The organism is Mesorhizobium sp. WSM4312 (genome assembly GCF_002294875.1).
GTDB lineage: Bacteria > Pseudomonadota > Alphaproteobacteria > Rhizobiales > Rhizobiaceae > Mesorhizobium.
In genome coordinates this window covers 222,475-280,145 of record NZ_NSFU01000011.1, presented here as the reverse complement: position 1 = coordinate 280,145, position 57,671 = coordinate 222,475, and the positions used below count along the sequence as shown (strand labels likewise).

Annotated in this window: 45 protein-coding genes and 1 pseudogene (1 of these 46 running past the window's edge); 30 read left to right on the top strand and 16 right to left on the bottom strand. The window is 65.0% G+C overall.

Going from position 1 to position 57,671, the window contains the following annotated elements; all coding sequences use genetic code 11:
* Positions 1 to 527 precede the first annotated feature (527 nt).
* The 6 genes and pseudogenes from CK228_RS20680 (at position 528) to CK228_RS20650 (ending at position 7,755) form a co-directional block, all read left to right on the top strand.
* A complete protein-coding gene (locus CK228_RS20680) occupies positions 528 to 1,967 on the top strand; it encodes a pyridoxal-phosphate dependent enzyme (protein ID WP_095789032.1) in 1,440 nt (479 codons plus the stop codon).
* A complete protein-coding gene (locus CK228_RS20675; RefSeq protein ID WP_095789031.1) occupies positions 1,964 to 3,148 on the top strand; it encodes a PLP-dependent aspartate aminotransferase family protein in 1,185 nt (394 codons plus the stop codon). The genes CK228_RS20680 and CK228_RS20675 overlap by 4 nt, the downstream gene beginning before the upstream one ends.
* 46 nt (positions 3,149 to 3,194) lie before the next feature.
* A complete protein-coding gene (locus CK228_RS20670) occupies positions 3,195 to 4,163 on the top strand; it encodes a GlxA family transcriptional regulator (protein ID WP_095789030.1) in 969 nt (322 codons plus the stop codon).
* A gap of 305 nt (positions 4,164 to 4,468) precedes the next feature.
* Positions 4,469 to 5,772, top strand: a pseudogene (locus CK228_RS20665) (Xaa-Pro peptidase family protein).
* Positions 5,773 to 6,118: 346 nt separating this feature from the next.
* Positions 6,119 to 6,799 carry an isochorismatase family protein gene (locus CK228_RS20655; protein WP_095789028.1) on the top strand — a complete coding sequence of 227 codons (681 nt, stop codon included), beginning with the start codon at positions 6,119 to 6,121 and terminating at the stop codon, positions 6,797 to 6,799.
* Positions 6,796 to 7,755: an alpha/beta hydrolase gene (locus tag CK228_RS20650; protein ID WP_095789027.1), complete on the top strand. Its 960-nt coding sequence runs from the start codon at positions 6,796 to 6,798 to the stop codon at positions 7,753 to 7,755. The genes CK228_RS20655 and CK228_RS20650 overlap by 4 nt, the downstream gene beginning before the upstream one ends.
* 3 nt (positions 7,756 to 7,758) lie before the next feature.
* On the opposite strand, the gene dnaQ is transcribed toward CK228_RS20650, so the two are convergent.
* From dnaQ to CK228_RS20625, 5 genes are all read right to left on the bottom strand, one after another.
* Positions 7,759 to 8,481, bottom strand: a complete 723-nt coding sequence (gene dnaQ, locus CK228_RS20645; RefSeq protein ID WP_095789026.1) for a DNA polymerase III subunit epsilon — start codon at positions 8,479 to 8,481, stop codon at positions 7,759 to 7,761.
* Positions 8,482 to 8,578: 97 nt separating this feature from the next.
* Complete coding sequence (coaE, locus tag CK228_RS20640) at positions 8,579 to 9,166, bottom strand: dephospho-CoA kinase (protein ID WP_095789025.1); 588 nt, start codon at positions 9,164 to 9,166, stop codon at positions 8,579 to 8,581.
* Positions 9,163 to 10,005 carry a shikimate dehydrogenase gene (locus CK228_RS20635; RefSeq protein ID WP_095789024.1) on the bottom strand — a complete coding sequence of 281 codons (843 nt, stop codon included), beginning with the start codon at positions 10,003 to 10,005 and terminating at the stop codon, positions 9,163 to 9,165. Before CK228_RS20635 ends, coaE begins: the two co-directional genes overlap by 4 nt.
* On the bottom strand, positions 9,998 to 10,597 hold the full coding sequence (locus CK228_RS20630; protein WP_095789023.1) for a Maf-like protein: 600 nt from the start codon (positions 10,595 to 10,597) through the stop codon (positions 9,998 to 10,000). Before CK228_RS20630 ends, CK228_RS20635 begins: the two co-directional genes overlap by 8 nt.
* Positions 10,598 to 10,645: 48 nt before the next feature.
* Positions 10,646 to 11,467, bottom strand: a complete 822-nt coding sequence (locus CK228_RS20625; RefSeq protein WP_095775602.1) for a pyruvate, water dikinase regulatory protein — start codon at positions 11,465 to 11,467, stop codon at positions 10,646 to 10,648.
* A gap of 404 nt (positions 11,468 to 11,871) precedes the next feature.
* On the opposite strand from CK228_RS20625, the gene hemE reads away from it, so the two are divergent.
* The 3 genes from hemE to rho all read left to right on the top strand — a co-directional run bounded on the left by hemE (position 11,872) and on the right by rho (position 14,869).
* Entirely contained in the window at positions 11,872 to 12,903 is a 1,032-nt protein-coding gene (hemE, locus tag CK228_RS20620; protein WP_095789022.1) for a uroporphyrinogen decarboxylase, read from the top strand.
* Positions 12,903 to 13,439, top strand: coding sequence for a protoporphyrinogen oxidase HemJ (gene hemJ / locus CK228_RS20615; RefSeq protein WP_095789021.1), 537 nt, complete (start codon positions 12,903 to 12,905; stop codon positions 13,437 to 13,439). Before hemE ends, hemJ begins: the two co-directional genes overlap by 1 nt.
* A 164-nt stretch (positions 13,440 to 13,603) precedes the next feature.
* A complete protein-coding gene (gene rho / locus CK228_RS20610; RefSeq protein WP_095775599.1) occupies positions 13,604 to 14,869 on the top strand; it encodes a transcription termination factor Rho in 1,266 nt (421 codons plus the stop codon).
* A gap of 151 nt (positions 14,870 to 15,020) precedes the next feature.
* Here the strand turns inward: rho and CK228_RS20605 are convergent, their stop codons facing one another.
* Positions 15,021 to 17,036 (bottom strand): thioredoxin domain-containing protein, encoded by a 2,016-nt coding sequence (locus CK228_RS20605; protein WP_095789053.1) that lies wholly within the window; start codon positions 17,034 to 17,036, stop codon positions 15,021 to 15,023.
* 59 nt (positions 17,037 to 17,095) lie between these two features.
* Here CK228_RS20605 and mnmE point away from each other — a divergent pair, with 59 nt between their 5' ends.
* From mnmE to CK228_RS20575, 6 genes are all read left to right on the top strand, one after another.
* The gene (gene mnmE / locus CK228_RS20600) at positions 17,096 to 18,427 is read left to right on the top strand and encodes a tRNA uridine-5-carboxymethylaminomethyl(34) synthesis GTPase MnmE (RefSeq protein ID WP_095789020.1); all 1,332 of its coding nucleotides are present in this window, start codon (positions 17,096 to 17,098) and stop codon (positions 18,425 to 18,427) included.
* A gap of 737 nt (positions 18,428 to 19,164) precedes the next feature.
* On the top strand, positions 19,165 to 21,036 hold the full coding sequence (gene mnmG, locus CK228_RS20595; RefSeq protein ID WP_095789019.1) for a tRNA uridine-5-carboxymethylaminomethyl(34) synthesis enzyme MnmG: 1,872 nt from the start codon (positions 19,165 to 19,167) through the stop codon (positions 21,034 to 21,036).
* Positions 21,033 to 21,665 (top strand): 16S rRNA (guanine(527)-N(7))-methyltransferase RsmG, encoded by a 633-nt coding sequence (gene rsmG, locus CK228_RS20590; RefSeq protein ID WP_095789018.1) that lies wholly within the window; start codon positions 21,033 to 21,035, stop codon positions 21,663 to 21,665. Before mnmG ends, rsmG begins: the two co-directional genes overlap by 4 nt.
* A gap of 55 nt (positions 21,666 to 21,720) precedes the next feature.
* Positions 21,721 to 22,518, top strand: a complete 798-nt coding sequence (locus CK228_RS20585; protein ID WP_019862172.1) for a ParA family protein — start codon at positions 21,721 to 21,723, stop codon at positions 22,516 to 22,518.
* Positions 22,519 to 22,599: 81 nt separating this feature from the next.
* Positions 22,600 to 23,487, top strand: coding sequence for a ParB/RepB/Spo0J family partition protein (locus CK228_RS20580; RefSeq protein ID WP_095789017.1), 888 nt, complete (start codon positions 22,600 to 22,602; stop codon positions 23,485 to 23,487).
* Positions 23,488 to 24,021: 534 nt separating this feature from the next.
* Positions 24,022 to 24,645, top strand: a complete 624-nt coding sequence (locus CK228_RS20575) for a DUF1326 domain-containing protein (RefSeq protein ID WP_095789016.1) — start codon at positions 24,022 to 24,024, stop codon at positions 24,643 to 24,645.
* Positions 24,646 to 24,816: 171 nt separating this feature from the next.
* Here the strand turns inward: CK228_RS20575 and holA are convergent, their stop codons facing one another.
* Positions 24,817 to 25,860: a DNA polymerase III subunit delta gene (gene holA, locus CK228_RS20570; protein ID WP_095789015.1), complete on the bottom strand. Its 1,044-nt coding sequence runs from the start codon at positions 25,858 to 25,860 to the stop codon at positions 24,817 to 24,819.
* 367 nt (positions 25,861 to 26,227) lie between these two features.
* Between holA and CK228_RS20565 the strand changes: the two genes are divergently transcribed.
* The 4 genes from CK228_RS20565 to lpdA all read left to right on the top strand — a co-directional run bounded on the left by CK228_RS20565 (position 26,228) and on the right by lpdA (position 31,294).
* The gene (locus tag CK228_RS20565; protein WP_095789014.1) at positions 26,228 to 27,460 is read left to right on the top strand and encodes a 3-methyl-2-oxobutanoate dehydrogenase (2-methylpropanoyl-transferring) subunit alpha; all 1,233 of its coding nucleotides are present in this window, start codon (positions 26,228 to 26,230) and stop codon (positions 27,458 to 27,460) included.
* A gap of 3 nt (positions 27,461 to 27,463) precedes the next feature.
* Entirely contained in the window at positions 27,464 to 28,477 is a 1,014-nt protein-coding gene (locus tag CK228_RS20560; protein ID WP_095789013.1) for an alpha-ketoacid dehydrogenase subunit beta, read from the top strand.
* Between the two features lies 1 nt (position 28,478).
* Positions 28,479 to 29,810, top strand: a complete 1,332-nt coding sequence (locus CK228_RS20555) for a dihydrolipoamide acetyltransferase family protein (RefSeq protein ID WP_095789012.1) — start codon at positions 28,479 to 28,481, stop codon at positions 29,808 to 29,810.
* An 89-nt stretch (positions 29,811 to 29,899) separates the two neighbouring features.
* Positions 29,900 to 31,294 (top strand): dihydrolipoyl dehydrogenase, encoded by a 1,395-nt coding sequence (lpdA, locus tag CK228_RS20550; protein WP_095789052.1) that lies wholly within the window; start codon positions 29,900 to 29,902, stop codon positions 31,292 to 31,294.
* 256 nt (positions 31,295 to 31,550) lie between these two features.
* Here lpdA and CK228_RS20545 read toward each other — a convergent pair whose 3' ends face one another.
* Complete coding sequence (locus tag CK228_RS20545) at positions 31,551 to 32,654, bottom strand: saccharopine dehydrogenase family protein (RefSeq protein WP_095789011.1); 1,104 nt, start codon at positions 32,652 to 32,654, stop codon at positions 31,551 to 31,553.
* Positions 32,655 to 32,781: 127 nt separating this feature from the next.
* Here CK228_RS20545 and CK228_RS20540 point away from each other — a divergent pair, with 127 nt between their 5' ends.
* Entirely contained in the window at positions 32,782 to 33,210 is a 429-nt protein-coding gene (locus tag CK228_RS20540) for an Lrp/AsnC family transcriptional regulator (RefSeq protein WP_095789010.1), read from the top strand.
* A 463-nt stretch (positions 33,211 to 33,673) separates the two neighbouring features.
* Here CK228_RS20540 and CK228_RS20535 read toward each other — a convergent pair whose 3' ends face one another.
* From CK228_RS20535 to CK228_RS20525, 3 genes are all read right to left on the bottom strand, one after another.
* Complete coding sequence (locus tag CK228_RS20535) at positions 33,674 to 35,044, bottom strand: ATP-binding protein (RefSeq protein ID WP_095789009.1); 1,371 nt, start codon at positions 35,042 to 35,044, stop codon at positions 33,674 to 33,676.
* On the bottom strand, positions 35,041 to 35,724 hold the full coding sequence (locus CK228_RS20530) for a winged helix-turn-helix domain-containing protein (RefSeq protein ID WP_095789008.1): 684 nt from the start codon (positions 35,722 to 35,724) through the stop codon (positions 35,041 to 35,043). Before CK228_RS20530 ends, CK228_RS20535 begins: the two co-directional genes overlap by 4 nt.
* Positions 35,725 to 35,814: 90 nt before the next feature.
* Entirely contained in the window at positions 35,815 to 36,606 is a 792-nt protein-coding gene (locus tag CK228_RS20525; RefSeq protein WP_095789007.1) for a hypothetical protein, read from the bottom strand.
* Positions 36,607 to 36,839: 233 nt separating this feature from the next.
* On the opposite strand from CK228_RS20525, the gene CK228_RS20520 reads away from it, so the two are divergent.
* Together CK228_RS20520 and CK228_RS20515 are read left to right on the top strand one after the other, a co-directional pair.
* The gene (locus tag CK228_RS20520) at positions 36,840 to 37,475 is read left to right on the top strand and encodes an isoprenylcysteine carboxylmethyltransferase family protein (RefSeq protein WP_095789006.1); all 636 of its coding nucleotides are present in this window, start codon (positions 36,840 to 36,842) and stop codon (positions 37,473 to 37,475) included.
* Positions 37,476 to 37,555: 80 nt separating this feature from the next.
* Positions 37,556 to 38,599: a peptidase C39 family protein gene (locus CK228_RS20515; protein WP_245438078.1), complete on the top strand. Its 1,044-nt coding sequence runs from the start codon at positions 37,556 to 37,558 to the stop codon at positions 38,597 to 38,599.
* Here CK228_RS20515 and CK228_RS20510 read toward each other — a convergent pair.
* Positions 38,596 to 39,081 (bottom strand): hypothetical protein, encoded by a 486-nt coding sequence (locus CK228_RS20510; RefSeq protein ID WP_095789004.1) that lies wholly within the window; start codon positions 39,079 to 39,081, stop codon positions 38,596 to 38,598. The genes CK228_RS20515 and CK228_RS20510 overlap by 4 nt on opposite strands.
* 220 nt (positions 39,082 to 39,301) lie before the next feature.
* Between CK228_RS20510 and CK228_RS20505 the strand changes: the two genes are divergently transcribed.
* Both CK228_RS20505 and CK228_RS20500 read left to right on the top strand, forming a co-directional pair.
* Positions 39,302 to 39,667 carry a RidA family protein gene (locus tag CK228_RS20505; RefSeq protein WP_095789051.1) on the top strand — a complete coding sequence of 122 codons (366 nt, stop codon included), beginning with the start codon at positions 39,302 to 39,304 and terminating at the stop codon, positions 39,665 to 39,667.
* Positions 39,668 to 39,821: 154 nt separating this feature from the next.
* On the top strand, positions 39,822 to 41,057 hold the full coding sequence (locus CK228_RS20500; protein ID WP_095789003.1) for an amidohydrolase/deacetylase family metallohydrolase: 1,236 nt from the start codon (positions 39,822 to 39,824) through the stop codon (positions 41,055 to 41,057).
* A gap of 244 nt (positions 41,058 to 41,301) precedes the next feature.
* On the opposite strand, the gene CK228_RS20495 is transcribed toward CK228_RS20500, so the two are convergent.
* Positions 41,302 to 43,092 (bottom strand): NAD(P)/FAD-dependent oxidoreductase, encoded by a 1,791-nt coding sequence (locus CK228_RS20495; RefSeq protein WP_095789002.1) that lies wholly within the window; start codon positions 43,090 to 43,092, stop codon positions 41,302 to 41,304.
* A gap of 104 nt (positions 43,093 to 43,196) precedes the next feature.
* Complete coding sequence (locus CK228_RS20490) at positions 43,197 to 44,138, bottom strand: MurR/RpiR family transcriptional regulator (RefSeq protein ID WP_095789001.1); 942 nt, start codon at positions 44,136 to 44,138, stop codon at positions 43,197 to 43,199.
* A 306-nt stretch (positions 44,139 to 44,444) separates the two neighbouring features.
* Between CK228_RS20490 and CK228_RS20485 the strand changes: the two genes are divergently transcribed.
* From CK228_RS20485 to CK228_RS20465, 5 genes are all read left to right on the top strand, one after another.
* Positions 44,445 to 45,278, top strand: a complete 834-nt coding sequence (locus tag CK228_RS20485) for an ABC transporter ATP-binding protein (protein WP_095789000.1) — start codon at positions 44,445 to 44,447, stop codon at positions 45,276 to 45,278.
* Complete coding sequence (locus CK228_RS20480; RefSeq protein ID WP_095788999.1) at positions 45,275 to 46,117, top strand: ABC transporter permease; 843 nt, start codon at positions 45,275 to 45,277, stop codon at positions 46,115 to 46,117. The genes CK228_RS20485 and CK228_RS20480 overlap by 4 nt, the downstream gene beginning before the upstream one ends.
* A 70-nt stretch (positions 46,118 to 46,187) precedes the next feature.
* A complete protein-coding gene (locus CK228_RS20475; RefSeq protein WP_095788998.1) occupies positions 46,188 to 47,351 on the top strand; it encodes an ABC transporter substrate-binding protein in 1,164 nt (387 codons plus the stop codon).
* Positions 47,352 to 47,427: 76 nt separating this feature from the next.
* Complete coding sequence (locus CK228_RS20470; protein ID WP_095789050.1) at positions 47,428 to 48,516, top strand: Gfo/Idh/MocA family oxidoreductase; 1,089 nt, start codon at positions 47,428 to 47,430, stop codon at positions 48,514 to 48,516.
* Positions 48,517 to 48,698: 182 nt separating this feature from the next.
* Positions 48,699 to 50,135 carry an amidase gene (locus tag CK228_RS20465; RefSeq protein WP_095788997.1) on the top strand — a complete coding sequence of 479 codons (1,437 nt, stop codon included), beginning with the start codon at positions 48,699 to 48,701 and terminating at the stop codon, positions 50,133 to 50,135.
* 153 nt (positions 50,136 to 50,288) lie between these two features.
* Here CK228_RS20465 and CK228_RS20460 read toward each other — a convergent pair whose 3' ends face one another.
* Positions 50,289 to 51,533, bottom strand: coding sequence for a Xaa-Pro peptidase family protein (locus CK228_RS20460; RefSeq protein WP_095788996.1), 1,245 nt, complete (start codon positions 51,531 to 51,533; stop codon positions 50,289 to 50,291).
* A 154-nt stretch (positions 51,534 to 51,687) separates the two neighbouring features.
* Entirely contained in the window at positions 51,688 to 52,233 is a 546-nt protein-coding gene (locus CK228_RS20455) for an invasion associated locus B family protein (RefSeq protein ID WP_245438077.1), read from the bottom strand.
* 352 nt (positions 52,234 to 52,585) lie between these two features.
* Between CK228_RS20455 and CK228_RS20450 the strand changes: the two genes are divergently transcribed.
* Positions 52,586 to 57,671, top strand: the beginning of a protein-coding gene (locus CK228_RS20450; RefSeq protein WP_179295984.1) for an S-layer family protein. Its footprint extends 7,268 nt past the window's final position; the window shows 5,086 of its 12,354 coding nt (coding positions 1-5,086); its start codon is at positions 52,586 to 52,588; its stop codon lies off the right edge, out of view.

Here is a 57,671-nt window from a genome sequence, read left to right as displayed (position 1 = left end):
GCTTGATTGCCACGTGGTTCCCCCAATCCGTCGCTGCTTCGCAGCGCCACCTTTCCCCCCTCCGGAGGGAAAGGAAGGGAGCTTTGCTGGACAAGCGTTGACGGCAAAAAGCTTGGCGCCTTTCCTCTACCCCGTCGATCGGGGGGGTCCGAAGGACGGGCGAGACCCGTGGCTCGCCCCGGCAGTGGCTCGGCGAAGCCGAGACGGAGTGGGGGTCGACCAGCGCCGCATAAGAGAACGCATGCGCCAAGCTGCTCTGCACGTTATCGCCAAAGACCAGCTGCTTGGAAATGTGTGCATCCCGTAGCCCCTTGAGGGGGACATTAAGCGCCGCCTGGAATTTCATTCCTCGTCTGGCCGTCTGATTGGCACGTTCTATCTTCTTTCCCGCGACAAACGGCTGGAAAAGAGGCTACGCTGCCGCTCTGCCGGCTCAATCAAATAAGCAGAGCATGATGTCGTCCGAAAACCGCTTCACACTTTTCGGCATCATACTCTAGGCGGTCGCTTGATCAGGGAGCTTCGATATGAGCGAGCACGGAAAAGCCGCGCCAGGCAGCGCCGCCCCGGATGGCCAATCGTCGCGCCTGCGGCCACCTTATAAATCGGTGCTCGACCTGATCGGCCAGACGCCGGTGGTCGAGCTGACCAAGTTCGACACCGGCAAATGCCGGCTGTTCATCAAGCTCGAAAGCCAGAACCCCGGCGGCTCGATCAAGGACCGCATCGCGCTGTCGATGATCGCGGCGGCGGAGAAAGAGGGTAAGCTCAAGCGCGGCGGCACCATCGTCGAGGCGACAGCCGGCAATACCGGCCTTGGCCTTGCCCAGGTCGGCATCCCCAAGGGCTACCGCATCGTGCTGGTCGTGCCGGACAAGATGTCGCGCGAGAAGATCCAGCATCTGCGCGCGCTGGGAGCCGAGGTGCGCATGACGCGCTCCGACGTCGGCAAGGGCCACCCGGAATATTACCAGGACATGGCCGAGAAGATCGCGGCGGAAGTGCCCGGCGCCTTCTATGCCAACCAGTTCGCCAATCCGGCCAACCCGCTGGCGCATGAGACGACCACCGGCCCGGAGATCTTTTCGCAGCTCGACGGCAATGTCGACGCGGTGGTGGTCGGCGTCGGCTCGGGCGGTACGCTGACCGGGCTTGGCCGCTACTTCGCCAAGGTGTCGCCGAAGACCGAAATGGTGCTGGCCGATCCGGTCGGCTCGGTGCTGGCGCCCTTGATCAAGACCGGCAAGATGGAAGAGGCCGGCAGCTGGACGGTGGAAGGCATAGGCGAGGATTTCGTGCCGCCCAATGCCGATCTGTCGCTGGTCAAGAAGGCCTATTCGATATCAGACAAGCAAAGCATGCTGGCGGTGCGCGATCTCCTGTCGCGCGAAGGCATTCTGGCTGGTTCGTCGTCGGGCACGCTTTTATCGGCCGCCTTGCGCTATTGCCGCGAGCAGACGACAGCGAAACGCGTCGTCACCTTCGTCTGCGACAGCGGCAACAAGTACCTGTCGAAGGTGTTCGACGATTTCTGGCTGGCCGAACAGGGTCTGGCCGAGCACGAGCAGCATGGCGATTTGCGCGACCTGGTCATGCGCACCCACCGCACCGGCGACACGGTCTATGTCGGCCCGGATGAGAGCCTGCTCAACGCCTATGGCCGCATGCGCCGCTCCGATGTCTCGCAGCTGCCGGTGCTGGAAGACGGCAAGCTGATCGGCATCGTCGACGAAAGCGATATCCTGGCCAAGGTCGACGGTCCCTATGACGGGCGCTGGGAGCGCTTCAACGGTCCGGTGCGCACGGCGATGACCTCCAATCTGCACACGCTGCAGGCCAGCCAGACGCTGGATACGCTGCTGCCGGTGTTCGACCGCAACGAGGTCGCCATCATCTTCGACGGCGACGAGTTCGTCGGCCTGATCACCCGCATCGACCTGATCAACCATTTGAGGCGCGCACGATGACCAGCCACACACCACCACCATCGGGCAAGAATCGCCTGGCCTTCTCGACGCGCACCATCCATGGCGGCCAGAGCCACGATCCGCTGACCGGCGCGGTGATGGTGCCGATCTATGCCACCTCGACCTACGGCCAGCAGTCGCCGGGCGTGCACAAGGGGTTCGAGTACGCCCGCAGCCAGAACCCGACGCGCTTCGCCTTCGAGCGCGCGGTGGCGGACCTCGAAAGCGGCACCGCCGCCTTTGCCTTCGCCTCCGGCCTGGCGGCGATCTCGACCGTGCTGGAGCTGCTCGATGCCGGTGCCCATATCGTCGCCACCGACGACATCTATGGCGGCTCGTTCCGGCTGATGGAGCGGGTGCGCAAGCGCTCGGCGGGCCTGCAGGTCTCTTTCGTCGACTTCACCGACCTTGCGGCGGTGGAAGCCGCGATCCGGCCCGAGACGAAGCTGCTGTGGGTCGAGACGCCGACCAACCCGCTGCTGCGCATCGTCGACCTCGAAGGCGTCGCCGCGCTGGCCAAGCGCAAGGGCGTCCTCACCGTCGCCGACAACACGTTCTGCAGCCCCTATATCCAGCGGCCGCTGGAACTCGGCATCGACATCGTCGTGCACTCGACGACAAAGTATCTCAACGGCCATTCCGACATGGTCGGCGGCGTGGCCGTCGTCGGCGACAACACGGAATTGGCGGCCCAGCTGAAATTCCTACAGAACGCCATCGGCGCCATATCGGGCCCGTTCGACAGCTTTCTCGCGCTGCGCGGCCTGAAGACGCTGGCGCTGAGGATGGAGCGGCACTCCGACAACGGGCTGAAGATCGCGCAGTGGCTGGAAGCGCGAAAAGATGTGCGCCGCGTGATCTATCCCGGCCTCGCCAGCCATCCGCAGCATTCCATCGCCGTCCAGCAGATGCACGCCTTCGGCGGCATGATATCAGCCGTGCTCGACCGCGATCTCGCGGGAACCAAACGCTTCCTCGAACGCACGCAGCTGTTCACGCTGGCCGAAAGCCTCGGCGGGGTTGAGAGCCTGATCGAGCATCCGGCGCTGATGACGCATGGGTCGATCCCGGCCGAGAAGCGCGACGAGATCGGCATCTCGGATTCGCTGGTGCGGCTGTCGGCGGGGATCGAGGATGGCGACGATCTGATCGCCGATCTGGAGCAGGCGCTGGGGGGATAGCGCCAGCGGTTGACGCCAAACCCCATTCGCCCGAGATGTAGCGGCCATGGCCATGCGCGAACCCGAAAAACCCACCGAACCCCTGACCTTCGCGGTGCTGGTATTCCCCGGCTTTCCGATGATGGCGTTCAGCTCCGTCATCGAGCCGCTGCGTGCCGCCAACATTCTGGCGAAGCGGCAATGCTATCGCTGGATCATCGTCGGCGGCACGAAAGGCGCGGTCGAGGCGTCGAATGGGGTGGTCATCCAGCCGGGCTTCTATGCCGAGGATGCGCCGAAGGTCGACCGCATCGTCGTCTGCTCGGGCGGCGATGCCGACCATCTCGTCGCCGAGGACGCGGCCAGCTGGATCCGCCGCAGCCTGCGGGGTGGCGCCCATATCGGCGCGGTGGCGGATGCCGCCTTCTTCCTGGCGCGCGCCGGCCTGCTCGACGGCCATGCCTGCACCTTGCACTGGACCAGCCAGGCCGCCTTCACCGAGGCGTTTCCTGCAATCGAGCTGCGGCGCGACCTCTATGTCATCGACCGCAAGCGCTTCACCTCGGCCGGCGGCGTCGGCAGCCTCGACATGATGCTGGAGATCATCACCCGCGACTATGGCGCCGAGCTTGCCGCCGGCGTCGCCGAATGGTTCGTGCACAGCCAGCTGCGTTCCAGCGTCGACCGCAAGCTGATGCCGCTCAGGCTGCGCACCGGCGTGCAGAACGAGCTGGTGCTGTCGGCCATCGCCATCATGGAGGACGCGGTCGAGGAACGGCTCGGCATGGCCGAGCTGACGGCGCGGCTCGGCGTCTCCTCCGACAAGCTCGAGCGCTCCTTTCGCTCCGAACTCGCCATCTCGCCCAATGGCTACTACCGGCGGCTCAGGCTGAAGCGCGCCGCCGACCTCCTGGCGCATTCGACGCTCGCCGTGCGCGACGTGGCGCTGGCCTGCGGCTTTGCCTCGATGTCGAGCTTTGCCCGGGCTTTTCGAGAAGAGCATGGCCATCCCCCGAAGCTGGCTCGGAGGCATTAGGGCTTTCGAATGCTGGCGGGCCAGCGCCCCCCTCTGTCCTGCCGGACATCTCCCCCACACGGGGGGAGATCGGCTGTCACCGCCGCTTTCGCCAATCGCTACGTTGAAGAAGGCGCGCGGTTGCCGACACTGCAATCTCCCCACTCGTGGGGGAGATGCCCGGCAGGGCAGAGGGGGGCGCGAAGGATCGCGACGCCTCTCAATTGTCAGCGGCATCCCGCATAACCCCTGCGGTTTTCCGCACAATGCCTCCGCCGCTGCTGCGCCATGGTCTGACCTTGCAACCGATCCAAGGCCGAACCCCCATGAGCATCGTCGTATTCGACCCCGACAGCACCGAGGACGTCGACTTCAAGGACCGCATGCGCCACCCGGCGGCGGCCGATCCGGCGGGCGGCATGTGGCTGTCGGACACCGAGCCGTCCTTCATCGACGCGGATGCCTTGCGCAAAGGCCGGTTGGCCAAGCTGCACGGCTGGATGCGTGACGCCGGCTATGGCGGCGTGGTGCTGTTCGATCCGTACAATCAGCGCTACGCCACCGGCTCGCGCAACATGTTCGGCTACTTCCTGCGCAACTCGACCCGTTATTTCTTTATTCCCACCGAAGGACCGATCGTGCTGTTCGAATATCCGCAGAGCTACCATGTCTCGATGGTGCTCGACACGATCGACGAGGCGCGTCCGTCCAAGCTCGTCTGGTCGTCGGTCTCCGGCCGTGACGACGAAACCGCCGGGCCCTTCGCCGACGAGATCGCCGAGCTCCTGAAGAAGCATGGCGGCGGCTCGATGAAGCTCGGCCTCGACCGCTGCAGCCATCTGCAGGCGCTGGCGCTGGAAAAGCGCGGCTGCGAGGTCAGGGATTGCCAGGGCGAAATCCTGGCGGTGCGCGCGGTGAAGACGCCCGAGGAGGTGAAATGCCTGCAGGTGTCGATGGCCGGCGCCGAGGCCGCGGTCTATGCGGTGCGCGAGGCGATCAGCCCGGCGTCTCCGAAAACGAGCTGTTCGCAATCATGTATGGCGAGGTCATCCGCCAGGGCGGCGAGTTCATCGAGACGCGGCTGCTCACATCGGGCCAGCGCACCAATCCGTGGTTCAACGAGGCCAGCGGCCGCAAGATCCGGCCGGGCGAGCTGCTCGCGCTCGATACCGACACGATCGGCTGCTACGGCTATTACTCCGATTTCTCCCGCACCTTCCGCTGCGGACCGGGCAAGCCGACCGATTACCAGAAGTCGCTCTACCGCATGGCGCACGACCAGGTTCAGCACAATATTTCGATCGTCAAGCCCGGCATGGCGTTTCGCGAAATCGCCGAAAAGGCCTGGAAGATCCCCGACCGCTTCGTCGACCAGCGCTATACCTCGGTGATGCACGGCGTCGGCATGCATGGCGAGACACCGTTCATCGCCCATGCCATGGATTACGAGACCTATGGCCGCGACGGCCATATCGTGCCAGGCATGGTGGTGAGCGTGGAAAGCTATATCGGCGAGAAGGGCGGCCGCGAGGGCGTCAAGCTGGAGGACGAAATCCTGATCACCGAGACGGGCACCGAGCTTCTGTCGCGCTTTCCCTATGAAGACGAGTTTCTGGAGAAGCAGGTTTGATGCCTACTGTCCGCCTCCGTGATGTGACCTTCGCGGCTGGCGCAGCCTCCCATCGCTTCGTCATCCTAGGGCGGAGCAAGGAGCGCAGCGACGCGGCGCAGACCCCTGGAGCTGCTCCGCAGCCCAAGGGATCCATGCCGGGACTCCGAAGCGTTGCTACGGTTCAGGTTCTGCTCCGTCGCATCCTTCGACCGAGGTCACGGCATGGATCCTCGGGTCTCCGCGACGGAGCTTCGCTCCTGCTCCGCCCGTGGATGACGAAGGTGGGGAAGCGCCGGCTATCCACCACCGCTAGCGCCAACCCGCCGAACGGGCGGACGTTCGTCCTGAACCCAGGCGCCTCCACATGAAAAGCCCCATCTCCATCAGCAGAGGCACGGTGGCCGCAATCTTCATCGACCTGCAGGAAGAGCACCGGCAGGACAAGCGCTATCTCGTCGAGGGCTTCGCCGGCATCCTGGCCAACGTCCAGCGGCTGCAAGAAGCGGCGCGCGCCAACCACGCGCCGCTCCAGCATTGGGCCTATATCGTCGATCTCGACAAGCAGGACCGGCCGTTTCATCCGCTCGGTGCCGACGGCAAGTCGGCCTTTTCCGACAAGTCCGATCCGCTGACCGAGATCTGCCATGAAGTGGCGCCGGCCAGGGACGAAGCGCTGCTGATCAAGGCCGAGGCCAGCGCCTTCCGCAGCGGGCCGACGGCGGATCGGCTCAAGGCGTCAGGCATCGAATGGCTGGTCATCGCCGGCGTCTGGACCGAGGCCTGCATCGATGCATCAGTCAAGGACGCCGTGGCGAAAGGTTTTCGCGTGCTCCTGGTCAAGGATGCCTGCGGCAGCGGCAGCGCCGCCATGCACCAGACCGGCATCCTCAACCTCGCCAACCGGCTCTATGGCGGGGCGGTCACCGACACCGACGGCGCCTGCCGGCTGCTGGCCGGCGAGACGGTCACCGCCTGGCAGGTCGAGGGGTCGGTGCCGCTTCGCTTCACCTTCGACAATGCGGCGGCGCTCTACGCCGATCTATGACGGCAGACCGACACCGCGGCAAATACGAAACACGGCTCGACCCGGCATTGTGGGCCTATATCGACAGTGTCGACGCCTGGTACCCGCCCGAGGTGATCGGCCTGCCGATCGACAAGCAGCGCGCGGTCTATGACAGGATGTGCCGGGCTTTCCACCGGGGCCGGCCCGCCGGGGTCAAGGCCAGCGACGGCCTGGTCACCGCCCCGGGCCACCGCATACCGATCCGCCGCTACCAGCCGGCCGGCAAGGCGGCGCGGGCCGTGGTGCTCTATTTCCATGGCGGAGGCTTCATCCTCGGCGGGCTCGACAGCCATGACGACATCTGCGCCGAGATCTGCGCCGGCACCGGCTTCGACGTGCTGTCGGTCGACTACCGGCTGGCACCCGAGCATGTCCACCCCGCGGCCTTCGACGATGCGATGGCCGCCTTCGCATGGGCGGCGGAGACGTCAGGCCTGCCGGTCGTTCTGTGCGGCGAGAGCGCCGGCGGCAATCTGGCGGCCGCCGTGGCGCGGGCGACGCGCCAGCATATCAGGGCCGCTATCGGCCAGGTGCTGATCTATCCCGGCCTCGGCGGCGACGAGGCCGCCGGCTCCTATGTCGAACATGCCGAGGCGCCGCTGCTGTCCGTCGGCGACATCGCCTTCTACCGCGACGTCCGTTCAGGCAAGCGGCAATCGCCGGACGACCCGACCTTTTCACCGCTGCGCGGCCGCGACTTTTCCGGCCTGCCGCCGACGGTGATCATAACGGCCGAGTGCGACCCGCTATCGTCCGACGGCGAAACCTACCGCGACCGCATCGTTGCGGCCGGCGGCAAGGCCTGGTGGCATGAAGAGAAGCGCCTGGTTCACAGTTTCCTGCGCGCCCGCACCACGGTGCCGGCCGCGGCGGAAGCTTTTGCCCGCATCATCGCGGCGATTGCATCACTGGGGCAGGGCGAGTGGCCGTATTGAGTCCTACGACGCCGCGACGCTCTTTTCGGAGGAACTGGCTTTCAGCCAGAGCGCCTTTTCGCCGAGCGTGGCGACCATGGCGGCATGCGCCGCACGCTCCGCTTCGGTCAGGCGCGGCAGCAGCGGCCTCGGGCGCTCGGCGACGATGATCTCGATGTGCCTGACATTCTCGCCCTGTGCCGGCGCGTTGGCGCTGTCGAGGATAAGCGCCGCCTGCTTGCCGCCGATCAGCTCGATATAGACCTCGGCCAGCAATTCGGAATCGAGCAGCGCGCCGTGCTTGGTGCGCTTGGTGTTGTCGATGCCGTAGCGCCGGCAGAGCGCATCGAGCGAATTGGGGCCCATCGGGTGCTTGCGGCGCGCCAGCGCCAGCGTGTCGACGACACGGCCGGGATCGACGACGGGATGGCCGAGCCGGCCGAATTCGACATTGAGGAAGCCGATGTCGAACGTGGCGTTGTGGGCGACCAGCCTGGCGCCTTCGGTGAAGGTCAGCCATTCCTCGGCGATTTCGGCAAAGGTCGGCTTTCCCGCGAGATCGGCCGCGCTGATGCCATGCACCGCCTGCGCCTCCTCATGGATCGCCCGGCCCTGCGGGTTGATATAGTGGTGAAACGTCCTGCCGGTCGGGAAACGGTTGACCAGTTCGACGCCGCCCAGCTCGATCACGCGGTCGTCGCGTGAATCAAGGCCGGTGGTTTCCGTATCGAAGATGATCTCGCGCATCGAATCAGTTTGCTCCTGGGGGCAGAATCACGAGACCGGAACAAAATGGCAATGCCTGTTTTGCCTTCTCCCCTTGTGGGAGAAGGGAAGGAAGCCGTCAGCGACCCCCGATCAGTTCGGCGATGATGCCGGCGACGGCGGCACGCGCGGCGTCCAGCCCCTGGCCGGTGTCGATGACGAAATCGGCCAGCCTGCGCTTCTCCTCATCCGGCACTTGCTTGGCCAGAATCGCCGCCAGTTTTTCTTCCGTCATGCCCGGCCGGGCCAGCACGCGCTGGCGCTGGATTTCGGCGGGCGCCGTGACGACGACGACCTTGTCGACGCGGCCACGGCCGCCGGTTTCGAAGAGCAGCGGAATGTCGAGCACGGCGATCGATTCGCCCGCGTTACGATGCCTGGCCAGGAAGGCGTCGGCGTCGGCGCGCACCAGCGGATGGATGATGGCTTCCAGCCGCTTCAGCGCGGCGGCATCGCCAAGCACGCGCGCGCCAAGTTTTACGCGGTCGACCACGCCATCGACAACCGTTCCGGGAAACGCGGCCTCGATCAGAGGTGCCGCCGCGCCGGAATAGAGGCGATGCACCGCCTCGTCGGAATCATGGACCGGCACGCCCGCCTCGGCGAACATTTTGGCCGTGGTCGACTTGCCCATGCCGATCGAGCCGGTGAGACCGAGCACGATCATGGTTTCGGCACCAGATCGGCAACGATAAGCGCGCGCAGCTCAGCCGTGACCTGCGGCCTGACGCCGAACCAATGTTCGAAGCCGGGCACGGCCTGGTTGAGCAGCATGCCGAGGCCGTCGACCGTCTTCAGCCCCCTGGCGCGCGCGGCGGCGAGCAAAGGCGTTTCCAGCGGCACATAGACGAGGTCGGTGACGATGGCGTGGGCCGGCAGCAGGGCCGGGTCGGCGGCGAGACCTTCATTGCCGACCATGCCGAGCGCGGTGGTGTTGACCAGCAGGCCGGCGTCGGCCAGCAATTCGTTGGTCGCCGCCGTGCCATGCGCCGAAACGCCGGCGCCGAAACGATCGCGCAATTCCTGCGCCCGGGCCAGCGTGCGGTTGACGATGCGGATGTCGGAAAAACCGCGTTGCTTCAGCGCCTGGATGACGGCGCGCGACGCGCCGCCGGCGCCGAGCACGACCGCGGGGCCCGTATTCGCCCAGCCGGGCGCGTAGTCATCGAGGTTGGCGGCAAAGCCGTGACCGTCGGTGTTGCCGCCCCACAGCACGCCGTCCTCAAACCACAGCGTGTTGACGGCGCCGATTTCTTCGGCCGCCTGGTCGCGGCGGTGGACGAGAGCGAAGGCGGCTTCCTTGTGCGGAATGGTGACATTGCCGCCGCGAAACCCGTTTGCCTGCAATGTCGCGATGAATTCGGCAAAATCCTGCGGCGCCACGTCGATCGCCTCGTAGCTGCCGTCGATGCCGTGCTGGACCAGCCAGTGGCCGTGGATCTTCGGTGACCGCGAATGCTTGATCGGGTGGCCGGTGACAAAAGCCTTCTTCGTTGCCTCAACCATCGATGGCTCCGAGCGTGCGCAATTCCGCCAGCAGCGGCAAAAGCGGCAGGCCGACAATGGTGAAATAATCGCCTTCGATCTTTTCGAAGAGCTGGATGCCTTCGCCTTCGATCTGGTAGGCACCGACGCTGGCCAGCGCCTTGGCGCCGACACGGGCGAGATGGCGGCCGATGAAGCCGGGGTCGAGCTTGCGCATGGTCATGCCGGCGATGCCGACATAGCGCCACAGCACCTTGCCGTCACGCACCAGCACGGCGGCGCTGTTGAGCTGATGGGTCCTGCCCGACAGCGCCAGGAGATGGCGCCGCGCGCCTTCCATGTCGGCCGGCTTGTGGAACACCTCGTCACCCAAAGACAAAGTCTGGTCGCAGCCGAGCACCAGCGCGCCGGGCCGGCGTTCGCTGACCTCGGTGGCCTTGGCCTCGGCCAGCACCAGGGCGACATCCTCCGGCGAAACGCCGCTGTCCTGCAACGGCGCCTCGAGCGCGCGCTCGTCGACATCGGCCGGCACCGCCTCGATGTCGAGGCCAGCATGGATGAGCATCGCCTTGCGGAATGGACTGCCGGAAGCGAGGATGATTTTTTCGGTCATGGTTGTTCACCAGGGTCGGCGTTCCGTCACGCACGTATCTCGTTTGCCCTAGCGCGACTTCCCCCGCAGGGCAACGATCGCCGCGGCCGTTTCCTCGATCGAGCGGCGGCTGACGTCGATCATCGGCCAGCCATGGCGCGTGCAGATCTGGCGGGCGTAGGCGAGTTCCTCGTTGATGGCGGCGCGGTCGACATAGTCGGTCGGCACGTAGGAGCTGCTGTTGCCTAGGATGCGGTTCTGGCGGACATGCGAAATGCGCTCGGCGGTGGCGATCAGCCCGACGATCAGCGGTGTCTTGGCGGCAACCAGGCTTTCCGGCACCGGCACGCCGAGCACGATCGGGATGTTGGCGGTCTTGATGCCGCGGTTGGCGAGATAGATGCTGGTCGGCGTCTTCGACGTCCGCGAAATGCCGATCAGCACGACATCGGCATCGTCCATATTGGCCGGCAGCTGGCCGTCATCATGGTCCATGGTGAAGTTGAGGGCATCGATGCGGCGGAAATATTCGGCGTCGAGAACGTGCTGGGCGCCGACGCGGCGGCCGGCCGGCGTGCCGAGATAGGACTGGAAGACGGTGAGCACCGGCTCCAGCACCGACACACAGGGCAGGCCCATGGTGGCGCAGCGTTCGTCGATGCCGCGTGCCAGTTTCTGGTCGACGACCGTATAGAGAATGATGCCCGGCTCCTCCTCTATGTCCTCGAACACCTTGGCCACCTGCTTTTCGGTGCGGATGAGGGGATAGATGTGTTCAATCGCCCGCGCGTCCTTGTATTGCGCCGAAGCCGCCCGCCCGGCGGCGAGCAGCGTTTCGCCGGTCGCGTCGGAAATCAGGTGCAGGTGAAAGAAGCTCTGGGGTTTGTTCACAGGGGATCACCTGGGGCTGTGGGCGGATGTGGATAAGCCGGGACAGAAAGAGCGGCCGGTCGGGAGCGACTGTATCAGATGGCAGTTTGTCCACAATTCGATGCTCTGTCAGCTTCGCCGGCCGGCTGGGGACAAATCTGGGGACGGTCCCTTTTGCCTTTCGGCCATCCACAGGGCGGGGCTCTTCCTTGGCTTGCTAACGCTTTGACTCCGATGACGGATTCCGGACTGTCCCCAGAACCCCGAGGCTGGGAGAGGCGAGCGCGCGACAATATGCTTGCTGGCTTTTTGGCTGACGAAGCGGGACAGGTGACAACCACCACAACCAACAGACTCTTAGAATCAGAAGAATCTTAGATATAAGAATCTTTGATTATAGGAAGGCCGGGAGAGGCGAGCGCTCAATGCCCAAAAGCCGGATCATGCTGGACGTCCTGAAGGGCGAGGCGCACTTTCCGCCTCCGCTCTGGATGATGCGTCAGGCCGGACGTTATCTGCCGGAGTATCGCGAAACGCGCCGGCGTGCCGGTTCCTTCCTCGACCTCTGCTACGATCCCGACCTTGCGGTGGAAGTGACCTTGCAGCCGATCGAGCGCTTCGGCTTCGATGCCTCGATCCTGTTCTCCGACATCCTTGTCGTTCCGCATGCGCTTGGCCGCGACGTGCGCTTCGAGGAAGGGCGAGGACCGCTGCTGACGCCGATCTCGGTGGCCGAGATCATGGCTCTGGAAGGCGATGTGTTTCACGTGAATCTCGAACCGGTCTACGAGACGGTTCGCCGGCTGCGGGCAAAACTGCCTGATGAAACCACGCTGATCGGCTTCTGCGGCGCACCGTGGACGGTGGCGACCTATATGATCGCCGGCCATGGCACGCCAGACCAGGCGCCGGCGCGGCTGTTCGCCTATCGCGAGCCGGCTGCGTTTCAACATCTCCTGAAGGTGCTTGCCGACCATTCGGCGGCCTATCTGATCCGGCAGATCGAAGCCGGGGCGGATGTGGTGCAGATTTTCGATTCCTGGTCCGGCGTGCTCGACGATGCGACGTTCGACCAGTTTTGCGTTTGGCCGGTGGCCGAGATCGTCAGGCAGGTACGGGCCGTCCATCCCGATGTGCCGATCATCGGCTTCCCCAAGGGCGCCGGCGCCCGCTACCGGACCTATCGCCAGAAGACCGGCGTGACGGGGCTGGGGATCGACTGGACGGTGCCGCTGGCGGCGGCGAAGGATTTGCAGCGATCGGGTGCGGTCCAGGGCAATCTCGATCCCCTACGGCTGGTGGCCGGCGGCAAGGCGCTGTCGGACGGCGTCGAGGCGATCCTGAAAGCGCTGGGAGACGGGCCGCTGATCTTCAATCTCGGCCACGGCATCACGCCGGAGACGCCGATCGCGCATGTCGAGGCGATGGTGAAGCAGGTGAGGAGCGCGACACGCTGATGAATGAGACAAACAACACCAACAGCACCGGACAGGCGATGATGCGCATGATCGTCAGCATCGTTGTGCTGATCGTGCTGACGGCGCTTCTGTTTTTCGTCGCGCCAGAAAGTTTCTATCCCTGGGCAAAGGCGATCCATATCCTTGCCGTCATTTCCTGGATGGCCGGCATGCTCTATCTGCCGCGGCTGTTCGTCTATCACGTCGATGCCGCGAAAGGGTCGGCGCAGTCGGAGACCTTCAAGGTGATGGAGCGGCGCCTGCTGCGCGGCATCATCAATCCGGCGATGATCGTCACCTGGGTGTTCGGCCTTTGGCTCGCCTGGAAAATCTTCGGCTTCCAGGGGGGCTGGCTGCACGCCAAGATCGGCCTGGTGCTGCTTTTGTCCGCCGTTCACGGCTATCTGGCCGGCGCGGTGCGGAAATTCGCCGAAGATCGCAACGAAAAACCGGCGAGGCACTGGCGGATCGTCAACGAGATCCCCACATTGCTGATGATCGCCATCGTGATCCTGGTTGTCGTCAAGCCATTCTGAGGCCGATCAGGCCCCTTAAAACGCTGCTTGCTCTTTGATCCGACCGACGATAAAAGACGGGTCTTCCTTCCCGTCATGCGCCGCCCCTCATTATTTTCGGCCGCGCCCGGCATTTGTCGCATCCCGCCGATATTTTTCTCCCAAAGCGCACCCAGAGTCCGTCTATGCAAGAAATGAAACTTACCGAATTCAAGAACAAGAAGCCGCCAGAGCTGATCGCTTATGCCGAATCGCTCGAGGTCGAGAACGCCAGCGTCATGCGCAAGCAGGAGCTGATGTTCGCGATCTTGAAGAAGCTGGCCGCACAGGATATCGAGATCATCGGCGACGGTGTGGTCGAAGTCCTGCAGGATGGCTTCGGCTTCCTGCGCTCTGCCAATGCCAACTACCTGCCAGGTCCCGACGACATCTACATCTCGCCGTCGCAGATCCGGCGCTTTTCGCTGAAGACCGGCGATACGGTCGAAGGGCCGATCCGCAGCCCGAAGGAAGGCGAGCGCTATTTCGCGCTGCTCAAGGTCAATACCATCAATTTCGACGACCCCGAAAAGATCCGTCACAAGATCCATTTCGACAATCTGACGCCGCTCTATCCGACCAAGCGGCTGAAGATGGAGATCGACAATTCGACCAGCAAGGACATCTCGGCGCGCGTGATCGACCTGGTCGCGCCGATCGGCAAGGGACAGCGCGCGTTGATCAACGCGCAGCCGCGGACCGGCAAGACGGTTCTCATGCAGAACATTGCCCACTCGATCACCGCCAACCACCCGGAATGCTATCTGATCGTGCTTTTGATCGACGAGCGGCCGGAGGAAGTGACAGACATGCAGCGCTCGGTGAAGGGCGAGGTGATCTCCTCGACCTTCGACGAACCGGCGGTGCGCCACGTCCAGGTTGCCGAGATGGTCATCGAGAAGGCCAAGCGGCTGGTCGAGCATGGCCGTGACGTCGTCATCCTGCTCGATTCCATCACCCGCCTCGGCCGTGCCTACAACACCGTCGTGCCGTCATCCGGCAAGGTGCTGACCGGCGGTGTCGACGCCAACGCGCTGCAGCGGCCGAAGCGCTTCTTCGGCGCCGCCCGCAACATCGAGGAAGGTGGCTCGCTGACCATCATCGCGACCGCGCTGATCGACACCGGCAGCCGCATGGACGAAGTCATCTTCGAGGAGTTCAAGGGCACCGGCAACTGCGAAATCCAGCTCGACCGCAAGGTCGCCGACAAGCGCATCTATCCGGCGATGGACATCTTGAAGTCCGGTACCCGCAAGGAAGACCTGCTGGTGCCGCGCGCGGACTTGCAGAAGATCTTCGTGCTGCGCCGCATCCTGGCGCCGATGGGAACGACCGATGCGATCGAGTTCCTCATCGACAAGCTGAAGCAGACCAAGACCAATGCGGATTTCTTCGATTCTATGAATACGTAAGGGCTTACCCTCCCCCTTGTGGGGAGGGTTCGATCCGCGCACCGGAGCGGGGCGGGGGTCAGCACTGAGGCTGGCGTTACACCCCCCGTCTCCCGATCTACGCTTCGCCACGATCGCGAGCCGACCCTCCCCACAAGGGGGAGGTGAGGAGCTATCGCCGCAACAGCCGCTCCAGCTCTCCAGCATCCGTCACCACCGGCAAACACACCTGCCCGGTACACAGCCAGGCCCCGGCTTTGTCGGCCGGCGGCAGAATCCCGCCGGGCAGCAAGGGTCGATTCGTTTCCGAACCAATCGCGGCAATGATGTCGACGCGGCGCGGGTCGGGGCACCGATTCGCAACCGGAACGAGCTTTGGGTCCTCTGGACTGTCGACGATGACCAGTTTCAAAGGTTCGATGGCAAGCGCGCAGGCATTGACGATGCCGGCCTGGCCATAGGCCTGGTGCGCGGCGCGGCCGGCCGCATGTTCGGCGATTTTCCAGGCTTTTTCGCCGAGATCGAGATCGCCGGTAACGGAGGCGAGCCGCACAAGTGCCGCGATGATCTGGCTGGTGGCCGAGGAAATGGCCTCGTCGACATCGCCCCTGATGCGGATCGGCACGTCGGTGCTGTCCGAAGCCGTCAGATAATAACCTGTACCGGTGTCGTCGGCATGCCAATGGTCGAGCTGTTCGATGAACTGCTTCGCCTGGTCGATGTAGCTCCAATCGCCGGACGCCTCGAACAGCGAGATCGCCGCATTGGCCATGGCGGCGTAATCGCTCGACAAGGCGGGAAACAGTTTTTTGGCACCAAGCATGGAATGCGGCAAGCGGCCGTCGCGGCTGGCGCCGCAGATGTGGGCAAACGCCTTGGCCGCTGCCTCGATCCAGTCGGGCCGGCCCAGCGAGCGACCGGCCTCGGCGAGTGCCGCGATCATCAGGCCGTTCCAGTCGGTGAGGGTCTTGGCATCGAGGCCTGGCCTGACGCGCTCCTCCCGCACCGCGAGAAGCCTGGCTTTGAGCGGCATGAGTTTTTCGCGGTCGGCCACGTTTTGGGCTTGCTGGCCACGGGTTTGATGGACGACCGGCTTGCCTTCCCAGCCATGCGGGGCAGATAGCGTGAAGTATTTGAAAAACAAGGCTGAATCGCTACCAAGGACGGCTTCGATCTCTTGCCGGTTCCAGGTGTAGAACAGCCCTTCCTCGCCTTCGCTGTCGGCGTCGAGGCTGGCTGCGAAGGCGCCGCCGGTGACGCGCATTTCGCGCAGCAGCCAGTCGACCGTCTCTTCGATTCGTATCCGGAACAAATGATTGCCGCTTGTCGAAAAGGCCCAGTTGCAGAAGCGGATCAGTTCGGCATTGTCGTAGAGCATCTTCTCGAAATGCGGCACCAGCCATTCCGCATCGGTTGAGTAGCGGCTGAGCCCACCGCCAATATGATCGTAAATGCCGCCGCCCAGCATCCGTTCCAGGCTGACCAGCAGGTCGTCACGATGCGCGGCGTTGCCATCGCGCAGCCAGGACAGCCACAGCGTCAGCATGAATGGCGCGTTGGGGAATTTCGGCGCGCCACGCAGGCCGCCAAGGTCGCGGTCGATCATGCCGTCGATGCGGCCGGCGAGGTCGGTGAGCGTGCCGCGGTCGAGGCTCTGCCTGGCATGCGTGCCGGAGAGCCGCGCCTCGACATGGGAGGTCAGTCCGTCGGCGCTCTGGTGCAGGCTGTCGCGCTTCTCGCGCCAGGCCTTGTCGACCGCTTCCATGACCTGGATGAAGCCCGGGCGGCCATAGCGCGCCTCGCGCGGAAAATAGGTGCCGCCCCAGAATGGCTTGCCGTCCGGCGTCAGGAACATGGTCAGCGGCCAGCCGCCTTGCTCGCCCATCGAGGAGAGCGCGGCCATGTAGATCTGGTCGATGTCGGGTCGCTCCTCGCGGTCGACCTTGATATTGACGAACAGACGGTTCATGACGGCGGCGACGCCGTCATTCTCGAAGCTTTCATGCGCCATGACATGGCACCAGTGGCAGGCGGCATAGCCGACGGAGAGCAGGATCGGGCGATCGAGCGTCCTTGCTTCTTGGAGCGATGCCGGCGACCAGGCCCGCCAATGGACGGGATTGCCGCTGTGCTGCTGCAGATAGGGGCTGGCCTCTTCGGCAAGCAGGTTTTGCGCGGGCAATGTCACGATGGGCAACTCGGGTTGTTTGAAGGCGCGAGGCTAGGGCGGTTCAACAGAGCGGGCAAATGATTTCAAGCGATTCGATCGTTGCGCTGTCGAGCGGCCGGCTTCCGGCCGGCGTCGCCGTGCTGCGCATTTCCGGTCCGCAGACTCGATTCGTGGTCGAAACGATCGCCGGCGGCATGGTTAAGGATCGGGCGGCGGTCCTGCGCAGGTTCAAGGCGCCGGATGGAGCCGTGCTGGACAGCGGGTTGGTCATCTTCTTTCCCGGTCCGACCAGCTTTACCGGGGAGGATGTCGCCGAATTCCATGTCCATGGCGGGCGCGCCGTGGTGGCCAGGATGCTGGAGACGATCGCCGGCTTTGAGGGCGTCAGGCACGCCGAACCGGGCGAATTCACCCGCCGGGCCTTCCTCAATGGCAAGTTCGACCTCGTCGAAACCGAAGCACTGGCGGATCTGGTCAGTGCCGAAACGGAGGCGCAGCGACGCTTTGCGGTCCAGAATGCCGAGGGTGTCCAGAGCGAGCTCTATATGAGTTGGCGACGCCGGCTGATCCACGCGCGGGCGATGATCGAGGCGGAGATCGACTTTGCCGATGAGGAGGACGTGCCGGGATCCGTTTCGGATACGGTTTGGTCGGATGTCCGGGCGATGATCGGCGAAATCGATCGCCACATCGCCGGATTTCATGCGGCCGAAATCATCCGCGACGGCTTCGAGGTGGTGATTCTCGGCGCGCCGAATGCCGGCAAGTCGAGTCTGTTCAACGCCTTGGCGCGGCGCGATGCAGCTATTGTAACGGATGAGCCCGGCACGACCCGCGACCTGCTCGAGGTGACGCTGGACCTCGGCGGCCTGCGCGTCAAGCTGACGGATACGGCCGGCTTGCGCGAGGCGCCGGGCAAGGTCGAGGCGATCGGCATCGAGAAGGCGCGAGCCAAGGCCGACCGCGCCGATCTCTTGCTGCTGCTGGAGGACGCCTTGTCACCCAAGGTCGTCGGCCAGGTTCCGACCACGGCGCCTCTGTTGCATGTCGGCACCAAGGTCGACCTGTTGGAGGAACAGGCGGCCGGGGACGCGGCCGGCAGATACGACTTTGTCATTTCGGTCGTGAATGGGACTGGAGTGGAGGCGCTGCTCGCCGAAATCGGCCGTCGCGCGGCGGTCGCGGCGGGTGATGTCGGCGACATTCTGCCGTCGCGGTTGCGCCATGTCGAACTGCTTGGTGAAGCGAATCGGCATCTGCTTCGCGCTGCTGCCGAGGGTGCCGCAGGCCAGGAACTGCGCGCCGAAGAGCTGCGGCTGGCGGCGGACAGCCTGGGCCGAATCGTCGGCGCGATCGATGTCGAGGATATGCTCGACGTGATCTTCTCGCAGTTCTGCATCGGCAAATGACTCACGTGAAACAATCACTTGGGTTGATGTGAGCTGGATCTCTGCGATTACGGATACTGGTGCGACTGGCGAAGACATCAACCGCTTCGTCACCTATGGCGGAGCAAGGAGCGAAGCGACGCGGCGCAGACCCCTGGAGCTGCTCCGCAGCCCAAGGGATCCATGCCGGGACTCTGAAGCATCACTAACGGTGCAGAATTCTGCGCCGCTGCAGCCTACATCTAAGGTCACGGAATGGATCCTCGGATCTCCGCGACGGATCTCCGCTCCTGCCTCGCCCGTGGATGACGAAAGGGGGACGCTTCGCACTCCCGACCATGACTCACGTGAAACAATTGGCTGGTTGAACACGCGGGACTTTCTGCGGTGGGTGATGCGTTTGCGGAAGCTCTTGTCGCTTCGTCATCCTATGGCGGAGCAAGGAGCGAAGCGACGCGGCGCAGACCCCTGGAGCTGCTCCGCAGCCCAAGGGATCCATGCCGGGACTCTGACGCGCCGCAACGGTGCAGAATTCTGCGCCGCTGCACCCTTCGACCTCGGTCACGGAATGGATCCTCGGGTCTCCGCGACGGAGCTTCGCTCCTGCTCCGCCCGTGGATGACGAAGTTGGGGACGCTTCACATCGCCGGACGTGCCATTCACCCTGTTTCACGTGAAACTTGCCGCGAAGTTTTCTTGACAGCTTGGTGCTGCGGGGACATGTGTCCCTCAATCTCTTTTTGAGTCCAGGATTTGAAATGACCGATCACTATGATGTGGTTGTGGTGGGTGGCGGCCATGCCGGGTGCGAGGCGGCCAGTGCTGCCGCGCGCGCCGGCGCGAAAACCGCGCTGGTGACGCTGCTCTTCGATACGATCGGCGTGATGTCGTGCAATCCCGCAATCGGCGGGCTCGGAAAAGGCCATCTGGTCCGCGAAATCGACGCCATGGACGGGCTGATGGGTCGGGTGGCGGATGCGGCCGGCATCCAGTTCCGTCTGCTCAACCGCCGCAAGGGTCCGGCGGTGCGCGGGCCGCGCACGCAGGCCGACAGGAAGCTCTATCGCCTTGCCATGCAGGAAGCGATTCGGCAGCAGAACGATCTCGACGTGGTCGAGGGCGAGGTGCTGGATTTCGAAATCAACGAAGGGCGGATCGCCGCTGTCCTGCTGGCCGACGGCCGCAGGCTTGCGTGCGGCGCCGTGGTCCTGACGACGGGCACCTTCCTGCGCGGCCTCATTCATATTGGCGAGAAGAAGATCGTCGCCGGCCGCATGAACGAGCAGGCGAGCCTTGGTCTGTCGGGGACGATGGACCGTGCCGGTTTCAAGCTCGGCCGGCTGAAGACCGGTACGCCGCCACGGCTCGACGGAAAGACCATCGACTGGGCGTCTCTGGAAAGCCAGGCGGCGGACGAGGATCCCGTGCCGTTCTCGCTGATGACCGACCGTATCACCACAGCGCAGATCGAGTGCGGCATCACCCGCACGACGCCGGCCACGCATGGACTGATCCGCGCCAATCTCGGCCGCTCCGCCATGTATTCCGGGTCGATCGAAGGCGTCGGGCCGCGTTATTGCCCGTCGATCGAGGACAAGATCGTCAAGTTCGGTGACCGCGACGGCCACCAGATCTTTCTGGAGCCGGAAGGGCTCGACGACGACACCGTCTATCCCAATGGGATCTCGACCTCGCTGCCGCAGGATGTGCAGCTCGACATCCTCAAGACAATTCCCGGGCTCGAGCATGCGACCATGCTGCAGCCCGGCTATGCCATCGAGTATGATCACGTCGATCCGCGCGAGCTGCATCAGACGCTGGAGACGAAACGTGTCGCCGGCCTCTTTCTCGCCGGGCAGATCAACGGCACGACCGGGTATGAGGAGGCCGCCGGGCAGGGCCTGCTCGCTGGCCTCAACGCTGCGCGGCGGGCGTCCGGCGGCGAGCAGATCGTGCTCAGCCGCACCGAAGCCTATATCGGCGTGATGGTCGACGATCTGACCAGCCGCGGCATCAGCGAACCCTACCGCATGTTCACCTCGCGGGCAGAATTCCGGCTGTCATTGCGCGCCGACAATGCCGATGAACGGCTGACGCCTGTCGCCGAGAGACTGGGGATCGCCTCGGCGCATCGCATGCAGCGCTATGGCGATGTCATCCAGCGGCTCGATGCGGCGCGCGAACTGGCCAGATCGGTGGCGATGACCCCCAACGAGGCGGCGCGGCATGGGTTGGAGATCAACCGGGACGGGGTGCGCCGGTCCGGTTATGAGCTGCTGGCCTATCCCGACGTCGATGTCGCCTGGCTGGCCAGGATCGAGCCTCGGTTCGCGGCGATCGACGCCAGGACCGCCGAGCGTCTCGAAACGGAAGCGAAATATTCGGTCTATCTCGACCGGCAGAAGAGTGATGTCGCTCAGATCCGCCACGAAGAGAACCGGCTGATCCCGGAGACGGTCGATTTCACCGGCGTACCGGGCCTGTCCAATGAGTTGAAGCAGAAGATGCAGGCGCGGCGGCCGCGGTCCATCGCCGACGCGCAGCGCATGGAGGGCATGACGCCGGCGGCGCTGGCGATCATTGTAGCGCATGTCCGCCACTACGAGAGTGCGCAGGGAGACGTTGCGTGAGCTCTTTCTCCCTAGAGAGCCTGCAGGACGCGGCCGGCCCGGTTTCACGTGAAACATTCGATCGGCTTGTGGCTTTCGAAGCCATGTTCCAGAAATGGAACCGCAGCATCAATCTGGTCGCGCAGTCGACCGCGGGCGATGTCTGGCAGCGCCACATCCTCGACAGCGCGCAGCTGGCACGCATAGAACCCAATGCCACGCATTGGGTCGATATCGGTTCGGGCGGCGGATTTCCCGGCCTGGTCATGGCTTTCCTGCTCGCCGAGCGCGACGGGGCCAGCATCGATCTGGTGGAGAGCAACCGCAAGAAGGCGTCGTTCCTGCAGACCGTCATCGGCCAATTCAACCTGCCGGCGCGGGTTGTCGCGCGGCGGATCGAGGACAGCCATGCGCTTGTTTCGCAACCACAAATCGTCACGGCACGGGCTCTGGCCTCGCTTTCGGTCCTGCTCGACCTGTCGGCGCCGTGGCTGACATCAGGCGCGCAGGGCCTGTTCCATAAAGGCCGGGATTATCGCGCCGAAGTGCAAGAAAGCGTTAACCGATGGGCCTTCGATCTGGTAGAACATGCCAGTGTGACGGACCCCCATGGCGTCATCCTGGAATTGTCTAACCTGCGACCTGTCTGATCTTCGACTTGTCGGGCTATTTGGCGACCCAAAAATGAATTTCTGGCATAAACCCATGAAGAACGGCCCCCGAATCATCACCGTAGCCAACCAGAAAGGCGGGGTCGGCAAGACCACCACCGCCATCAACCTGGCCACCGCTCTGGCCGCGATCGGCGAAAAGGTGCTGATCGTCGACCTCGACCCACAAGGCAATGCCAGCACCGGCCTCGGCATCGACCGCAAGGACCGGACGGTCTCGTCCTACGACGTGCTGACCGGCGAGCTGGAGCTGGAAGCCGCGGCCATTCCAACCGCCGTGCCCGGCCTGTCGATCGTGCCGTCGACGCTCGACCTGCTCGGCATCGAGATGGAGATCGCCTCGGCGCCCGATCGGGTGCTGCGGCTGCGCAACGCGTTGCGTGCCGCTTCGGCGCGGTCGGCCGGCTTCGGCTACGTGCTGATCGACTGCCCACCTTCGCTCAATCTGCTGACGCTCAATTCGATGGCGGCGGCCGATTCGGTGCTGGTGCCGCTGCAATGCGAGTTCTTCGCGCTCGAAGGCTTGAGCCAATTGCTGGAAACCGTCGAGCAGGTGCGGCGGTCGATCAATCCGGACCTCACCATCCAGGGCATCGTGCTGACCATGTATGACGGCCGCAACAATCTCGCCAACCAGGTGGTGCAGGATGTCCGCCAGCATATGGGCGACAAGGTCTACGAGACCATTATCCCGCGCAATGTGCGGGTATCGGAGGCGCCATCCTATGGCAAGCCGGCGATCCTTTACGATTTGAAGTGCTCGGGCAGCCAGGCCTATCTGCAGCTGGCCTCGGAAGTGATCCGCCGCGAGCGCAAATTGCGCGCCGCTTGATTGGATCGAATGCAGAATTAACGGCCGATTCGATACCGAAACGATCTCAAGACATTTATCCTAAATAGACCTGGAATAGATATGAGCGAAGACCTTTCGAGGAAAAGACTGGGCCGTGGACTGGCGGCACTGATCGGCGAGATCGATCGTCCGGCGGCTCCGGAAAAGCCCGGCATGAGCGCCGACGGCAAGGTGCCGATCGAGTTTCTCAGCCCCAACCCGAAGAATCCGCGCCGGCACTTTGGCGACGCCGAACTGACCGACCTCGCCCAGTCGATCCGCGAACATGGCGTGGTGCAGCCGGTGGTGGCGCGGCCGTCGCCGACGCAGGCGGGCCGCTACGAGATCATCGCCGGCGAGCGGCGCTGGCGGGCGGCGCAGCGGGCCGGGCTGACCGAGATCCCGGTCATCATCCGCGAGGTCAACGACCGCACCGCGCTCGAGCTGGCGATCATCGAGAACGTCCAGCGCACCGACCTCAATGCCGTCGAGGAAGCGCTGGGCTACCAGCAGCTGATCGACGAGCACGGCTACACCCAGGCCGATCTCGGCAATGTCATCGGCAAGAGCCGCAGCCATGTCGCCAACACGCTCCGGCTGCTGAAGCTGCCGGATGTCATCCGCGACATGCTGGTCGACGGCGCGCTGTCGGCCGGCCATGCCCGCACGCTGGTGACGGCGGAGGATCCGGCCGGCCTTGCCAAGCGCATCGTCGAGGAAGGGCTTTCCGTGCGCCAGGCCGAAGCGCTGGCGCAGATGCCGGCCGGCCCCACGCCGGCCAAGCCGAAGCAGCCGCAAGCCGCGCCGGAAAAGGATACCGACACGCTGGCCCTGGAAAAGCTGATGACCGACACGCTCGGCATGATCGTGGCCATCGATCACAAGGGCAAGGGCGGCGAGCTGCGGGTGTCCTACCGCTCGCTGGAGCAACTGGACGAGCTGTGCCGGAGATTGAAGCAGGAGCGGTAGTTAGCCGGCGGATGACATCAAGCGGAAGCTTGATTTAACGCAGAAAAAGGGGGCTGGCTGTTGGGTCAGCCCTTTCGTTTTGCCAGGGCTGGCGACACGAGCTGATGGGGGGCGATGCTGGCGGCGGCGGTAGGCGATTGGCCGATCTCCCCCCTTGTGGGGGAGATGGCTGGCAAGCCAGAGGGGGGCGCTGGCTCGCCGACATCTCAATGGATAGTGATGCAGCTTCAGGTAAGTCTCTCGGCCAGTCGAAGCTGGCCGAGGCAGCGCTCTACGGCGCCCCCCTCTGCCCTACCGGGCATCTCCCCCACGAGGGGGGAGATTGCAGCGTTGCCGATTTCGCCAATCGCCAGCCCTGGTGCCCGCGGCTTGACAGTGCCAGGCAACGGCGCAATTAATATTAGATATGGCTTAAATTAATTGCCCTAGCGTGCCGGTCGCGGCGAGGGCTGTTTGCCATTCCAGCAATAGTCGTGAAATGGCATCGCCTCGCCAGAATGATATGCCGACGCGCCTGACGCATGGGAGGTGCAAATGGCAGTCCGTTGGCAATTGTCCGGAAGTTACTTCGAAAATTGCAGCTGCGATGTCGTGTGTCCTTGCCTGCTGTCCACCAAGGCGCAGCTGACATCGAGGCCGACGAAAGGCGTTTGCGACGTCGGCCTGGTCTTTCACATCGATACGGGCAATTACGGCGACGTTCGATTGGACGGGCTCAGTGTCGCATTGGTCGCTCACACGCCGGGTCCGATGGCAGACGGCAATTGGACGGCCGCCGCCTATATCGACGAACGGGCCGATGACGGGCAGACAGAGGCGCTGGGGGCCATCTTCACTGGCGCCGCGGGTGGCCCGATGGCGGTGTTGGCACCCTTGATCGGCACGAACCTCGGCGCCAAGAAGGTGCCGATAGACTACCGGATAGACGGCAAGAAGCGGTCGGCGGCGATTGCCGGCGTCATGCAGATGGCGGTCGAACCGCTGCCGACGATGCGCGAGGACGGGCAGATGTGGGCGGCCACCGGCCATCCCGTCAATCCCGACTGGCTCGGCATGGCGATGGGGGCGCAAGGCAGCACGTTCAGCGACCATGGCATGAGCTGGGACAATTCCGGCCAAAACGGACATTACGCCCCGATCAATTGGTCCGGCCAGTAGCCGCAGGCGCCGCCGACCTTCCAACCGCTGGGCGCCATGACAATGGATTGACTTATGGGCAGCGCCCGGCGCCGAAAAGGCGAAGATCGACTCTTTGTTTTGACGCAATTGCCAAGGGAAGGTGCTACGCGCTTCCCCGGGAAAACCGCTCACACTCTTCCTGGAATTGCTCTAACGCTGCCCCAGCCTGGCGCTTTCCACCGCAATGCCGAGCAGCGCCTGGCGCGCCAGTGCCTCGGACAGATCGGGCCGTTTGCGGGTCTGCAGCACCGCAGTCTGCAACCGGGTCAGTGCGCGGCTCAGCGCATCGCTGCTCCAGCGCTCCAGCACCTTCTCCACCAGCTTGCGCCGCGAAAAGAAAACCGGCGGGCGCGCGCCGGCGACGACCGACGCGGCATTGCGTCCGCCAGAGTCCATCTGCCCGCGCATGATTTGAATCTGCTGCAACTGGCGCATCGCCGAGGACAGCACCAGGAAGGGCGGGCCGCCCGACTGGCAGTGGCGGGTGAAGGCGGTGTCGAAGTCGCCGATCTTGCCTTCGAGCAGCGCGTCGACGGCATCGTCGAACGAGGCGCCTGACACGTCGCCCGACATCGCCCTGATATCCTCCAGGCCGATCTCCTTCTGGCCGTGGGCGTAGAGGATGAGCTTTTCGATCTCGCCGCGCGAAGCGAGCCTGTCGCCGCCGAGATTGCGGCGCAGCGCCTGTCTCGCCTCCAGCGTCATCGACATGCCGGCCTTGCGCAATTCATCGTCGATGACCGTGTCGATGTCGCGCGCCTCATCGGCGTAGCAAGGCAGCGCCATGGCGTTGTCCGCAGCTTCGACCACGGCGCGCAGGCCGACGCCCTTCTTGAGATCGCCGGCCTCGATGAGGATGATGGCATCGCGCGCGGGTTCCGCCGTCAGCGCCTTGACGTCCTCGGCCAGCGCCTTCTGGCCGGTGGCATTGCGCACCCAAAGCAGCCGGCGGTCGGAGAACATCGGCACGGTGCGGGCCTCGTCGAGCAGCCGGCCCTCATCGCGGTCGACCTCCGAACCCTCGAGCCGGACCACGGAAAAGGGATCGTCGAGCGGCAGGCCGGTCTTTTCGGCAAAGGCCTTTGCACGCTCGGAGACGAGGCCGCGATCGGGGCCGTAGAGCAGGACGATGGACATGCGCGCGTCAGGCCGCGCGAGCCAGGAATCGACCTCGAAAGCTTTCTTCTGTGCCATGGGGGGTGGTTAGCATGGCACGAGGGCGAGGTGAACGACTTCGATAGACGGGAGGGGAGAAACGCGGATTTGGAAGCCAGGATCGACCCCCACTCCGTCGAGCTTCGCTCGACACCTCTCCCCCGATCGACGGGGGAGAGGAAAGGCGCGGCGCCAATCGCCTTATCTGACGACAAGCCCGGCCCAAGCTTGCGCCAAATTGCGCGCCGCCGTGAAACATCGACAAGAAATTTCGCGGACATATCTTCATCTTGGCGCAGGGAGGCTGGATCGGCCGGCGCGGCCGGTCCGACGACCTTCGGCGAATTCGCACTGGACGCGCGGATGTGCAAATATCGGCGCCAGGCAACATTGGAGGACGAAGGTCATGGCCGATGCTGGGATGTTGCGTTTCCACGTTCCGGAGCCGGAAGTGCGGCCGGGCGGCACGCCTGATTTCTCCAACGTGACCATCGCAGCCGCCGGCTCGGTGCCGCGCCCCGACATCGATGTCGATCCGCGCACCATCCGCGACATGGCCTTCTCCATCATCCGCGTGCTGAACCGCGACGGCAAAGCCGTCGGCCCGTGGGCAGGGCTGCTCTCCAATGAGGAGCTGCTGGAAGGCCTGCGCCACATGATGACGCTCAGGACCTTCGACGCGCGCATGCAGATGGCGCAGCGCCAGGGCAAGACCTCCTTCTACATGCAGCATCTGGGCGAAGAGGCGGTGAGCTGCGCCTTCCGCAAGGCACTCGCGCCGGGCGACATGAATTTTCCGACCTATCGGCAGGCCGGCCTGCTCATCGCCGACGGCTATCCGATGGTCACGATGATGAACCAGATCTATTCCAACGAGGCCGACCCGCTGAAGGGCCGGCAGCTGCCGATCATGTATTCGTCGAAGGAGCACGGCTTCTTCTCCATCTCCGGCAATCTGGCGACGCAGTATATCCAGGCGGTCGGCTGGGCGATGGCCTCGGCGATTTCGAACGATTCGAAGATCGCGGCGGGCTGGATCGGCGACGGCTCGACGGCGGAATCGGATTTCCACGCGGCGCTGGTGTTCGCCTCCACCTACAAGGCGCCGGTCGTGCTCAATGTCGTCAACAACCAGTGGGCGATCTCGACCTTTCAAGGCATAGCGCGCGGCGGCTCCGGCACCTTCGCGGCGCGCGGTCTCGGCTTCGGCATCCCGTCGCTTCGGGTCGACGGCAACGACTATCTCGCCGTCCATGCGGTGGCCAAATGGGCGGCCGAACGCGCGCGCAAGAACCTCGGACCGACGCTGGTCGAATATGTCACCTACCGCGCCGGCGCCCATTCGAGCTCGGACGATCCCTCGGCCTACCGGCCGAAGACCGAATCCGACGCCTGGCCGCTCGGCGATCCGATCGTGCGGCTGAAGAACCATCTGATCGGGCTCGGCGTCTGGTCGGACGAGCGGCACGCGCAGGCCGAGGCGGAAATCCTCGACACGGTGATCGCGGCGCAGAAGGAGGCGGAAAGCCACGGCACGCTGCATGCCGGCGGCAAGCCGTCGACGCGCGACATGTTCGAGGGGCTCTACGCCGAGATGCCGCCGCATCTCAGGCGCCAGCGCCAGCAGGCGGGAGTCTGAGCCATGCCAAGACGGACCATGATCGAGGCCATTCGCGACGCCATGGACGTGTCGATGGAGCGCGACCAACGCGTCGTCGTGTACGGCGAGGATGTCGGCTTCTTCGGCGGTGTCTTCCGCTGCACGCAAGGCCTGCAGGCCAAATACGGCAAGAGCCGCTGCTTCGACGCGCCGATCAACGAATCCGGCATTGTCGGCTCGGCCATCGGCATGGCCGCCTACGGGCTGAAGCCCTGCGTGGAAATTCAGTTTGCCGACTACATGTATCCGGCTTACGACCAGCTGACCCAGGAAGCGGCACGGCTGCGCTACCGCTCGAACGGCGATTTCACCTGCCCGATCGTGGTCCGCATGCCGACCGGCGGCGGCATTTTTGGCGGCCAGACGCACAGCCAGTCCCCGGAAGCGCTGTTCACGCACGTCTCCGGCTTGAAGACGGTGGTGCCGTCCAACCCGCATGATGCCAAAGGGCTGCTGATCGCGGCGATCGAGGATCCCGATCCGGTGATCTTCCTCGAGCCGAAGCGGCTCTACAACGGCCCCTTCGACGGCCATCACGACCGCCCGGTGACGCCCTGGTCCAAGCATGAGCTCGGCGAGGTCGCCGACGGGCACTACACCGTGCCGCTCGGCAAGGCGGCGATCCGCAGGGCCGGCTCGGCGGTCACCGTGCTCGCCTACGGCACCATGGTCTATGTCGCCCAAGCCGCGGCCGAAGAGACCGGTATCGATGCCGAGATCATCGACCTGAGGACGCTCTTGCCGCTCGACCTCGACACCATCGTCGCTTCGGTGAAGAAGACCGGGCGCTGCGTCATCGTGCACGAGGCGACGCTGACCTCCGGCTTCGGCGCCGAACTGTCGGCGCTGGTTCAAGAGAGCTGCTTCTACCATCTGGAGGCGCCGGTGGCGCGGGTCGCCGGCTGGGACACGCCCTATCCGCACGCGCAGGAATGGGACTATTTCCCTGGTCCCGCCAGGGTCGGCCGCGCGCTCATCGAAACCATGGAGGCCTGACATGGGCGAGCACATCATCAAGCTGCCCGATGTCGGCGAAGGCGTCGCCGAGGCCGAACTCGTCGAATGGCACGTCAAGGTCGGCGACATGGTGCGCGAGGACACCGTGCTGGCCGCCGTCATGACCGACAAGGCGACGGTCGAGATCCCGTCGCCCGTCGATGGCGAGATCCTGTGGCTGGGCGCCGAGATCGGCGACACCGTGGCGATCGGCTCCCCTATTGTGCGGCTGAAGGTGGCGGGCGAGGGCAATGCAAAGCCGCAGGGCGATGCCAAGGCCGAGGCGGTGGCCGCCGAGCCGCCGGCGAAGCTTCCAACGCCGAAGCCGGAGACCGCCGCGCCGATCGCAAAGGCCTCGCCAAAGGCCGACGCCCCGGAGGCGAGACCTGCTCCGGCCGTTGCGAAAAACACCGGGCAGAGGTCCGTCTCCGGCGCGCCGCGCCCGGAGGGTGAAAAGCCTTTGGCATCGCCGGCGGTGCGGCTGCGCGCGAAGGAGGCGGGCATCGATCTGAGGCAGGTCGCGGGAAGCGGCCCGGCCGGCCGCATCGGCCATGACGACATCGAGGCGTTCCTGGCGCGCGGGCCGCAGGTCGCCAAGGCATCGGGCCTGGCGCGCAACGATTCGGTCGAGGATATCAAGGTGTTGGGCTTGCGGCGCAAGATCGCCGAGAAGATGACGCTGTCCAAGTCGCGCATCCCGCACATCACCTATGTCGAGGAGATCGACGTCACGGCGCTCGAGGATTTGCGCGCCGCGCTCAACAAGGAAAAGCGCGCGGCCAAGGGTGCTGGAGAGAGGCCGAAGCTGACGCTGCTGCCGTTCCTGATGCGGGCGATGGTCAAGGCGATCGCGGACCAGCCCCAGCTGAATTCGCTGTTCGACGACGAGGCCGGCATCATCCACCAGCATGGCGGCGTCCATATCGGCATCGCCGCACAGACGCCGTCCGGGCTGGTGGTGCCTGTCGTCAAGCATGCCGAGGCGCGCGACATCTGGGATTGCGGCGTCGAGGTCAACAGGCTGGCCGAGGCGGCCAAGTCCGGCACGGCGACGCGCGACGAGCTGTCCGGCTCGACCATCACCATCACTTCGCTCGGCGCCATGGGCGGCATCGCGACGACGCCGGTCATCAACCATCCGGAAGTGGCCATCATCGGCGTCAACAAGATGATGGTGCGGCCCATGTGGGACGGCACGCAGTTCATCCCGCGCAAGATGATGAACCTGTCGTCCAGCTTCGACCACCGGGTCATCGACGGCTGGGATGCCGCGGTGTTCGTGCAGCGCATCAAGACGCTGCTGGAAACGCCGGCGCTGATCTTTGTGGATTGAGGGGCGGGACAATTGAGATGCCGCGGGACAGAAGGATCTCGACAGACTGTTATTTCCGATCCAGCGCGACAACCACTTAGGATGCGATGATGAAAGAAATCTCCTGCAAGCTGCTGGTCATCGGCGCCGGTCCGGGCGGTTATGTCTGCGCCATCCGTGCCGGCCAGCTCGGCGTCGATACGGTCATCGTCGAGGTTGGCAAGCCCGGCGGCACCTGCCTCAATGTCGGCTGCATTCCGTCCAAGGCGCTGATCCATGCGGCGGAGGAGTTCGACAAGGTCTCGCACATGGCCGGCGGCAAGAGCCCGCTCGGCATTTCGCTATCGGCGCCCGTGCTCGATCTTGGCAAAACCGTTGCCTGGAAGGACGGCATCGTCAGCCGGCTCAACAGCGGCGTCGCCGGCCTGCTGAAGAAGGCCGGGGTGAAGACCGTGCATGGCTGGGCGACGTTCCGCGACGGCAAGACCGTCGAGGTCGAGACCGAGACGGGAAGCCAGGTGATCCGGGCTGAGACGATCGTCATCGCCACCGGCTCGGCGCCGGTCGAGCTGCCGTTCCTTCCCTTTGGCGGGTCCGTAATATCGTCGACGGACGCGCTGGCGTTGAGTGCGGTGCCCAAGAAGCTAGCGGTGGTCGGCGGCGGCTATATCGGGCTGGAGCTTGGCATGGCCTTCGCAAAGCTGGGTGCCGACGTGACCGTGGTCGAGGCCTTGCCGCGCGTGCTGGCTCAATATGACGCCGAGCTGACCCGGCCTGTCGTGAAGCGGCTCGCGGCGCTTGGCATCGAAGTCATGGCCGGGGCCAAGGCCAAGGGGCTGTCGACCAAGGGCGATGCGCTGCTGGTCGAAACGGCGGACGGCAAGAATGCAAAAGTTTCCGCCGACAAGATCCTGGTGACGGTCGGCCGCAAGCCGGTGACCGAAGGCTGGGGCCTCGACCAGATCGACCTCGATAGGTCAGGCAAATTCATCCGGATCGACGATCAGTGCCGCACCTCGATGCGCGGCATCTTCGCCATCGGCGACGTCACCGGCGAGCCGATGCTGGCGCACCGGGCGATGGCGCAGGGCGAAATGGTCGCCGAGATCGTCGCCGGCCACAAGCGCAGCTGGGACAAGCGCGCGATCCCCGCGGTGTGCTTCACCGATCCGGAGCTGGTCACTGTCGGGCTGTCGCCCGAGGAAGCCAAGGCCCAGGGCGAGATCAAGGTCGGGCTGTTCCCGTTCGCCGCCAACGGACGGGCGATGACGAAGCTCGGCGAGGATGGTTTCGTCCGCGTCGTAGCCCGCGCCGACAACCATCTGGTGCTCGGCATCCAGGCGGTCGGGCAGGGCGTGTCGGAACTGGCGGCGGCGTTCGGCCTGGCGCTGGAGATGGGGTCGCGGCTGGAGGACATCGCCGGCACCATCCATGCGCATCCGACGCAAGGCGAGGGGTTCCAGGAAGCGGCGCTCAAGGCGCTCGGGCACGCGCTGCATATCTGAGGGGCGGTTCTTCCTTGTTCCTCTCCCTCAGGAGGGGGGAGAGGTGGCGCTGCGAAGCAGCGACGGAGTGGGGGAAGCCGCTCGTCAATCGCGCCGCCGCTGGTAAGTCACCGCGCGGCTTCAGTCAGAACTAATCATCGGCCGGACTTGAAATCACAACGACCAAGCCGGGTCGACCCCCACTCCGTCGAGCTTCGCTCGACACCTCTCCCCTGATCGACGGGAGAGAGGAAAGGCGCGAACCTATCCAGGCTCCTCACCCCGCCAGCCGGCTCACCATCTCATGCTGGGCATAGGCCCGGCCGAAGCGGTTGGCCAGAAAAGCATCCAGCGCGATGTCTTCCTGCTTGACGAAGCCGGTCGCCGGCAGGCTGCCGTCGGCCAGCATGTCGAGCACGGCACAGATGCCGGACGCGGTGGTGATCTGGATGGCGCTGCGCAGCTGGGTGCCGACGCGCTGCGAATAGATCTTGTTGGCGTAGGTTTCCTGCAGCAGGCGGCCGTTGCGGCGACCGGAGACGGTGACGAAGACGATGACGACGTCCTGCAGCGTCGCCGGCAGCGCGCTTTCAAAAATGTCCTTCAGCACGTCGCGGCGGTGGCGCAGGCCGAGATCGTTGAGCAGCGCCTTCATGATGGCGGCGTGGCCGGGATAGCGGATGGTGCGGTAGTTCAGCGTGCGCACCTTGCCCTTCAGCGTCTCGGCCAAGGTGCCGAGCCCGCCCGACGTGTTGAACGCCTCGTAGGTGACGCCGTCGAGCGAGAATTCCTCGCGCTCTTCGAGCGGCGGCACTTCGATCAGCTCGCCCTCGACGATCGCCTCGCAGGGCTCGCAATATTCGTTGATGACGCCGTCGGTGCTCCAGGTCAGGTTGTAGTTCAGCGCATTGGACGGGTATTGCGGCAGCGCGCCGACGCGCATGCGCACGCTTTCCAGCGTGTCGAAGCGGCTGGCCAGATCATTGGCGACGATCGAGATGAAGCCCGGCGCCAGGCCGCATTGCGGGATGAAGGCGCTCTTGCCCGAACGCGCCAGTTCCTTGACGCGGCGGGTCGAGACAACATCCTCGGTGAGGTCGAGGTAATGCACGCCCGCACTTGCCGCCGCCTCGGCGATGCGCGTGGTGAGATGGAAGGGGGCGGCGCTCAGCACCGCGAACTTGCCGGCGAGTGCGGCTTCCAGGGCGCCGGCCGCGGCGATATCGAGTTCGAGCGTCTCGACGCCGGCGGGGACTTCGGCCGCGGCGAGCTGCGCCGCCGAGCGGTCGACGAGGGTGACGCGGTAGTCGCCGGTCGCGGCGAGCATCCCGGCGATGGTCGAGCCGATCTTGCCGGCGCCGACGATAACGATGTTGTTCATGGTCAAATACCCCTGCCAGTCTTGATTTACTTGGCGGGAATCATCGCAGCTTGCTTGTCGAAAGGAAGCGTGAAATCTGGCAGAATGAACCCTATCTTAAGCCGATCCGCCGAAGGAGATCGTCGAAATGCTCAGTGAAGCCGAACAGGCGCTGCTTTCCCTGCTGCGTTCCAACGCACGCGCCTCGACCGCCGAACTGGCGCGGCGGCTCGGCGTGTCGCGCACCACGGTGCAGAGCCGGATCGAGCGGCTGGAACAGCGCGGCATCATATCAGGCTACGGCGTCAAGCTTTCACCGGATTATGAGCAGGGATTGGTGCGGGCGCATGTTCTGCTCACCGTGACGCCCAAGCTCGCCGACAAGGTGGTGCGCGCGCTGCAGGCGCTGGCGCCGGTCAGGACGCTGCATTCGGTGAGCGGCAATTTCGACATGATCGTCATCGTCGACGCGCCGTCGATCCGCGACCTCGACGCGCTGCTCGACCAGATCGGCGCCATGGACGGTGTCGAGCGGACTTCGTCATCGATTATTTTGTCAACGAGGATTGATCGGTGAGTGGGCCTCTCAAGGCTTGGGTTCCTCGCCCCCGCCAGAGGCGCTACGGCACACATTTCCAAGCGGCTGGTCTTTGGCGATAGCGTGCAGGGCAGCTTGGCGCATGCGTTCTCTTATGCGGCGCTGGTCGACCCCCACTCCGTCTCGGCTTCGCCGAGCCACTGCCGGGGCGAGCCACGGGTCTCGCCCGTCCTTCGGACCCCCCGATCGACAGGGTAGAGGAAAGGCGCCAAGCTTTTTGCCGTCAACGCTCGTCCGGCAAAGCTCCCTTCCTTTCCCTCCGGAGGGGGGAAAGGTGGCGCTGCGAAGCAGCGACGGATTGGGAGAACCACGTGGCAATCAAGCCTCGGGCCGATCAGTCATGCCAGTCACAGAAGATGTGTGCGTGGCGTAGGCCATCTCTCCCCCCTTTACGAGGGCGAGGAACCCGAGCTGGTGTTGGCCGGCACCGGTCATTTGTCGGCTAATCCGTCGCCAGCGGAAAGCTCACCACCACGCTGAGGCCAGGCGCGCAATCCTCAAGCGCAATTGATGCGCCGTGCAGATCGGCGATGGCCCTGACGAGGCTCATCCCAAGGCCGCTGCCCGCCGTCGAGCGGCTGTGATCCAGCCGGTAGAGCCGCTGGAAGACCTTTTCGCGTTCGTCCGGGGGAATGCCGGGTCCATTGTCGGCGACTGCGGCCAGGACATGGTCGCCGTCGCGCGCCACCGACAGCTTGATCGTCGTGCCGGGCGGGCAATGGCGCAGCGCGTTCTCGACCAGATTGGCGAACATCTGCGTCAACAGTTCCGGATCGCCATGGATGCGGCCGGCGGCCCGATGCAGCTCGACCGACGACAGCGACTTGCCGTCATCCTCGGCCACCTCGGAGTAGATCTCGGCGATGGTTTGCAGGATCTCGCCGAGGCCAACATCGGTGAACCGCGCCTTGCGCGCGCCGGCCTCGATCTGCGCAATGCGCAGCAGCGCGTCGAACGTCTCGTTGATCTGCAGGCTCTCGGCATGCGCCTCGGCCAGTTCACTGGCGACTTTCTCCCCCGACAGGTGCTTTTCCGACGCGCTGTCGAGGATCATCTGCAGCCGGTTGAGCGGCGTCTTCAGGTCGTGCGCGATGTTGGCGCTGACCTGCCTCATGCCTTCGACCAGCGCCGACAGGCGGTCGAGCGCCGCATTGACCTGGCTGGAGACGACATCGATATCGTCGCCGTTGCCGGTCAACGGAATGCGGGTATCCAGCCGGCCATGCGAGACATCGACCATGGTGGCGGCGATGCCGTCGAGGCGGCGCTGGACACGCGAGGCAAGCAGGGCGCCGCCGGCGACCGCCAGCCCGGTGACGATCAGGGTCGCCCAGCCGAAGCTCATCAGCATGATCGTCTCCAGTTCCTCCGTCTCGGACAGGCTGATGGCGACCGTCAGGGTGTTGTTGCCGACCGCGCCCGAATAGGCGCGGTACTGAGCACCCTGGGGCAGGCCGGGCATTTCGGCGCCGAACATCGAAAAGCCGTCGGGAAGTCCCGCGGCGGTGAAGTTGCCGGCCAGCCGGTTGCCGGCCGCGTCGGTCAGCGAAAACAGCTGCTCCTTCTTCGGGCTGCGCGTGGCGTGGCTCTCGACGGTCTCGACCAGTTCCTTGGGATCATTGTCGGCATGGCTCGCGGCGATGACGGCGTAGGTTTCCTTGATGGAGTCGTCGAGTTGCTCGGCCAGATCGGCGCTCATCATCTGGTAGACGATGGCGCCCGACAGGATGAAGGCCAGCATGAACAGGAAGGCGAAAGTGAGGGCGAGCCGGAACGGTGTGCTGCGCAGCAGGCGAGACCAGCTTCCGGTCATGGCGCAAGCGGCGCGTGCAGGCTGTAGCCGGTGTTGCGGATGGTGTGGATGAGCTGGGCCTCGAACGGCTTGTCGACCTTGGCCCGCAGCCGGCTGATATGGGTCTCGACAACGCTGGTCTTGGGATCGAAATGAAAGTCCCAGACACGCTCCAGAAGCATTGTGCGGGTGATCACGCGGCCCTCGCCGCGCATCAGCACCTCCAGCAGGCTGAATTCGCGCGGCTGCAGGTCGATCGGCTGGCCCTGGCGCGTGACGCGCCGCATGATGAGGTCCATCTCGAGGTCGCCGACCCACAGCGTCGTCTTCTGCTCCAGCGCCGCCGGCCGGCGTCCGAGCGCATTGATGCGGGCAAGCAGCTCGGAAAAGGCGAAGGGCTTGACCAGATAGTCGTCGCCGCCGGCCTCCAGGCCCTCGACGCGGTCGTCGATGCCGCCGATGGAGGTGAGGAAGATCGCCGGCGTGCGCACGCCGGCCGCGCGCACCGCTTTGACCATCGACAGGCCGTCCAGGCCTGGGATCATGCGGTCGGCGACGATCACGTCATAGTTGCCGCTGGTGGCGGCGAAAAGCGCGTCATGGCCGTTGCGCAGGAGGTCGCAGACATGCCCGGCCTCGGTCAGTCCCCTGACGATATAGTCCGCAGTCTTGTGGTCGTCCTCGACAAGAAGAAGTCGCATCGCTGTTCCGGTTGATCGCCGATATCGGGCACAGGCTATCACCGGCAAGACCCCGTTCCTAGGATGGCACGGACCGCCAAACGCCGAAGCCTAATCCTGTTCCAGCAGGATCTCGTCGGCATCGTCGGCGGTTTTCTTCAGCGTCATGTACAGAACCAGTGCTGCGATGCAGCCCAGAAAGATCAGGCTGGTGAAGGTGGTGCCGAAGCCGAGGCCGCCCTGTTCGGCCGGCTGCGACAGAAGATCGCCGAAGGAGGCGCCGAGCGGGCGCGTCAGTATATAGGCCAGCCAGAAGGCGAGGATGGCGTCGAGGTGGATGAGATAATAGGCAAGCGCGATCAGCGCGATGAGGCCGCCGAACACGAGGCCCGACGTGAGATAGCCCATGTCGAAACTCTCGGCGACGAGATCGCCGGCGGCGGTGCCGAGCGAGAAGGTGAGCAGGATCGCCAGCCAGTAGAAGATCTCGCGCCTCGTGGTGGAGATGGTGTGGATCGACAGCGTCCGCTCGCTTGCGTACCAGACCGCGAAGGTCGCCGCGAGCGCAACCGAGAAGGCGATCGTCGTCGTCTGCAGGCGCACGCCGAAACTGTCGACGAGGTTGTCTGTGATCAGCGTGCCGACGACGCTGATCAGCACCACCGCCAGCCAGTAGGCCCAAGGTATGTAGCGCTTCTGCGCGAACTGCACGACAAGGGCGACGATCAGCACGCCGGTCATGATCAGCGAGGTGACGGCCAGCCCGAGCCCGAGATTGACGGCGAGATAATCGGCGGCCGTCTCGCCCATGGTGACCGCCATCAGTTTGATCAGCCAGAAGTCGAGCGTGACCTCCGGAACCCTGTTCTGGGCCGGTCCGGTGGTTTTGTTGGGAGAGAGCATGGCCAAGTCCCGAGGTTGCGGCCGGATGGAAGCGATCCGGCATCTCCACGATAGGCAAGCGATTTCACTGCTGCCTGTCTCGGGGCATACAAATTCGTAAGGATGGCCGTGATTGGCGCAAAAGGCCTTTACGAACGCCGCGTGCTGCGCCGATAGAAGCAGCGGCCTTGTATCCGCCATCAATGCCGCGCCCCAGTGGCTGAACCCGTAATCCGTGGCCCAGGAAGACACGAATGAGCTATGCGTCCCTCAAGCCTGTTTCACAGGCCTTCGTGCAGCGAAAGCGGCTGGTCTTCGTGCGCGTGGCGGCGGTGCTGGCGGTGCTGCTGCTGTTTCTCACCAAGCCGGCGCTCGCCGAGGGCTCGAACGGTCACGAAACGCTCGAATTCTTCGGCTTCTGCCTGGTGCTCGCCTGCGTTGCCGGCAGGCTGTGGAGCATCCTCTATGTCGGCGGCAAGAAGAACGAGGAGCTGGTTTCGACGGGGCCGTTCTCGATGAGCCAGAATCCGCTCTATTTCTTTTCGACGGTGGGCGCAGTCGGCATCGGTCTGGCCTACGGTTCGCTGGTGGCGGCAGCCGCGCTTGGCGTGGCCAGCTTCCTCATCTTCCGCGTCACGGCGCGCAAGGAAGCCGAATATCTCCTGGGCAAGTTCGGCCAGGCCTATGCCGCCTATATCAAGACGACGCCGCGCTTCTGGCCGAACCCGCTGCTCTACCGCGACGACGACCAGTTGCAGTTCTCGACGCGCGCACTCAAGCGCACCTTCCATGACGGGCTCTATTTCCTCGCCATCTTCCCGGCCATCGAGCTGATCGAGTATTTGCGGCAGACGGGCCTGCTGTTCCCGGCCTTCGTCACGCTGTACTGATCGGCCATTGTCCGGCTAATTTACGGGTCATGCAACACTTCGAGGAGCCTGTGTTATCGGCTGAAGGCGAAGGGGCCAGTGTGACGGTCTTTACGGCCGGACACGCGGCCGTCTGGGCCGACCTGATCGCTGCGGTGCCGGCCGAGGCCGGCGATCGCCTGGCGGCGCTGCGGGAGATCACCGGGGTCACCGGCGTGGCGCACTACAGCGAGGGCCGCCCGGAGGCGATCGTGGTCGGCCAGCGCCGGCCGGCGGCAGCAATGATGCGCATCGCCCTGTTCTGGTCTGCTCCGAACTTCATCGCTGGTGACGGTCCGCGCCTGCTGGAGGCGCTGGAGAAGGAGGCGCTCGCGCAAGACGTGCTCTGCCTGCGTGCCGACGAGGATATGGTGCAGCGCATCGGCGGCCAGTGGCAGCGCCGCGACGGGTTCCTGCAACGCTGGATCGGCAGCGAACCGGCCGGCCGGCAGGGGCAGGTTCCGCCATCCTGGCCGCAGACGGCGGGTTTTACGTGCGGGCCGTCGGCGCTGGCCATGGCGATGGGCGGGATCGATCCGGCCTTGCTGCCGGACCGGGCGCTGGAGGTCGAACTGTGGCGCGAGGCCACCACCATCATCGGTCCGAGCGGTCCGGGCGGCTGCGACCCCTACGGCCTGGCGCTGGCGGCGCGCCGGCGCGGCCTGCGGGTCGAAATATTCATGAGCAGCGCCGAACCGGTCTTCCTCGACCGGGCCAGCTCGGAGGAAAGGCGCGGGCTGATGCGCTTCGTGCAGGCCGGTTTCAAGCGCGAGGCCGAAGCCGCGTCATTGCTGGTCGAGACGCGCGCCTTTGCCCTCGAAGAAATCGGCCAGGCGCTCGATCGCGGCTTGTCGGCGCTGGTGCTGATCGACCAGGCGCCGATGATGGGCCACACCTGCCCGCATTGGGTGCTCGTCCATGGCCATGGCGACGGCGTCTATTTCCTCAACGATCCCTGGATCGAGCCAGACCGGCTCGAACAGAAGATGGATGTCGTCGACCTTCCGGTTCGGGCGGCGGAGCTCGACCGGATGGCCTGGTACGGCAACCCGGCCTATCGCGCCGCCGTTCTCGTTGGGCCGGGACCAGTCACCCGGAAGCGCTAGGTCTCCAGCGGATACGGCATGTAGCCGACGAAGCCGGCGATCTTCCAGCTGCCTTCGACCTTGCGGCAGAAATACAGCGTCTGCCATTTCAGCCGGTCGACGCTGCCATCCGCCTTGGCGACGGAGCCGTCGAACTTCTTGTGCAGCACGGCGCGGTCGCCGGCGACGTCGATGTCGCGCAGATTGGTGACGCGAAACAGCGCTTCGCGCAGCGGCTCGGCGAATTTGGTCGCCGCCGTCTCCCCGGCCTGGCGCAGCCACTCGTCGCGATAGATCTCCAGCCGCGGGAACTGCAGCCGCCAGGCATCGGCATTGGCGAGGAAATGCGCATGCATGCCGAAGAAGCTTTCGGCGATGAAATCGTGCTCGACCATGGACCAGTCCTGGCCAATGAAGGCGTCGATGTCGCGCCGCACCAGCATCTCCCACAACGCATGGCGGTCGGCATCGCCTGAAGGAAACGGGTTCTTGTCGAAGGTCATTCTCGGTTTCTCCGGTCTGGCGCAGGCATGTGCTCGTGGCGGCGCGCAGGCCGCCCGGCCGGTGCGCACGATGCAAGCGCTTCTGTAATAAAGCAACACGGATTTCGAAGAATGTTGCTTTCCAACAAGGGCCCTATCGGGACCGCCCCGATCGCGGTAAATCTGCGCGGACGTGGGCGCCACCCTGGTGCCCTGCCGCGTCATCAGAGGAGGCGATCCCTTGCCCAAGCAGACTTTTGGAACATCCCATGTGCCGCTGTCGCCCGCCGTGCGGGCCGGCGACTTCGTCTATGTCTCGGGCCAGGTTCCGGTCGGCAGCGACGGCATCGCGGTCAAAGGCGGCATCACCGAACAGACCGAGCAGGTGCTCGCCAATGTGAAGGCGGCGCTGGCCCTGGCCGGTTGCACGCTGGACGACGTGGTGAAGACCACCGTCTGGTTGGAAGACGCGCGCGATTTCGGCGCCTTCAACGCGGTCTACGCCAGGCACTTCCCGAAGAATCCGCCGGCCCGCACCACGGTCGAATCGCGGCTGATGATCGACATCAAGATCGAGGTCGAGGCGGTCGCCTACAGGCCCGTCTAAGAGACCGTTTGGAAATTCTGCTCCGGCGGCCATCCAGCGGCGGACCCAAATGTCCGCTCCGCTCCGGTTCGCGAAACCATCATCATTTGACTCGCCAGAGCGAATTTCGAAACAGTCTCTGAGAAGGCAAAGCAACGAACCGGAGGTTCCCCTCATGCAATTCGACCTCCTGCTGAAGGGCGGACGGCTCATCGATCCGGCGTCCGGCATCGATGCGCCGCGCGATGTCGCCATCGCCAAAGGGCGGGTCGCGGCGGTCGACGCCGATATCCCGGCGGATCGCGCCAATGAGGTGATCGACGCGGCCGGCTGCATCGTCGCGCCCGGCCTGGTCGACCTGCACAGCCACGTCTATTGGGGCGGCACCTCGCTCGGCGTCGACGCCGACCGGCTCGCCGCCAAAAGCGGCACCACCACCTTCATCGATGCCGGCAGCGCGGGCGCCGGCAACTTCCTCGGCTTCCGCCGCCATGTCATGGAGCGCTCCAGGGCGCGCATCCTGGCCTATGTCAACATTTCCTTTGCCGGCATCTTCGGCTTTTCGCAGTCGGTGTCGGTCGGCGAGTGCAGCGATCTGCGGCTCTGCGAGCCGCGCGAGGTGGTTGCCGCGGCGCGCGAGCACGCCGATGTCGTCGTCGGCGTGAAAGTCCGCTCCGGCAAGCATGCCGGCGGCACCAGCGGCATCGCGCCGGTCGATCTGGCGCTTGAGGCGGCCGACAAGGCCGGACTGCCGCTGATGGCGCATATTGACGAGCCGCCGCCCGGCCGCTCGGAAGTGCTGCCGCGCCTGCGCCGCGGCGATATCCTCACCCATTGCTTCCGGCCGTTCCCCAACGCGCCGGTCTTCGCGTCCGGCGCGGTGCGGCCCGACATGCGGCTGGCGCGCGAGCGCGGCGTCATCTTCGATCTCGGCCATGGCATGGGTTCGTTCGATTTCGACGTGGCGCGCGCCATGCTGGCCGAGGGGCTGGCGCCGGACGTCGTCTCGAGCGACGTGCATCTCTACTGCGTCGACGGGCCGGCCTTCGACATTCTGGTCTGCATGTCGAAGCTGATGGCGCTCGGCATGCCGCTGGTCGAGGTGCTGCGCGCCGCGACGCAAGCGCCGGCGCGGGCGATCGCCAGGCCGGACCTCGGCACGCTGGCGGTCGGCACCGTCGGCGACGTCGCTGTCCTTCGCCGGCTGTCCGGCCGGTTCACCTTCGTCGACGCGGTCGGCGCCCCGCTGGTCGCCGAGCAGCGGCTGGTCTCGCAAGGCATCGTCATCGGCGGCACCTGGTGGCCGAACGAGGCGGTGAACGATGTCAGCGAGACCGAGCGTTTCGAGGCGCATGTCGCGCATACGCATGTCGAGGTTGCCGCCCGGCATTTCGGGCACCGGCACGATTAGCCGATCTCCCGTCGTGGGATGGCCGGTAGGGTTGTGCCTGTCCTGTGGCGGCTGCGCGTTGGCGATGGCTTCCCCCACTCCGTCGCTGCTTCGCAGCGCCACCTCTCCCCCCTCCGGAGGGAGAGGAAGGGAGCCAGCCCGGTTAAGCTCGCGCCTTTCCTCTCCCCCGCCGACCGGGGGAGAGGTGTCGAGCGAAGCTCGACGGAGTGGGGGTCGACCTCTCTCACCGAAGCATGCTTTCGCCTCACCGCCCGGCGTTGCTCGGCCTGCCGTAAACCGGCGTCGCAATGCCTTCCATACGCGCCTTGATCTGCAGCGCCACGTATTTCGAGTAAAAACGCGACAGCGCCAGATTGCCGCCGTGGAACCACAGCGCTTCCTGCGCCGTCGGCTTCCACATGTTGCGCAATTCGCCTTGCCAGGGGCCAGGGTCGCCCTTGACGCCGGAACCGAGGCCCCAGCAGGGCCCGACCTTGTCGGCGACTTCGCGCGAGACGAGCGCGGCGACATTCTCGTTCATCGACTGGTAGCCGGTGCAGGCGACGATGGCGTCGGCCTCGAGCTCGCTGCCATCCTCGAACAGGATGCCTGTCGGCGTCAGCGCCTTGATGGCGACGCCGCTGCGGATGCCGATCTTGCCGTCGATGATCAGGTCCGAGGCCCCGACATCGATGTAGTAGCCGGACCCGGTGCGATAGGCCTTCATCAGGAGGCCGGTCTCGTCGTCGCCGAAATCGATGGCGAAGCCGGAGGCGCTGAGGCGCTCGTAGAAGGTGGCGTCGCGGGCCTTGATCACCTCGTAGAGCGCGCGCTGGCCCTTGGGCACCAGCGCGAAGGGCGTCGAGGCGACGATCATGTCGGCCTTTTCGGTGGTGATGCCGCGCGCCAGCGCGCTCTCCGAGAAGATCTCGAAGCCGACCTCCATCAGCGTGTCCGACTTGACCACGGTGGTCGGCGAGCGCTGGATCATGGTGACGTCGGCGCCGCTTTCCCAGAGATCGACGCAGACATCATGCCCTGAGCTGGCCGCGCCGATGACGGCGACCTTTTTGCCGCGGAATTTGTCGCCGCTGGCATACTGGCTGGAATGCAGCAGCTCGCCCTTGAACGCCGCGGCGCCGGGCAGGTCGATCTTTCGCGGCGGGCCGTAGGCGCCGGTGGCGAAGACGACATGCTTCGGCTTCAGCGCGATCTGCCGGCCGACGCGGTCGACCACGACGGTCCACTCCTTCCGTGCCTCGTCATAGGAGGCGCTGAGGCACTTTGTGGCGACCCAGTAGTTGAGCTCCATGACGCGCGTGTACATTTCCAGCCAGTCGCCCATCTTGTCCTTGGGCGTGAAGACCGGCCAGTTCTCCGGGAACGGAATGTAGGGCAGATGGTCGTACCAGACCGGGTCGTGCAGCACGAGCGTGCGGTAGCGGTTGCGCCAGGAATCGCCCGGGCGCGCATTCTTCTCGATGACGATGGTCGGCACGCCGAGCTGCCGCAGCCGTGCGGCCAGCATGATGCCGCCCTGCCCGCCGCCGATGACCAGGCAATAGGGCTGCTCGGTGGCGCCGAGTTCGCGCGTCTCGCGCGCCCGCGCCTCCGACCAGGTCTCGCGTTCGGGGTCGGCCTTGTGGCGCACGCCGAGCGGCCGCGCCAAGCCCTTGCGCTCCTCGAACCCCTTGAGGTCGGTCATCGCCGTGAACAGGGTGCGGCAGCGGCCGTCGCGCAGGCGAACAATGCCTTGGCCGGAAGCCACAGCGGTCTCGAAGGTGAACCAGGCTTCGATGGTGCCTTCGTCCGAGGTCGCCTCGCCGGCGAGCTGCCATGCGGTGGGCTTGGTCGTCGCCAGCGTCGCCTCGAGCATGTCGGTGATGGCCTCGCGGCCTTCCATGGTCGTGATGTTCCAGGTGAAGGTCAGAAGATCGCGCCAGTAGCAGTCGTCGACGAACAAATGGCTTGCCGCGGTCGCATCGCCGGCTGCGAGCGCCTGCGCCAGGGATTCCAGCCATGCGGCTGCCTGTTTCGTCGGTGCCATTTCCAGCATGTGTTCCTCTTCCTGCGTGTGCCTTACCTGAATGGGACGTCGAAGCCGGCGCTGCCCCTCATCCGCCTGCCGGCACCTTCTCCCCGTGAACGGGGAGAAGGGAGCTAGTCTCCGAGCGGCTCCATCTCCTTGCCGGTGCGGTGGATCTGGGCGTTGTATTTGATGCGGCGGACCGTCTCGCGCGCCGAGCCGTCGAGCTTGTAGGCGCAGGCCACGGCCAAGAGGTCGATCGCCGCCAGGAAGGCGAAGCGCGAAGCGGTCGGCTTCAGCGTGTCGGGATATTCGGGCACCGCCACCGTCAGCCGGACATCGCAAGCGCGGGCGAGATCGGTGTCGGGCGCGGTCACGGCGATGGTGTTGGCGCGGTAGTGCTTGGCGAGTTCGACGGCCTCGATCACCTCGCGCGTGCGCCCGGTCGCCGAAATGGCGATCACCAGGTCGCCCGGCTTCAGCGTCGAGGCGGTCATGCGCATCAGATAGGGATCGCACTGGGCGCTGACGGTGATGCCGTAGCGAAACAGCCGGTACTGCGTCTCCTGCGCCAGCGCCGAGGAACTGCCGCCGAGGCCGAAAACGGTGACCTGGCGAGCCTTGGCGATGAGTTCCGCCGCCTTCTGCAGCTCGCCCGGATCGAGCTGGCGTTCAGCCTCCTGCAGCGCCCGGCGCGCCTCGCCGAAGACGGCGTTCCAGAACGGCATGCCATTGTCGTTGCTGATGGCCGGCGGCTTGGCCAGATAGAGCGCGCCGACGACGAGGCTTTGCGCCAGCTTCAGCTTGAAATCGCGCACACCCTCGCAGCCGATGGCGCGGCAGAAGCGGGTCACCGTCGGCTCGCTGACGCCGGCGCGTTCGGCAATCGCCGCATTGGAGGCGTCGACGGCGTATTTGACATCGTCGAGCACGACATCGGCGACGCGACGCTCCGCCGGGCTCAACTCCGCGTAGGAATCCTTGACCAGCGAGATGATGTCGGGGATGCGCCTGATGTCGCGTCCCTCCGGCTCGTGGCTTGCAACAGGCTCTTGCTGGCTGTCAGCTTCGGTCATGAAGTCGGTCTTCCCTGGCGTTTCGACCTGACCTCTTACCATGTTTGCACGCCGTCGTTCCATGCGCCCGGCCGCGCTGCAACCGTTGCGTGCCTGGCGATAAGCTCGCGTTTCCTTTTCAGAGTATGTAGGAAAGCAACACGAATTTCAAGGCCGAGAAAACTGGGCAAAAACAACATATTAGGCGAATACCGGAAATTTCATGATACGGTTACCACCGCGAACGCTTGACAGCAAAGTAGGATAGTTACAGACTGATTTTTGGCAGATGACCTACTGGATCATCACGCAATCTCCGAGGGGCGGATGAACGCGGGCGAGACAACAACGCCGAAGCTTGGCGTGCAGGCAGCGACCAAGATCTATCACACGGCGTCAGGCGACCTCTTGGCGCTGGACCGCTGCAGCCTCGATGTCAGAGCCAATGAAATCGTCTCGATCGTCGGCCCGTCCGGCTGCGGCAAGACCACGCTCTTGTGGTCGATGTCGGGCCTGCACCGCCTGACCAGCGGCGAGATCCGGCTCGACGGCGTAAAGATCACCGGCCCGCATCCCGATATCGGCATCGTCTTCCAGGAAGCCAACCTTTTGCCCTGGCGCAATCTCGACGCCAACATCCGCTTTCCCTTCGAGATCAAGGGCGAGAAGCCGGACCGCGCCTGGATCGCGCATCTGCTGAACCGCGTCGGCCTCGACGGCTTCGGCGGCAAGTTCCCGCGTGAGCTTTCGGGCGGCATGCAGCAGCGCGCGGCGATCGTGCGGGCGCTGGCGCTGAAGCCCTCGGTGCTGTTGATGGACGAGCCGTTCGGCGCGCTCGACAGTTTCACCCGCGAGGAGATGAACCGGCTGGTCGAGGAGATCTGGCTCGACACCAAGACCACCATCGTCTTCATCACCCACAGCATCGAGGAAGCGATCTTTCTGTCGGACCGCGTGGTGGTGCTGAGCGCCCGGCCGGGCAAGGTCGCCAAGGAGTATCGCGTGCCGTTCGCGCGGCCGCGCTCGCTGGAGATCATGGCGACCAAGGAAGTCTTCGACCTCACCAACCGGATCAAGATGGACATTGTCGGCGAGCGCGCCAGGCCGAAGGCGCCGGAACAGGAGCGCGCCAGCGCCGAGATCGTGAGGATCAGGCCGTGAGCGACGCCATCCCGGAATTCTCCAAATCCAAATCAGGCGATGGCCAGGAGGTCAGCCTGACCAATCTGTCGGCGTTCGCCAGCGGCCCCGGCGTCAAGTCGGGCAAGGAGGTGGCGGCCATCATCGCCGTCGCCGTGGTCATCATCGGCGGCATCGAACTGGCGCTGCGGCTGTTCCATGTGCCGCTCTACATCATGCCGCCGCCGAGCTCGATCGCCTATGCGCTGTTCGACGAGTTCCCGCTGATCGCGCCGCATCTCGGCTACACGCTGGTCGAGCTGGTCTCCGGCTTTGCCATCGGCGCCGTCGTCGGGCTGGTGCTGGCCGCCGTCATCACCCAGTTCCCCTTCGCCGAAAAGATCGTCGCGCCCTACATATTGCTGCTGGTCACCACGCCGATGCTGGCGCTGGTGCCGCTGCTCATCCTGCGCTTCGGTTTCGGCTACACGCCGCGCATCATCGCGGTGGCGTTGGCCGCCGGGCCGATGGTGATGATCAATGCCGCCACCGGCTTTCGCCGCGTCGACAGCGCCAAGATCGCGCTCGCCCGTTCCTACGGCGCCAGCACCTTGCAGATCTTCTGGAAGATCCGCGCGCCGATGGCGCTGCCGATGATCCTGGTCGGGCTGATGATCGGCGCCATTTTCGGCCTGCTCACCGCCGTCGGCGCCGAGATGGTCGGCGGCGGCTTCGGCCTCGGCAACCGGCTGACCACCTATTCGTCGATGATCCAGATGCCGCAATTCTTCGCCGTGGTGCTGATCCTGTCGACACTCGGCATCCTGATCTACGTGCTGTTCTTCCTCATCGGCAAGAAATGGGCGAGCTGGGAGGCTTGAAGACAAGGATTTGAAGCAAGACGCCCGGGAGGCGGGCGGCAGACCGACGTCAAACAAAAAGGGGAATGCCATGACCAAAGACCATTCGACGAACCACCCGGGCATCAGCCGCCGCTATTTCCTGCAGGTCACCGGCGCCGGCTTGGTGACGGCAACCGCGCTCGGCGCCACCGGTTTCAAGGCAAGGGCCGAGGCCTATGGCAAGTTCACCTGGATCTCGCCGCGCGGCACGCTCGAAGTGCTCGACGACTATCCCTATTGGGCAGCCAAGAAGGCCGGCTATTTCGACGGGCTCGACACCGACATGCAGCCGGGGCCCTCGGACGGCACGGCGACGGTCAAGTTCGTCGATGTCGGCCAGGCCGATATGGGCTTCCCCTCGCCCGGCGTGTTCTCCTTCGCCATCCAGAACGGCATGAAGCTGAAATCGGTGTTCCATATGGGCGCGCGCGACACGTTCAGCATCGCCTTCCGCAAGGGCGAGGGATCGAACGATCTGAAGAAGCTCGAAGGCAAGACCATCCTGCTCGGCTCGGCCGCCTGGCAGTCGATCACCGATCCGCTGCTCGCCGCGCAAGGCGTCGACATCAAGAAAGTAAAGTATGTCGAGGCCGGCTGGCCGACCTGGGGCACCGCGCTTGCCGGCGGCCAGGGAGATGCTGCCCTGTCGTGGGAGGGGCTGCGCGCCGAATGGATCGCCAAGGGCCTCGACTTCGAATACTGGCTCGGCGTGAAAAACTCCAAGCTGCCGGCCAACACTTTTGTCGTGCGCAGCGCCGACCTCGAGGACCCCGACAAGAAGGCCTTCCTGGAAAAATACCTGCGCGGCTGGGCGATGGGACTCGAATTCGGCTACCAGAATCCGCGCGCCGCGGTCGAAGCGGTGTTCGAGCAGTTCCCGACGCTGGCCAAGAATCTCGGGCCGGAGCTCGGCACCACCTCGATCCTGCAGCAGATCAACGTCTTCCGCGGCGACATGGACAAGCGCGGCGGCTGGGGCTCGCACGACATGGCGAGCTGGCAGGGCTTCTTCGACGAGATCCACAAGATCGGCCAGATCACCAATCCGGTGAAGGCCGAGGATGTCTGCACCAACGACTTGATCCCGGCGGCCAACGATTTCGACAAGGCCAAGGTCAAGGCCGATGCCGACGGCGTCAAGCTGTCGGAAGGCTTTGCCGCACTCGATGTCGAGAAGATCAAGGCGCATCTGTTCGATTCGGCCGTCAAGTAAGGACTGCCGGCGGCAGAACCGGGCGGCGACAGGGTTGCCGCCCGCAATCCATTGAAGAAAAGCGTGGGAGGTGGCGGTGGCCGACAAGGTAAAAGTGCTGGTGGTGGGTCTCGGCAATATGGGTGCGTCGCACGCCAGCGCCTATCACCGCTCCGAGGGTTTTCAGATCGTCGGCATCATGAGCCGCTCGATCAAGAGCAACAGCAAGATACCGGCCGAATTAGCCGGCTATCCGCTCTACGAGGATTTCGACCAGGCGCTGAAGGAGACGAAGCCGGACGCCGTCTCGATCAACAGCTGGCCGAACACCCATGCCGAATATGCGCTGAAGGCGATCGCGGCCAATTGCCATGTGTTCATGGAAAAGCCGCTCGCCACCAACATCGAGGATGCCGAGAAGGTCGTGGCGGCGGCGCGCGCCAAGAACCGCAAGCTGGTGCTCGGCTACATCCTGCGCGTCCACCCGTCCTGGATCAAATTCATCGAGGTCGGCAAGACGCTGGGCAAGCCGCTGGTGATGCGCCTCAACCTCAACCAGCAGAGCAGCGGCAGCGCCTGGCACTGGCACAAGAATCTGATCGATTCGCTGATCCCGATCGTCGATTGCGGCGTGCACTATGTCGACGTCATGTGCCAGCTGACCGGCGCCAAGCCGGTGCGCGTGCACGGCATCGGCGCCAAATTGTGGGCGGAGGCCGACAAGCAGAATTACGGCCATCTGCACGTCACCTTCGATGACGGCTCGGTCGGCTGGTACGAGGCCGGCTGGGGCCCGATGATGAGCGAGACGGCCTATTTCGTGAAGGACGTGGTCGGCCCGAAGGGCGCCGTGTCGATCGTCGCCGGCCAGGCTGCCAGCACCGCCTCGGACGCCGAAGTGTCGAACTCGGCCGACATCGACCGCCACACCAAGACCGATGCGCTGAAGATCCATTACGCCCAAGTCGACGGCGACAAGAACTTTTCCAAGCCCGACGAGATCGTCAGCATGGAGGACGAGCCCGGCCACCAGGAGCTGTGCGACCGCGAGCAGGCCTTCTTCCTGCGCGCCATCCGCGAGGACCTCGATCTGACCGAGCAGATGGACGCGGCGGTCAACAGCCTGCGCATCGTGCTCGCCGCCGAACAGAGCATCGCGTTGGGACGGACGGTCGAGCTGGCCTGACGCAATCCGGCTGCTGGCGCTGGAGGCGGCACCTGCAGCGCGGAATTTCATCTTTCTCCCGGTCACTATACAGGGAGAAGGCGCCGGCAGGCGGGGCGGAGCTTACATTTGCAGTTGGCCGGTAACGACAGCTCGCGCATTTCTAAGCGAGGTGCCGAGGCATGCAAATTTGGGAGAGAGAAATGGTCACCGACAGTCTTTTGAAAACCTACGCGGACTCCGATGCGCTCGATCTGGCCGGGCTGGTGCGCGGCGGCCAGGTTTCGCCGGCCGAACTGATCGAGGCGGCGATCACGCTGGTCGAGCGGCTCAATCCGGCGCTGAACGCGGTCGTCCATCGCCTCTACGACATGGCGCGGACGCAGGCGCAGACGGTCGACAGGTCCGCGCCCTTCGCCGGCGTGCCGTTCCTGCTCAAGGAGCTGGCCTCGTCCTGGACCGGCGCGCCGAACACCAATTCCTGTTTCTATCTGAAGGACGTCGTCGCCGACTCCGACACCGAAGTGGTTCGCCGCATGAAGGCGGCGGGACTGGTGCTGGTCGGCAAGTCGAACGCGCCGGAGAACGGCTGGTCGATCACGACCGAGCCGAAGCTCTACGGCGTGACGAAGAATCCGTGGAAGGGAGGCATCACGCCCGGCGGCTCGAGCGGCGGCGCGGCCGCGGCCGTCGCCTCGCGCATGGTGCCGATCGCCGAAGCCAGCGACGGCGCCGGTTCGATCCGCATTCCAGCCTCTTGCTGCGGCATTGTCGGCCTGAAACCGTCGCGCGGCCGCGTCAGCCTCGCGCCGTTCGGCGACTACTGGTATGGCGGCGCCTATTTTCTCTGCTGTTCGCGCTCGGTGCGCGATACCGCGGCCTATCTCGATGCCGTCGCCGGCGCGCTGCCGGGCGACCCCTATACGCCGCCGGTTCCTGATGCCTCGTGGCTCAGCCTGTCGGCGCAGGCGCCGAAGACGCTGCGCATCGGCTTCACCGTCACGCCGCCCAACGGCACAGCCATCGATCCGGAGGTCAAGGCGGCGGTGCTGGCGACGGTGATAACGCTCGAACGGCTGGGGCACCATGTCGAGGAGCACGACATGCCGCTCGATGCCAACGGCGTCTGGGCGACCTACACCAACATGACCTGTGTGCAGACGGCGGCGACCTTCGACTATCTTGAAACGGTGATCGGCCGGCCGGTGACGCCTGACGACGTCGAGGCCGTGACCTGGGCGATCATCGCGCGCGGCCGCGCCACCAGCGGTGTCAGGCACATCTCCGATGTCGAGCAGCTGAGGCAGATCGGCCGCGACATTGTCGGCGATCTCAATGCCTACGACCTCTTCATCACGCCGACGCTGACGCAGCTGCCGCGTCCCTTCGGCTATTACGACATGTCGGAGACGGACATCGACCGTTACAACGCCAAATGGACGGACGCGGTGTTTGCCTTCCCCTTCAACATTTCAGGCCAGCCGGCGATCTCGCTGCCGCTGGGCTGGTCGAAAGGCGGCGCGCCGATCGGCGTGCAGCTGGTCGGCCGCTATGGCGACGAGGCGACCGTGCTGGCGGCTTCGGCGCAGCTGGAGCAGGAGATGCCGTGGAGGGATCGGCGGCCGCAGGTGAGCGCTTAGTTAGCCGGCAAGGGTTGTGCCGCGGCGCTGCACTATTCGATCAAGGTCGCGGCATATGGATCCTCGGGTCTCCGCGACGCCGCCACGCGACTGCTCCGTCCGTGGATGACAAACGTGGAGGGGCTCGGCCAATCTCCGGAGTGAAGCCTCCCGCTAGCCAAGCCTCTCCAGCCGCCTCGGCATCCGGTTCATCGGCATCGGCCCATCTGCCGTGATCAGGAACTGGTCCTCGAGATTGAAGCTGGCGAGGCCGTCCATGTAGAGCGGGATTTCGAAAGCCAGCACCATGCCGGCCTCGATGACGACATCATTGTCGGCCGCGATGAACGGCCATTGCTCGGAAAACACCGACTGGCCGACGCTGTGGCCGAAATGGCCGCGGCGGAAGCTGCGCAGGCCTTGCCGCGCCAGGCTCTCGGTGGTGACGCGATGCACATGAGCGAGCGTGTTTCCCGGCATCAGCGCCGCCAGCCCGTCCTCGAAGGCGCGCTCGGCGATGGCATGCAGCTCGGCCTGGTCGGCGGAAGGCGGCCCGAAGGTGAAATTGCGCGACATGTCGGAAGCGTAGCCGCCGACCGTGCAGACCATGTCGCATTTCAAGGGATCGCCGGCCACGGCCCTGGCGTCGGCGCCCTTGGCGCGGGCGCCCAGCGTCACATATTCCGCCGTGACGACCGGATGCGACAGCCCGGCTGCCGCTTCGGCGACGCCCTTGCGGTAGAGCGCGATGAGATCGGCCTGGCGCATGCCGGCCATCGCGTCCACCTGCAAGCGCTCCAGCCCGGCTTCCGAGAGAAAGATACCTTGCTGGAGGAGATCGATCTCGCGCTGGGATTTGACGGCCCGCAGCCTGTCCAGCACCGGCGAGCCATCGACCATCGGGCAATGCGGCAACAGCGCCTGGATGGCCGCGAAATCGGCGGCCGGGACGAAGTCAAGGTCGATGCCGAGCGTTGCGCGCTCCAGTCCGAATTCCTCGAGCAAGGCCTGCAGCTGGCGCACCGAGCCGGCGAGATCGAAAGTGGCGGGGCGGGAGAAATCCGGGGCGCGGCCAAGCGAGGCAAGGCCGGCCTCGATGCGTTCGGCCAAAGCGAGCCCGTGCGTTCCAATCTCGACCGGCGCGGATTCGATCCAGATCGGGTGCGACCGCACGATTGCTTCCGGCGCGGCGAGCCGCAGCTGCGCGGCGTTGAAGTCGGCGACGACAACACCGATCGGCAGGTCTTGTCCGGCCGGGATGATCACGAAGCCGCCACCGGCACGGCGGAACAGTCCCGCCGGGCCGATCCACGCACCGGTCGCATAGTGGAAGGCCTCGGGCGCGCAGAGCACCAGCGCCCCGATGCCGGCGCCTTCCATCAACTGCGCGGCGCGCTGGCGGTCGACAAAGCCTGTCATGGGTTTCTCCGGATGTCCGAAGCGACAACGGAGCATTGCGGGTGCGGACAATCAAGCCGGTTGCTCGTATTGACGCGCTGCGTCGCTTGAGCGCGGAGCGGAGACGCCCACGACGAGGGGGCAGGATGTCGGCCAATGGTTGCCGGCGAACCCGCTACTTGATCGATTCCAGCTTGGCGATGGCCGTGGTGAAGCCGGCGAGCGAGACCGGGATGGTGACCGGCTTGCGGGTGACCGATTCCATGGAGATGTTCAGATTGGTTCCCGACTTCATCGTCTTGAGCAGTTCAGGCGACAGCGGCGTGGCGGCATAGGCGCCGTTCTGGTCGCTGGTCTGGATGGCGATGACGATTTTTTGCCCCTGGTCGACCTGATAGCTGACGCCGGACGGCAGGAACAGGCCGTGCGGCAAAGCGAGCAGCATGGCGAAGCTGCCATTGGCGTTGTCGCGGCGCACGGTGACGGTCAGCACGCGCTGCCCGGTCTTGGCCTCGGTGAGGGTCAGCGACACCTGGCACTGAAGCTCGTTGGTCGCCGAGCCGCTGGAGCAGTTCACCGCCCATGCATTGGCGTCGGCCGGCTTGGGTCCGGCCTCCTTGGGCTGAGACTGTTTGGCTTGGGACCCTTTGGCCGCGTCCTCGGCAAGCGCCGGGCCAACAGAAGTCGACAGCAGCCAAAGGGCAGCCGATGTCGCGATCATTCGCGCTAGATTAGCTCTAGCTAAATTACTTGGCATGTTCTTGACGCCCCACAATTTTCCTTGCCCCAGCAGGTATTCTCTCGGAAAAGGCTTGATACAACAATGGCGACAGCTCCGAAAGCCGAGTCCCGGGTCAAGCAAGCCGGCAAATCTACTGTGGCAATATGGTCACAGAACAGAACTTTGCGGTCCGACAACAACACGCACAACCTTCCGGACTCGCTATACAATAGAATTCGCGTAAGAATTAACACGCGGGACGTGCAGTCCCTGAAGGAACTCGCCAGGGATGGAAACTACCGAGACGTCTCGGCAGGTTGGTGGGATGGTGGCGCATGGGGAGGCTTTCCGCGTGCGCGCTGGTTATCGCCGTTCGCGCATTGTGAGCCATCTTTGGAAGACGACGGCGCTGACGACGCTGGCGCTTGGCCTTTCGGGCGTGATTGCCCATGCCGACCCCGACGGCCTCTGGCAGCCGCAGATCCGCGCCATCGTCGGTGCCGACAACAATGGCGGCAACGCCGCGCTCGAAGGCTTCATTCCGATCAAGCAGACGGCCGAGTCGGTGCTGTTCCTCGATGTCCGGGCCAAGCACGATTTCAAGGATGCTTCCGGCCAGGACATCGGCCTCGGCATTCGCCGCATCGTCAATCCCGACCTGATGCTCGGCGGCTACGCCTATATAAACCTCGAGAACTACGACAGCACGCAGTTCACCGCGGCCACGCTGGGCGTCGAGGCGATCACGCCGAACTTCGACGCGCATGTGAACGTCTTCGTACCGATCAAGGGCGACTCGACCGATCATTCGACCAGCTCGACCCTGTCGATGGTCTCGAACCAGCTGATCGAACGGATATCGGTGCTCGACCACCGTGATTACGCGGCCTGGGGCATCGAAGGCGAGATCGGCGCCCAGGTTCCGGTCAACCTGCCCGACAAGCACTCGCTGCGGCTCGACATTGGCGGCTACCATTTCGAGGACCCGCACGGCGACGACGGCAGCGTCACCGGCGCCAAGGCCGGGTTCGAATACACGATCGGCGATGTCTTCGGCAGCGGCACCGAACTGGTCTTCGCCGGCGAGGTCCGCAACGACAATCGCGACGACACCCAGTTCGCCGGCAGCGTGCGGCTGAACATCCCGTTCAACCCCGGCCACGGTTCGGACAAGACCGCGGCCATCGGTGCCGAACCGGTCTATCCGGTCAGTGAAGGCCTGCGCAAGCGCGTCAACGAGCGCGTGCGCGGCGATATCGGCGTCAGGATCCAGTCGCAGGAGATCAACGGCGGCTCGACGACGCGCGTCGCCATCAACGCCGCGACCAATGCGGCGTTCGGCAAGTTCTATTTCGCCGATGGCGGGCTGGCGGGCGCCGGCACGCTGACCGACCCGACGACCCTGGACGACGCGGTCACCAAGGCCGGCAGCGGCGGTTTTGTCGTTGCGCTGGGCGGCAATGGCAATCTGACGACAGCCGGCGTGACACTTGCCAATGGCCAGACCGTGATCGGCGGCGGCGAAAGCGTCACCGCGAAACTGTCCGGCGGCGGCACCGCCACCTTCAATCTGGGCGGCAGCGACGGCACGATCCAGGGCACCAATGTCGCCAACAACGTCATCACGCTCGGCACCGGCAACACGCTGAACGGCATCACCATCACCGGCGGCGCCAACGGCATCTTCGGCAACAACGCCACCGGCACGACGCTGACCAACGTGACTGTGACGGGTGCCGGCGGCAACGGCGCCGCGTTCACCGGCAATTCGACCAACGTCAAGGCGTCCGGTTTCACCGCTACCGGCAACGGCCTCGACGGCCTGCATATCGAAGACAACGGCACTTACAATTTCACCGGCACGACGCTGCTGCAAGGCAATGGCGACGACGGTCTGGATATATCAGGCCAAGGCACCTACACCTTCGCCACCGTCAATGCGCTTGATAACACCGATCGCGGCATAACCGTGCAGGGCACGTCGAGCGGCGGCAGCTTCACCACCACCGGCGGCACCGTGTCGGGCAATGGCGGCATGGCCGTCTTCATCGATCCGATCACCGCGCATGTGGTGCTGGATTCGATCAGCCAGACCGGCGGCACGTCTGGTGTCGTGCTCGACCAGATCTCGGGCAGCTTCACCGTCAACGGCGCGACGACGATTTCCAACACGACGGGACCGGCGATCGCCATTTCGGATTCGCCGGCGGCGATCCGCTTCGGCGATGTTACCATCTCGGCACCCGGCGGCGACGGCATTTCGTTTGCCGGCGTTAACGCGGCGGTGGTTGCCGGTAACATCGTCATCTCCGGCCTCGGCGTCGGCACCGGCCTCGACTTCTCCGGCAGCCGCACGAACTTCACCGCGCAGTCACTCAACCTCACCGGCACCGGCGCCGCCGGCTCGATCGGCATCGATCTCTCCTCGCCGACCTCGGGCGGGGCAACGATCGTCATCACCGATGGCGGCGCCATCGCCGGGGTCGACACTGGCGTGCGCTTCGGCATAGCCGGCTCGCTGGCCCATTCGGCCAATGCCGAATTCAGCTTCGGCGGCGGCTCGATCGCCGGCAGCACCGCTTCGCTCGACGCGCGCGGGCTGAACCAGACGCTCGGCCACTACGCGTTCGGCTCGACCACCTTCAGCGGTCCGCAGCTGTTCGACGTGCAGAATGTGATCTTCGTCGGCGCCACGGCGACCGGCTCGGGCACCGGCTCCTCCCTGCTGGACCTCGCCTCGATCGCGACCGCCGATGCCAACACCGACGGCACGGCGATCTTCGCGCTGGTCAATCGCGGCACGGCCATCGACGACACCGACGGTTTCTCGCTGAGCGCCGGGCAGACGCTGGCCTCGTTCGGCAACGGGCGGACCTTCTCGCTCGGCGGCATCCCGGTCAACGTGGCCGGTGACAACATTTCCCATACCGGCACCATCTCGGACGCCGGCGGCGCGGCGACGCTGACCAGTTCGGCCGGCGCCGACACCGTGACGCTGGCCAACGGCACCTCGCTGCTCGACTTCAACGTCTCGAACGCCAATCCAGGCGGCGGCACCGGCATCCATGGCAACAACGTCACCGGCGTGACGATAAGCGGCGTCAGTGTCAGCGGAGCGGGCCTGGACGGGCTGCTGTTCGAAGGTGCCAGCAATGTCGCGGCCAACAACGTGACCGCGACCGGCAATGGCGGCGCCGGCCTGCGCATCGACGGCAACGGGACCTATGCCTTCAACGGCGCGACAGGGCTTTCGGGCAATGGCGCCGGCCTGGCCATCAACGGCGACGGAAATTACGCGTTCCAGACCCTGAACGCATCCGGCAATTTAAGCCTCGGCGTCAACGTCTCCTCCACCGCCGGCACGTTCACTACCACCGGCGGTACGATCTCCGGGAACGGTGGCGGCGGCGTCGCGCTATTCGGCGCCGATCTCGACGTGACGCTGACCAGCTTGACGCAGGACGGCGGCCTTTTCGGCGCGTCGTTTGCAGGCGTGTCGGGAAATTTCGCCGTTTCCGGCGCAACGACGGTCAGCAACACCTTGCTCGGCGGCCTCGGGATATTCGACAGCACCGCCGATTTCACGTTCGGAACCGTCGATATCTCGGACATCACCGCCCCGGGCGGCGTCGGTATCGACGTCCAGAATTCCGGCGGCGCGGTCACGTTCGGCGGGCCGGTCACGCTGACTCATATCGACAGCGAGGGCATCCTCGCCACCGACAATGCTGGCACGCTCACCTTCAGTGGACCGGTCAGCATGACCGATCCCGGCGACGGCATCTGGCTGGAAGACAACACCGGCGCCGTTTCGTTCGGCGGCGCGGTCACCATCGACCAGCCGTTCGGAAGCGGCATCGACGTCGTTGGCAGCAACGGCATCATCAGCTTCGGCGACATCGATATCACTGGCCTGTGTAACTGCTCCACCGGCCTCGACCTGTCGGGCAGCACCTCGACCTTCACCGCCGCTACGCTCGACGTCAGTGGCAGTTCCGGCGGCACCTCGATCGGCATCGACCTGTCGGGCACCAATGGCGGCTCGGTGACGATCGGCGGCGGCATCATCGCCGGTGTCGACACCGGCGTGCAGATGGGCACCAATGGCGCGGCCGGCACCACCGCCAACACGGCGTTCTCGTTCGGCGCGGCCGGCGGCGCGGTCATCACCGGCACGACGGCGTCGCTCGACATGCGCGGCCTGTTGCCAGGCAGCGGCACCTATGCCTTCAACACCACGGTGCTGAACGGTCCGCAGCTGTTCGACATCGCCAATGTCGTCTTCGTCGGCGCCGCCAGCACCGGCGCTGGCGACGGCTCCAGCGTCAACGACCTGATCAACGCCACCGCGGCGGACGCCCTGGCGGCTCCCGCCAACACGATCTTCGTGCTGGTCAACAACGGCGCCGGAAACATCGATACGGATGCCGACGGCTTTACGCTGGCCGACGGCCAGTCGATCGTTTCCTTCGCCAATGGCGCTTCGGTGAGCCTTGGCGCGCCGCCCGCCAATGTCACCGGCACGCATGTCATCAGCGGCACGCAATTCCAGGCCGATCCTTTCGGCAATGGCGGCGCGACGCTCAACAATTCGGCCGGCAACACCATCGACCTGGCCAATGGCAACCTCGTCGCGAACCTCATCGCCAGCAGTTCCGCCACCGCAATCGATGGAACGGGCATCGCCGGCGCAACGATCAACGGCGTGACGGTCAGCAGCGCCGCGACAGGCGTCGTCCTCGACAGCGTGACCGGCACGGTGACGGTCGACGGTCTCCACATCCAGAATGCGAGCCAGACCGGCATCGCGCTGGTCAATTCAAGCGCGACCGTCAATTTCACCGGCAATACGACGATCGCCAATGCCGGCAATGTCGGGCTGTTCGCCAACGATTTCGACGGCACCGCCACTTTCGACGACCTCGATATTACCGGCGGCGGCATAGGCGTCGGTATCGTTGCCGGCTCGAGTGGAACCCTGACCTTCGGGGCCGGAAGCTCCATCGCCGGTACGAGCAGCAACGCCTTCTCGATCACCAACTCCACGCCCAACGTTACCTACAACGGCACCATCAGCCAGACCGCCGCTGCAAGCGCGGTGAGAATTTCCAACATGACCGGCGGCACCGCCACCTTCGGCGGCAAGATCACCGCCAGCACCGGTGCGGCCAATGCGATCAACCTGACCGGCAACACCGGCGGTACGATCAACTTCACCGGCGGCCTCGACCTGACCACGGATGGCGGCTACGGCTTCAGCGCTGTCAATGGCGGCACGCTGACGGTGACCGGGACCAACACCGTAGCAACCGGCCTCGGGCCGGATGAGAAGGGAATTCTCATCGGCGGCACCGGAATGACCATCGGCGCCGCCGGCGTGAATTTCGCCAGCGTCAACGTGGATGGCTCGGGCGGCGGCGCTTCCACTGGCATCGTCA

Bases quoted from the DNA above. Each gene is read 5' to 3' on its own strand.
- dnaQ (WP_095789026.1), bottom strand. From the start codon at position 8,481: ATGCGCGAGATCATCTTCGATACGGAAACCACCGGCCTTGATTCACGC.
- hemE (WP_095789022.1), top strand. From the start codon at position 11,872: ATGCCCAAAAGCCGGATCATGCTGGACGTCCTGAAGGGCGAGGCGCAC.
- CK228_RS20680 (WP_095789032.1), top strand. From the start codon at position 528: ATGAGCGAGCACGGAAAAGCCGCGCCAGGCAGCGCCGCCCCGGATGGC.
- rho (WP_095775599.1), top strand. From the start codon at position 13,604: ATGCAAGAAATGAAACTTACCGAATTCAAGAACAAGAAGCCGCCAGAG.
- holA (WP_095789015.1), bottom strand. From the start codon at position 25,860: ATGGCACAGAAGAAAGCTTTCGAGGTCGATTCCTGGCTCGCGCGGCCT.
- CK228_RS20565 (WP_095789014.1), top strand. From the start codon at position 26,228: ATGGCCGATGCTGGGATGTTGCGTTTCCACGTTCCGGAGCCGGAAGTG.
- CK228_RS20490 (WP_095789001.1), bottom strand. From the start codon at position 44,138: ATGACCGAAGCTGACAGCCAGCAAGAGCCTGTTGCAAGCCACGAGCCG.
- CK228_RS20650 (WP_095789027.1), top strand. From the start codon at position 6,796: ATGACGGCAGACCGACACCGCGGCAAATACGAAACACGGCTCGACCCG.
- CK228_RS20540 (WP_095789010.1), top strand. From the start codon at position 32,782: ATGCTCAGTGAAGCCGAACAGGCGCTGCTTTCCCTGCTGCGTTCCAAC.
- CK228_RS20510 (WP_095789004.1), bottom strand. From the start codon at position 39,081: ATGACCTTCGACAAGAACCCGTTTCCTTCAGGCGATGCCGACCGCCAT.
- CK228_RS20655 (WP_095789028.1), top strand. From the start codon at position 6,119: ATGAAAAGCCCCATCTCCATCAGCAGAGGCACGGTGGCCGCAATCTTC.
- CK228_RS20460 (WP_095788996.1), bottom strand. From the start codon at position 51,533: ATGACAGGCTTTGTCGACCGCCAGCGCGCCGCGCAGTTGATGGAAGGC.
- CK228_RS20520 (WP_095789006.1), top strand. From the start codon at position 36,840: ATGAGCTATGCGTCCCTCAAGCCTGTTTCACAGGCCTTCGTGCAGCGA.
- CK228_RS20455 (WP_245438077.1), bottom strand. From the start codon at position 52,233: ATGATCGCGACATCGGCTGCCCTTTGGCTGCTGTCGACTTCTGTTGGC.
- CK228_RS20485 (WP_095789000.1), top strand. From the start codon at position 44,445: ATGAACGCGGGCGAGACAACAACGCCGAAGCTTGGCGTGCAGGCAGCG.
- CK228_RS20525 (WP_095789007.1), bottom strand. From the start codon at position 36,606: ATGCTCTCTCCCAACAAAACCACCGGACCGGCCCAGAACAGGGTTCCG.
- CK228_RS20630 (WP_095789023.1), bottom strand. From the start codon at position 10,597: ATGACCGAAAAAATCATCCTCGCTTCCGGCAGTCCATTCCGCAAGGCG.
- mnmG (WP_095789019.1), top strand. From the start codon at position 19,165: ATGACCGATCACTATGATGTGGTTGTGGTGGGTGGCGGCCATGCCGGG.
- CK228_RS20500 (WP_095789003.1), top strand. From the start codon at position 39,822: ATGCAATTCGACCTCCTGCTGAAGGGCGGACGGCTCATCGATCCGGCG.
- CK228_RS20675 (WP_095789031.1), top strand. From the start codon at position 1,964: ATGACCAGCCACACACCACCACCATCGGGCAAGAATCGCCTGGCCTTC.
- CK228_RS20530 (WP_095789008.1), bottom strand. From the start codon at position 35,724: ATGCGACTTCTTCTTGTCGAGGACGACCACAAGACTGCGGACTATATC.
- CK228_RS20535 (WP_095789009.1), bottom strand. From the start codon at position 35,044: ATGACCGGAAGCTGGTCTCGCCTGCTGCGCAGCACACCGTTCCGGCTC.
- CK228_RS20575 (WP_095789016.1), top strand. From the start codon at position 24,022: ATGGCAGTCCGTTGGCAATTGTCCGGAAGTTACTTCGAAAATTGCAGC.
- CK228_RS20555 (WP_095789012.1), top strand. From the start codon at position 28,479: ATGGGCGAGCACATCATCAAGCTGCCCGATGTCGGCGAAGGCGTCGCC.
- CK228_RS20475 (WP_095788998.1), top strand. From the start codon at position 46,188: ATGACCAAAGACCATTCGACGAACCACCCGGGCATCAGCCGCCGCTAT.
- CK228_RS20585 (WP_019862172.1), top strand. From the start codon at position 21,721: ATGAAGAACGGCCCCCGAATCATCACCGTAGCCAACCAGAAAGGCGGG.
- CK228_RS20465 (WP_095788997.1), top strand. From the start codon at position 48,699: ATGGTCACCGACAGTCTTTTGAAAACCTACGCGGACTCCGATGCGCTC.
- CK228_RS20670 (WP_095789030.1), top strand. From the start codon at position 3,195: ATGGCCATGCGCGAACCCGAAAAACCCACCGAACCCCTGACCTTCGCG.
- CK228_RS20635 (WP_095789024.1), bottom strand. From the start codon at position 10,005: ATGGTTGAGGCAACGAAGAAGGCTTTTGTCACCGGCCACCCGATCAAG.
- CK228_RS20560 (WP_095789013.1), top strand. From the start codon at position 27,464: ATGCCAAGACGGACCATGATCGAGGCCATTCGCGACGCCATGGACGTG.
- coaE (WP_095789025.1), bottom strand. From the start codon at position 9,166: ATGATCGTGCTCGGTCTCACCGGCTCGATCGGCATGGGCAAGTCGACC.
- lpdA (WP_095789052.1), top strand. From the start codon at position 29,900: ATGAAAGAAATCTCCTGCAAGCTGCTGGTCATCGGCGCCGGTCCGGGC.
- mnmE (WP_095789020.1), top strand. From the start codon at position 17,096: ATGATTTCAAGCGATTCGATCGTTGCGCTGTCGAGCGGCCGGCTTCCG.
- hemJ (WP_095789021.1), top strand. From the start codon at position 12,903: ATGAATGAGACAAACAACACCAACAGCACCGGACAGGCGATGATGCGC.
- CK228_RS20545 (WP_095789011.1), bottom strand. From the start codon at position 32,654: ATGAACAACATCGTTATCGTCGGCGCCGGCAAGATCGGCTCGACCATC.
- CK228_RS20495 (WP_095789002.1), bottom strand. From the start codon at position 43,092: ATGCTGGAAATGGCACCGACGAAACAGGCAGCCGCATGGCTGGAATCC.
- CK228_RS20580 (WP_095789017.1), top strand. From the start codon at position 22,600: ATGAGCGAAGACCTTTCGAGGAAAAGACTGGGCCGTGGACTGGCGGCA.